Genomic DNA, 55,565 nt, shown 5'->3' with positions numbered 1-55,565 from the left:
CGGCTGACCCGGGACGAGACCGGCGCGGTGGTCCGGATGCACTGGGCGACGTACCGGTTCACCCGCCACCAGGAGACCTTCGACCGGTATGACTTCCGGGCCGGGAGCTGATCGCGGCCAGCGGAAATGGGCGCGATGCGGCCCGCGTTGAACCGATACGATGGGTGGAACGTCCGCACGCCGTGCCAGCAGGCCGGCGCCGAGATCGAGAGCAGGTGGCGCAGGGCCCTTCGGCCCAACCTATGACCGGCACCCCACCTCCCGGCCCGCCCCGGGTGCAGACCAGGATCACCGTGCCCGACTCGAAGATCATGGTCAATCTCCTCGGCGCAGGCGACGAGATCCTACGACTCGTCGAACGCTCGGTCAGCAGTGACGTGCACGTCCGCGGCAACGAGATCACCATCACTGGCGACCCCGCGGACAACGCCCTCGCCGAGCGGGTCTTCAGCGAGCTGCTCGAACTCATCGAGAAAGGCGAGACCCTGACCACTGACGCCGTCCGGCGTACCGTCGGCATGCTCGAGCAGGGCAGTGCCGAGCGGCCCGCCGAGGTTCTGAGCCTCAACATCCTCTCCCGTCGCGGGCGCACCATCCGTCCCAAGACCCTGGGGCAGAAGCGGTACGTCGACGCGATCGACACGCACACCATCGTCTTCGGCATCGGCCCGGCCGGCACCGGAAAGACCTACCTGGCCATGGCGAAGGCCGTCCAGGCGTTGCAGACCAAGCAGGTCAACCGGATCATCCTGACCCGGCCGGCGGTGGAGGCGGGTGAGCGACTGGGCTTCCTGCCCGGCACGCTCAACGACAAGATCGACCCGTACCTGCGCCCGCTCTACGACGCGCTGCACGAGATGCTCGACCCGGAGACGATCCCGAAGCTGATGGCCCAGGGGACGATCGAGGTCGCGCCCCTCGCGTACATGAGGGGCAGAACCCTCTCTGACGCGTTCATCATCCTGGACGAGGCGCAGAACACGACGCCCGAGCAGATGAAGATGTTCCTCACCCGGCTCGGCTTCAACTCCAAGATCGTCGTGACCGGTGACATCACCCAGGTGGACCTTCCCGGCGGGACGAGCAGCGGCCTGAAGGTTGTCCGGGAGATCCTGAAAAACGTCGAGGACGTGCACTTCGCCCAGTTGTCCAGCACCGACGTGGTCCGCCACCAGCTGGTCGGGGAGATCGTCGACGCGTACGCCCGCTGGGACGCCGAGCGGGAAAACCAGCAGGCGCAGGGCGTTCACGCCGTGCCGGGGCGACCCGCCCAGGGCGGCCGAGCCGGCCGCCGCCGCTAAAGCAGAGGAAAGCAGTTGTCCATCGAGATCGCCAACGAGTCCGGTGTCGAGGTTGACACCGACGCCGTGCTCGCCGTCGCCCGGCACTCCCTCGACGAGATGGGGGTCAACCCCCTCGCCGAGTTGTCCGTGTTGCTGGTCGACATCGACTACATGACCGAGCTGAACCACCGCTGGATGGGTGGCGACGGCCCGACCGACGTGCTCGCCTTCCCCATGGATGAGGGCAGCGTCGACCACGGTCCGGGCGAGTCCGCACCGGCCGGTGGTGAGCCGGCCCTGCTCGGCGACATCGTGCTCTGCCCCGAGGTCGCGGCCAAGCAGGCGGCGACCGCCGGGCACGCACCGGCCGACGAACTGCACCTGCTCACCGTGCACGGCGTGCTGCACCTGCTCGGCTATGACCACGCCGAGCCGGAGGAGGAGCGGGAGATGTTCGCGCTCCAGGCCCGACTGCTGGCGAGCTGGCGGTCGACCCGCACCCAGTGATGTCCACATCTCCGTTACTCGCGGCCGGCACCACCGCCGGCCTTCCCGACCTGCAGCTGATCGTCTTCGCGGCCGGCCTGGTGGTGTTGGCCGGTCTGATCGCGATGACCGAGGCGGCGCTCGCCGCGGTCTCGCCGGCCCGGGCCGCCGAGCTGGCCCGCGACGGCGTGCGGGGCGCTCGTACCCTCCAGGTCGTCGCCGGCGACGTCGTCCGGCACCTCAACCTTCTCCTCCTGTTGCGGCTGCTCGCCGAGCTGACCGCCACCACGCTGGTGGCGCTCGTCGCCGTGGACAGCTTCGGCGCCGGCTGGCGCGCCGCGCTGGTGACCGCCGGTGCGATGACCGTGGTCAGCTTCGTGGCGGTCGGCGTCGCTCCGCGCACCATCGGCCGGCAGCACGCGTACGCCGTGGGTCGGGCGGTGGCACCGCTGGTCCGCTGGCTGGGCCGGGCGCTCAACCCGCTCGCGTCGCTGCTGATCCTGATCGGCAACGCGGTCACCCCAGGGCGTGGCTTCCGGGAGGGGCCGTTCGCCACCCAGGTGGAGTTGCGTGAGCTTGTCGACCTGGCCGAGCAGCGCGGCGTGGTCGAGCACGGCGAGCGTCAAATGATCCACTCGGTCTTCGCGCTCGGCGACACCATCGCCCGTGAGGTGATGGTGCCGCGTACGGAGATGGTGTGGATCGAGGAGGGCAAGACGCTCGCGCAGGCGCTGGTGCTCTTCCTGCGTTCCGGTTTCTCCCGTATTCCGGTGATCGGCGAGAGTGTCGACGACGTGCTGGGTGTGCTCTATCTCAAGGACCTGATCCGGCGTTCCCGCGGCGGTGACCCGGAGGCCGAGCAGGTGCCGGTGGCCGAGCTGATGCGCCCGGCGACTTTCGTACCGGAGTCCAAGCCGGTCGACGACCTGCTGTCGGAGATGCAGGCGGCCCGCAACCACCTGGTCATCGTGGTCGACGAGTACGGCGGCACCGGCGGTCTGGTCACCATCGAGGACATCCTGGAGGAAATCGTCGGTGAGATCACCGACGAGTACGATGTCGAGCGCCCGCCCGTCGAACGTCTGGCGGACTCCTCGGTGCGGGTGACCGCCCGCTTGCCGGTGGAGAATTTGGGCGAGATGTTCGACACCGATCTTGCCACCGACGAGGTGGAAACGGTCGGTGGCCTGCTCGCCCAGTCGCTGGGGCGGGTGCCGATCCCCGGTGCGGAGGCCGAGGTCGCCGGCCTCCGGCTGATCGCCGAGGGCACCACGGGCCGGCGCAACCGGATCGACACCGTCCTGGTCAGCCGGGTGGAGTCGGGCCATGAGCAGGACACCGCGGGGCGTGGCGAGCACGCTGGCCCCGGGGACGACACCGACAAATATCGAGACGACGAGAGGCAATCCGCCGATGCCTGACACACCCGCCGCGCCTGCCGCCCCGCCCGCCCCCACCGCGTCGGCCCCGCTGAGCGCCGAGGACGGCAAGCTCGTCGCCCTGGCCCGGGGAGCCCGAGGCCGGGTCGGCGCCGTGGAGGGCGCCGCGGTCCGGGACCAGGACGGCCGGACGTACGCGGCGGCCAGTGTCGCGTTGCCCTCGCTGACCCTCACCGCGTTGCAGTTGGCGGTCGCGTCGGCCGTGGCGGCCGGGGCGAGCCGGCTGGAGGCCGCAGTGGTGGTGACCGAGGCGTCGACGCTGGATGGCGCCGGGCACGCGGCGGTACGTGACCTCGCGGTGGATGCGCCGATCCACGTGGCCGCTCCGGACGGCACGGTCCTCGGCACGGTGACTCAGTGAGCCCCGTGCAGGACCCGGAGGCGCGGCCGTACCGGGCCGGGTTCGGCTGTTTCGTGGGCCGGCCCAACGCCGGCAAGTCGACGCTGACCAATGCCATCGTCGGCACCAAGATCGCGATCACCTCGAACAAACCGCAGACCACCCGGCACGTCATCCGGGCCGTGCTGCACCGGCCGGAGTCGCAGCTGGTCCTGGTCGACACACCGGGCCTGCACCGTCCTCGTACGCTGCTCGGCGAGCGCCTCAACGACCTGGTCCGGTCCACCTGGACGGAGGTCGACGTGATCGGCCTCTGCATCCCGGCGGACGAGCCGGTCGGGCGCGGTGACCGGTTCATCAGCGGCGAGTTGGCCGAGTTGAAGGCGACCGTGCTGGCAGTTGTCACCAAGACCGACCTGGTGGACAAGCGTCGCCTGGCAGAGCAGTTGCTCGCGGTCAGCGAGATGGGCGAGTTCGCCGAGATCGTGCCGGTGAGCGCGGTCTCCGGGCATCAGGTTGACACGCTGGTCGACGTGATGACCAGCTACCTGCCGCCGTCGCCGCAGCTCTACCCGGACGACATGCTGACCGACGATCCCGAGCAGGTGCTGGTCGCGGAGCTGATCCGGGAGGCCGCCCTGGAGGGGGTCCGTGACGAGTTGCCGCACTCCATCGCGGTGATCGTGGAGGAGATGATCCCCGAGGGTCAGGTCATGAAGATCTACGCCGACCTGTACGTGGAACGGCCCAGCCAGAAGGCGATCGTGCTCGGTCACAAGGCGAGCCGGCTCAAGGAGGTCGGCACCAACGCCCGCCGGCAGATCGAGGAGTTGCTCGGCAGTCGGGTCTATCTCGACCTGCACGTGCGGGTCGCGAAGGACTGGCAGCGCGACCCGAAGCAGTTGCGCAAGCTGGGCTTCTGACCTGTTCCGTCGAGGCGTTGCCCGACCGGCGGCATGATCACCTTCGGTCGGGCGGATGGGGTGCTTCACGTTTGGTCGGGGTCGCGGCCGTTTGGTGCGGGCACCACGAAGGGTAGGGGAGGTACGCCAAGCGTCCCCGACCCAGATGCAGGCTGATGCGCAACAGGTATCTCGATCTGCTCCGTTTCCTGGCCATCGTCCGAGTGATCGTCTACCACGTCACCGGGTGGGCGACCCTCACCCTCGTCTTCCCGGCCATGTCGGTGATGTTCGCGCTGGCCGGCTCGCTGATGGCCGCGTCACTGACCCGCTGCGGGCCGGCGGCGATCGGGCGTCGGCTGCGCCGGTTGCTGCCGTCGTTGTGGGTGCTCGCGGTGGTGTTCGTGCCGGCCATGCTGCTCACCGGGCTGCCGGTGACCCCCCGGGTGCTGCTGTGGCTGTTCCCGATCGCCGACCCGCCGGCCAACCACTGGGGCGCCCTGGCGTTGAGCATCATCTGGTACCTGCGCGACTACCTGTGGTTCGTGCTCGCCTCACCGGTCGCGTTCTGGCTGTTCCGGCGTGCCCCGCTACCCACCCTGCTCGCCCCGTACCTGCTGCTGGTGGCGATCGAGGCGGGGATCTACCAGGCGCCCCCGCCGGTGCTGCGCGAGTTCGGGCTCTACTTCGGAGCGTGGCTGCTCGGCTTCGCCCATCACTCAGGGATGCTGCGCCCGCTCTCCGGCCGGGTGCTGTACCCGTTGGCGCTCGCACTCGCGGTGGGCGGCGGCCTCTGGATCGTCGGGCATCCCGGCCCGCGAGGGTACGACCTGAACGACAACCACCTTGGTAACGCCCTCTGGTCGGCCGCGTTCATCCTGATCGTGCTCGGTCGGGCGCCGTCCGGGCTGGCCTGGCTAGGCCGCAGCAGGTTGGCTGACCGGGCGGTGACCGTGGTCAACCGGCGGGCACTCACCATCTACCTCTGGCACATGCCGTTCGTGGTGGCGCTCACTCCGCTGGTCGACGTGGTGGGTTGGTCCCACCAGGACCCGGTGGGCTTGGCCATCCGGGTGTTGCTGGTCTTCGCACTGGTCGGGCTGGTCACCCTCGCCGTCGGTTGGGTCGAGGACGTCGCCGCCCGCCGCCGTCCGGAGTTGATCCCCGGCGGCCCGGTGCGGTCCACCGAGCAGGCCAGCCAGTCCGACACCGAGCGGCCCGGCCGTTCCGGTACGGAGCCGGTGGGCGAGCCGACCGGGGTCGCCGGCGGCCGGGCGGTGGTGCCGGGGCAACGGATGCCCGAGGAGGCGGGCACCGGCACCGTCAGCGCTGGCTGATAGTGACGTTGCCGCTGCCGGCCGAGACGTCGAGCACCAGCGTCGCGGACGGGTCATCGGTGACGGAGATCTGCGCATCGCCGGAGCCGGTGTTGGACCGGACCCGGTAGCTGCCCGCCGGCACCAGCAGCGTGACATCGCCGCTGGAGGCGTGTGCCCGCGCCGAGGCGGACTTGTCCAGTTCGACGGTGACATTGCCCGAGCCGGCCTCGGCGTCGACCGCGCCGCCCAGTCGACGCGCGGTGATATCCCCGGACCCGGCGCGCAGGCGGACCGCCCCGCTGGCCTCGCTCACCTCGATGTTGCCGGAGCCGGTCTCGACACCGACCGCGCCGGAGGAGCCGGTGATCCGTACGTCGCCGGAGCCCAGCCGCAGATCCACCGCGCCGACCCGGCTCAGCTCGACGTCGCCGGAGCCGGACTCGCCCTGTAGCGTCACCCCCTCCGGCACGGCGACTTCGTAGGAGATGCTGCACCGGTCGCCGCAGTCGGTGTTCAGCACCAGCTCACTGCCCTTGATCTCGTACCGGACGTTGGGTTCGCCGCCGTGGTAGCGCACCACCCGCTTGATGCGCGCCTCGCCGGCCGCGCCGCTGCCCCGGACGATCACGTCCCCCGCACCCGGCAGCACCTTGATGCTGGTGATCTGCACGGCCTCGGTGTCGTCGAAGTCGAGCCGGCGCAGGGCCAGGTTGTCGCACCCGGCGAGCAGGATGAGGGTGGTTGCCAGGCCCAGGGCGACGGGTGCGGCGGCGCGACGACGGGAAGCGTCAGTGGTCGGGTGCAATGCCATGGCGAGCACGCTACGGCTGGTGACGAGTCGGGCGCATCGGGGTTCGTCCGCGCATCCACCCCGAACCAACCCTGATTTCACACCCCGAGGGAGAATGGCCCGATGGCCGGGTATCGCCGACAGCTCTACCGCGACGACGCGGTGGTGCTGCGTGTGCAGAAGCTCGGCGAGTCCGACCGGATCATCACCCTGCTCACCCGCCGGCACGGCCGGCTGCGCGCCGTGGCCCGGGGGATCCGCCGCACCACCAGCAAGTTCGGCGCCCGGCTGGAGCCGTTCGGCCACGTCGACCTCCAGCTCGCCGGGGACCCGAAGGGCAACCACGGCAGCTCGCTGCACACCGTCAGCCAGGTCGAGGCCATCGACCTGTACGGCAAGCGGTTCCTGGGGGATTACCCGCGCTACACGGCGGCCAGTGCGATCGCGGAGACCGCCGAGCGGCTGACTCCGGTGGAGCGAGAGCCGTCGCTGCGGCTGTTCCAGCTCACCGTGGGCGCGCTGAAGGCACTGTCCCGGGGCGAACACGCCACCACCCTGGTGCTCGACGCGTACCTGCTGCGCGGGATGTCCCTCGCGGGCTGGGCGCCGGCGCTGATCGCCTGCGCGGTCTGCGGCACGCCCGGCCGGCACCGGGCGTTCTCCGTGCCGGCCGGCGGCGCGGTCTGTCCGGATTGCCGGCCACCCGGCGCGGCCCATCCCGCGCCGGCCACCATCGACCTGATGTCCGCGCTGACCACCGGCGACTGGGTGGTCGCCGATGCCACCGACTCCGGCGTACGCCGGGAGTGCAGTGGACTGGTCGCGGCTCACCTGCAGTGGCATCTGGAGCGCGCGTTACGCTCGCTGCCGCTGGTCGACCGGGGCCCCTCGGCGGCCGGCGCGGCCTCGCCGCCGGAAGGCACCGGGGCCGTGGCGCTCCGGCCACATGGCGACGTCGAGGCCGGGGCGGACGGCGCGAGCAGGGAGTGACCGAGTGATCCGATCGAAGAAGGCTGGCCGGCGCGAGCCGACGCCGCCGACCCCACACCCGTCCGGCGCCCGGCCGCCGGCGCTGCCCACCGAGGCGGTGCCCAGGCACGTGGCGGTGGTGATGGACGGCAACGGTCGCTGGGCCAAGGACCGCGGGCTGCCTCGCACCAAGGGTCACGAGGCAGGGGAGCACAGCCTCTTCGACACCATCGAGGGCGCGATCGAGATGGGCATCCCGTACCTGTCGGCGTACGCGTTCTCCACCGAGAACTGGCGGCGCTCGCCCGACGAGGTCCGGTTCCTGATGGGGTTCAACCGGGACGTGATCCGTCGCCGCCGCGACCAGTTGGTCGACCTCGGCGTCCGGGTGGTCTGGTCGGGCCGGCCCGGGCGGCTGTGGAAGAGCGTCATCTCCGAGCTGCAGACCGCCGAGGAGATGTCCGGCAACAACTCGACGTTGACCCTGCAGTTCTGCGTCAACTACGGCGGGCAGGCCGAGATCGGTGATGCCGCCGCCGCGATCGCCCGCGACGTGGCGGCTGGGCGGCTGGATCCGGCGAAGGTCAATGAGAAGACCGTGGCGAAGTACCTCTACCACCCGGAGATCCCGGAGGTGGACCTGTTCCTGCGCCCCTCCGGGGAGGAGCGCATCTCCAACTTCCTGCTCTGGCAGGCTGCGTACGCCGAGTTGGTCTTCCTGGACACGCTCTGGCCCGATTTTGATCGCCGCCACCTCTGGTACGCGTGCGAGTTGTACGCGCAGCGGGACCGGCGCTTCGGCGGCGCGCTGCCAAACCCGGTCGCCCCGGTTCTCTGAGCCGACGCGCTTACGCTCGCGTCACTCTGGGTATCAGAGACGTCAGAAGTCACTGACGGAGGTGAACCCACATGATCCAGAAGCGCATTGCCCAGTGGGCGGTGGTGGCGGTCGCGGTGCCACTGGCGGCTGCCGGTGCCCGCCGGCTCAGCCACACGCTGGAGGCCCGGCGTGGTCCCTCCGGGGCCACCCGCTTGCTGACCAGGGGCGCGGACATGATCCGCCCGCAGAAGGCCAAGCGTCGCCGGTTTTTCTAACTCCCGACCCCCCAGGCGCCGCCCGCACCTGTGCGGGCGGCGCCTGCCTGTGTCCACACCACCCCGCCGCACCGGTGGAGGGTGGGGGCCGTGGGTGCGGTGGTTTTGGGGTTCTGTGCAAGGGGGGCGGGTAGGGTCCGGAGGTGGCGGAATGACGGCGGTTGGGGTGGATATGCACGATCTTCGGTACAAGATGATCATGGCGTTGAACGCGGCTGACCTTGGTGATCCGATCTGCGAGCAGGTGGCCGACATCTGTGCCGAGATCGCCGAGCAGCACTGCGCCGAGCTCGGTCACACACCACAGCTGCGTACCGGCGAGATCGCCGAACTGTCCACCGGCGAACCGGCCCTGGCCTGGGCGCCGTCGACCCCCGACGCCGGGCAGCGTGCCTGGTGACCGCGCCCGCCCCGGCAGTCGACGTACGTCGTGGCGACGATCGCTTCGCCACCCGGATCTCCTGGCTCGACTCCAAGCACTCGTTCTCGTTCTCCCGGCACTATGACCCGGCCAACACCCACCACGGTCTGCTGCTGGTCAACAACGATGACGTGGTGCGTCCGGGTGCCGGCTTCGAGACCCACCCGCACCAGGATATGGAGATCATCACCTGGGTGCTGCGCGGCTCCCTGGTGCACCAGGACTCCACCGGGCACTCCGGGGTGATCTACCCGGGCCTGGCCCAGCGGATGAGCGCCGGCACCGGCATCCTGCACTCGGAAAAGAACGACGCCTGGCGCCTCAACAATCAGGAGCCGCACACCGACCCGGTCCACTTCGTGCAGATGTGGGTGCTCCCCGACGAGCAGGGCGTCGACCCCGGCTACGAGCAGCTGGAGATCGAGGACGAGCTGCTCCGCGGCGGCCTGGTGCCGATCGCCTCCGGAATGGACCGCTACGACGGCGCGTCCGCGATCCGGATCCGCAACCGGTACGCGACCCTGCACGCCGCCCGGCTCAACCCCGGCGACGAGGTCACCATCCCCGACGCGCCCTTCGTGCACCTGTACGTGCCCAACGGCACGGTGACCCTGGAGGGCAGCGGCCCGCTCGGCACCGGCGACGCGGCCCGGCTCACCATGACCGGCGGCCGGCGGGTCACCGCCGACGAACCGGCCGAGATCCTCGTGTGGGAGATGCACGCCACCGCCGCCTGACCCCCACCCCCCGCCCTACCCCCCCGCCCCCGCCCCCGCGTCTGCCTTCGTCGATCTAGGGCGTATGGCTGCACTTGAAGATCAACTCGCAGCGATACGCCCTAGATCGACGGTGGAGGGGGCGGGGAAGGGAGGGGGGAGGAGGGGAGGAGGGTCGGGGGGGGGGGGGTAGTCCTTGCTGCTTCGCTCCGCGAAGCGGCCCTAATCGGGAGGAAGTAGGTCTACTTCCGAGTTAGGCGGGGGACTCGGTGCGGTCGGCGGCCCAGGTGGTGTGGAACGAGCCCTCGCGGTCCACCCGCTGGTAGGTGTGCGCGCCGAAGTTGTCCCGCAGACCCTGGATCAGCGCGGCGGGCAGCCGCTCGGCACGCAGCGCGTCGAAGTACGCCAGCGACGACGAGAACGCGGGCGTCGGCACACCGGCCCGGATCGCGTCGGCCACCACCCGCCGCCAGCTCGGCACGCCAGCGCCGACCGCCTCGGCGAAGTACGGCGCCACCAGCAGCGTCGGCAGGTCCGGCTGCTGGTCGTACGCCTCGCGGATCCGGTCGAGGAAGCGGGCCCGGATGATGCAGCCGCCCCGCCAGATCGTCGCCGTGCCGCCCAGGTCGATGTCCCAGTCGTACTCCTGGCTGCCGGCGCGGATGTGGTCGAAGCCCTGCGCGTACGCGACGATCTTGGAAGCGAGCAGCGCCCGGCGGACGTCCTCGACGAACGCGTCCCGGTCGGCGACCTGCCACTTCTCACCCGCGTCCGGGAACGCCCGGCGGGCCGCCTCCCGCTGGTCGACGTGCCCGGAGAGCGAGCGGGCGAAGGTCGCCTCGGCGATCCCGGTGATCGGAATGCCCAGGTCGAGGGCGCTCTGCACCGTCCACCGACCGGTGCCCTTCTGCTCGGCCCGGTCCTGCACGATGTCCACGAACGGTCGGCCGGTCGCCGCGTCGGTGTGCGCGAGCACATCGGCGGTGATCTCGATGAGGAACGACCCCAGCTCGCCGTCGTTCCAGTCGCGGAAGATCTCCGCGATCTCCGCGGGCTTGGCGCCCAGACCGGAGCGGAGCAGGTCGTACGCCTCGGCGATGAGCTGCATGTCGGCGTACTCGATGCCGTTGTGCACCATCTTGACGAAGTGCCCGGCGCCGTCCGGCCCGACGTGCATGCAGCACGGCACACCGTCCACCTGCGCGGCGATCTTCTCGAACATCGGCCCGAGCTTGGCGTACGACTCGGCGGAACCGCCCGGCATGATGCTCGGGCCGAGCAGCGCGCCCTCCTCGCCACCGGAGACGCCGGTGCCGCTGAAGTGCAGACCCTGCGCGCGCAGCGCCTCCTCCCGACGACGGGTGTCGGCGAAGTGGGCGTTACCGCAGTCGACGATGATGTCGCCCTCGTCGAGCAGCGGCACCAACTCGTCGATCACCGCGTCGGTGGGCGCGCCGGCCTTGACCATCACGATGACCGCGCGAGGTCGTTCCAACGACGCCACGAAATCGGCCATCGTCTCGCCGGGCACGAATGTGCCCTCGTCGCCGTGCTCGGCGATCAGGCTGCGCGTGCGCTCCGGCGAGCGGTTGTGCACTGCCACCTTGAAGCCGTTGCGGGCCAGGTTGCGGGCCACATTGCGCCCCATCACCGCCAGCCCGGTCACGCCGATCTGCGCCGTCGCCTGCTCAGCCATTCGTGCCGCCACCTCTCGTCACACCACTATCAGCGTTTGGAAACTTACCGTGATGTGAGCCGATAGGAACCAGTGATCGACGTCCCGTTACTGCACGTAATGTGGACGTTGTCGGTGCTGGCTTGGGCTCGCGGCAGTGGTCGGGGAGCCTCGCGCAGGGAAACTTGTCGTCATCCTGCGCCGCGCGCGTCAGCCTTCGGCGAGACGGGCTTCGATTCGAGCGATCTTCCCGGTGAGCGCGTCGGTTACCCCGGGCCGGACGTCGGCCTTGAGCACCACACTCACCCGGGGCGCCTGCGCGGCGACCACGTCGACCGCCCGCTTCACCACCGCCATCACCTCGTCCCACTCGCCCTCGACGGTGGTGAACATGGCATCGGTCCGGTTGGGCAGGCCGGACGCACGGACCACCCGCACCGCCTCGGCGACCAGGTCACCCACGGAGTCGTCACCGCCGAGCGGGGTGATCGAGAACGCGATCAGCATGTGCCGATCCTGCCAGTAAAAACGGGTGCGCGTCGGTCGGGCGGTGGCTAGGGTACGGACATGCGTAACTGACGCCCCACTTCCGAGCCGGCCCGCCGTCCCGCGTCGCGGTCCGTGCGCTCCCGGGCGTCCCCGCATCCTCTCCCCGCCGTTCGGCGGCGACGGCCCTGCCTGACACCGGTGAGCAGTCCCTTCCCCACTCGACCGTCGCGCAACGGCGGTCACCAGCCGATCCGACCGACCGCCGCAGCGCGGGACCGGCCGTGCCGGTCGGCATTGAAGGAGGCCCGGATGCCTGCCAGACGTAACCCGAAGAAGACCCGTACCCCGAAAGCGACGCCGCTCGGCGTCGACCCGGCGGCCGGCCACGACCCGCTCCGACCCACCCTCCCCGACCTCGCGGTCGAACCGGCCCTGCCGGCAGTGCTGGTGGAACCGGCGGCGTTGACCGAGTCGGCGCTGCCGGCGGTGCTGGTGGAACCGGCGCTGCCGGCGGCTGTTCCGGACGAGGTGGCGCTGCCGGTCGACGTGCCGGCGGTTGTCGACGCGCCGGCGATGGGAGATCTGCCGAAGCCAGCCGCGCGCCGATCGGCACCGACGGCCGGCCCGCAGGGTGGCGGCAACCGCTCCGGCGGCGGCCGCAGCCAGCAAGCCGGCCAGGCCCGCCGCTACGCCTTCCGCCGCAGCTGATCGAGCCGCCCCCACCCCGCCCCCGCCCCCCACCCCCGCCCCGCCCCCGCGATCTTGCACTTTCTGTCCTCGCATAACCGGCAAATTAGGATGAGCCGACGACAGAAACTGCAAGATCGGCGCGGCGGGGCGGGGGGCAGGGCCGGGCAGGGCAGGGGCAGGGCCGGGCGGGGTAGGGCGGCGGGTTTAGCTGATCAGGGGGCGGAAGGTGCCCAGGGCGAGGCTTGTGGTCAGGGCGGCTGCGGCGAGCACGATGGCCCCGGCGATGAGGAGGGCGTCGGCGCGGGTGAAGTGCTGCCGGCGGGCAACGGTACGGGGTGTGCCGGCGTCGAAGCCGCGCGCGTCCATCGCCACGGCCAGGCGGGTGCCCCGGCGGATGGCCCCGACCAGCAGCGCGAACGCGGTGGAGGCGAACAGCCGCAGCTTCGCCACCGGGTTGCGTCCCGCGTCGACACCCCGCGCTCGCCGGGCCATGCTGATCATTTGCCATTCCTGACCGAGCAGCGGCACCAGCCGGAACGCGGCCAGCGCCCCGATGGCGAACCGGGCCGGTGCCTTCACGTTCTGGATCAACGCGTCGGCCAGATCGGTGGGGTCGGTGGTCGCGAAGACGATCACACCGGGCAGGGCCACCGCGAACACCCGCAGCACCAGGCCGAGCGCGGTGAGCAGCACGCCGGTGCTCACCAGCACTGGTCCCGCGTCCAGCAGGACCTGGCCGGACTGGTCGGCGGCGAAGAGCACCAGGGTGACCAGGATGCCGGCGGCACTGAGCAGCAGTGGCCAGGCCCGGCGGGCCAACGCCCGGTAGCCGATGCCGAACAGCGGCAGCACCGCGAGTTCGAGCGCGATGGCGATCGCCGGGGCCACCGGGTCCAGGGTGGCCAGCAGGGTGAACGAGAAGACCAGAGCGGCGGCGACCTTCGCCACCGGGTTGCGGCGGGCCAACGGCGCGTCGGGCGCGGCGATCGGCTCGATGCTGATCATCGGTTGCCGTCCGGGCCGGTCACGGTCCGCTTAAGGGTGACGGTGCGGTCAGCGAGCGCGGCGACGAAGTCCGCGTCGTGGGTGACCGCGACCACGCCGTGGCCGGCGTCGCGCAGGTCGGCGAAGAGATCGACCAGCTCCCGCCAGGTCCGCCGGTCCTGGCCGAAGGTGGGCTCGTCGCAGATGAGCAGGCGGGGCGCGGTGGCCAGGGCGGTCGCCACGCTCAGCCGCCGCGCCTCACCACCGGAGAGGGTGTACGGGTTGGCCGCGGCGAGCCGGACCAGTCGCAGCCGCTCCAGCAGCCCGGCCACGGTCTCCTTGACGGCCGCCTCGGGCTGACCGGTCCGGCGCGGGCCGAGCGCCAGCTCGTCGAAGACGGTGCTGGTGACGAACTGGTGCTCCGGATCCTGGAAGACCGACCCGATCCGCCGGGCCAGCGCGGGGGCGCGCCAGCGGTGCGGGGGCGTGCGATGGTCGGCGTCGGCCAGCTCGGCGGACGCGGTGACCCGTCCGGTGCCCGGCCGGAGCAGCCCGCCGAGCAGCAACGCCAGGGTGGACTTGCCGGCACCGTTTGGTCCGCGTACGGCGAGCACCTCGCCGGCGCGTACCGCCAGGTTTGTGGAGCCCAGCCGGGGCGGCAGGCCGAGCCGGTCGGCGGTGAGCAGGAGCCCCCCGGGCGCGGCGGTGGCCGGCCGGGGTGCGACGGGGTGACCGGGCACCCAGACCCCCTCGGCGGCCAGAGTGGCACCGTGCGCGGCGAAGACCGCCTCGGGCGTGCCGTCCGCGCGGACCCCGCCGCCGGGTTCCAGGACGACCACCCGGTCGATCAGTGGCAGTGCCTCGGCGACCCGGTGCTCGACGAGGATCAGCGTGGTGTCGGCGTCCAGCGCGCCGACCACCGCCTGTCGGACCAGGTCGGCCCCGGTCGGATCGAGGTTGGCGGTTGGCTCGTCGAGCAGCAGCAGGCCGGGGCGCAGGGCCAGCGCGCCGGCCAGGGCGAGGCGTTGCTGCTCACCGCCAGAGAGCGCGGCGGTGTTGCGGTCCCGGGAGTACGGGAAGCCGACGCGCTGCAGCGCCTCGTCCACCCGGGGCCAGATCTCGGCGGCCGGCACTCCCCGGTTCTCCAGCCCGAACGCGACGTCGTCGCCGCAGCGCGCCATCACCAGTTGGGTCTCCGGGTCCTGGAAGACGATGCCGACCCGTTCCCGCCCCTTGCGCGGGTCGAGCCCGTCGATCTCGACGGTGCCCTCCTGCTCGCCGGAGTCATCCGGCAGCAGGCCGGCAAGCGCGTTGAGCAAGGTGCTCTTGCCGGCCCCCGAAGGCCCGAGCAGCAAAATCCGTTCCCCAGCCGCAACCCGCAGATCGACCCCCCGCACAGCCCAGGCGCGCCGCCCAGAGTGGCGCCACCCGAACCCCCGCAGTAGTACCTCGCCCATCTGACCCCCCCTCCGGGTCGCGTTCGCGTCCGTTGATCAAGAGGTTTGCGTCCGAAATCCGCCTCCCGTTGACGCAAACCTTTTGATCAACGCAGATGGGTGCCGTGGGGTTAGATCAGTGCGCGGTCGCGGCCTGCTGGGAAGCGGTCCAGGACGCCGGTGTTGGCCAGGGCCTTGGTCAGCAGCCAGCCGCCCGCGCCGGCGATCACGGTGGCGCTGCCAATGGTGAGCAGGGCGTACGGGATGCGGTAGTCGGTCAGCGCGTAGTCGACGTTCCAGATGAAGAAGTCGAACAATGCGGCACTGAGACCGGTCAGCGCGCCGGCCAGCACCGCGATCGGTGGGCGGAACGACCGGTACCGGAAGGCGGCGAACGCCAGCTCGGCGCCGATGCCCTGCACGATGCCCTGCGGGATCACTGTGCCGGCCCACTGGCTGCCCAGCAGCGCGGACAGGACCGCAGCGACCGTCTCGCAGTAGAGCGCGGCGCCCGGCTTGCGGATGACCAGACCGCCGATCACGGCCGGCATCAGCCAGACGCCGTAGAGCAGCGTCTGCGCCGGCGGGAAGAAGACGAACGCGCCCTCGGTGGCGCTCCAGACCAGGCCCCATGCCCAGAAGATGACGCCGAAGGCGACCGCGATCACCGAAGCGACCACGATGTCGATGGTCCGCCAACGGTTGGTGGTGTTGTCCATGTTTGCTCCCAGTTCAGTGCACGAACCAGGAGAAGACGCACGCCGCGCGTCCGGTGGCACCGGACGGCGGCGCGGCTGGAGGTCGACCGAACTCCCTGCGCTGGCATTACCCAGATCAGGTTCGAGGGTCTGCGGGCGTGCCCGCACTCTCAGCGCTGTGCGCTCCCCTGTCGGATGTGAAGTTGTCTCGCTGACGCTAACACCGACCAGGGCCGCTGGCCCAGCAGGGCATCCGCCTGCTCTGCGGTGAGCGACCGGCGCGCTGTTGGCTGGGTACGCTTCCGATCATGCGGGTTGACGCGCGAGGCTTCACGTTCGAGGTAACCGTCGGCGGTCCGCCGGACGGCGTACCCGTTCTGCTGCTGCACGGTTTCCCCCAGCACAGCGGCGAGTGGGACGACGTGGTGCCGGCGCTGCACGCTGGCGGGCTGCGCACGTACGCGCTGGACCAGCGTGGTTACTCTCCGGGCGCCCGGCCGACGGCGGTGGCCGACTACCGGATCCCCGAGCTGGTCGCCGATGTGGTGGCGGTGCTCGACGCGCTCGGGCTGGACGCCGTCCACCTGGTCGGCCACGACTGGGGCGCGATCGTGGCCTGGGCGGTCGCCGCCGGGCAGGCCGAGCGGCTCCGGACGCTGACTGCGGTGTCCGTGCCGCATCCGGCGGCCATGGCGCACGCCCTGGCCACCGACGGACAGCAGAAGGCCCGCTCGTCGTACATCGCGCTGTTCCGTAAGCCGGACAAGGCGGAGAAGGTGCTGCTCGCCTGGCACGCGACCGCGCTGTGCAAGCTGCTCGGTGGGGTGGGCGACGCGTCCCGGGTGGACCGCTACGCCGACCCGATGCGCGAGCCGGGGGTGCTCACCGCCGCGCTGAACTGGTACCGGGCGATGTCCCGCGCCGACCTGGCCGCGGTGGGCCCGGTCGCGGTGCCCACCACGTACGTCTGGAGTGACCGGGACGTCGCGATCGGCCGGACCGCCGCCGAGGCGTGCGCGGCGCATGTCACCGGGGACTACCGCTTCGTGCAGTTGCCCGGGGTGAGTCACTGGATCCCGGACGCGGCGCCGGGCCCGCTCGCCGAGGCGATTCTGGCCCGAGCCGGCGCGACGGCCTGAGCCGTGCGGGTCGGCGAGGGAGGGCAACGGTGACGACGGACGCCAGCGGGCCGGGCAGCCGACGCTCGATCGCCGCGCAGCTGCGCCTGCTGGCTCACAATCGGACGACGGAGGACGCATGACGGTGAGTGCCGAGGACTACCTGGCCGTGGTGACCGAGACGATCGGCCGGGTGGCCGCGAGTCAGCGGGAGGCGGTGGGGCGGGCCGCCGACCTGATCGCCGAGGCCGTGCGCGCCGACGGCGTGGTGCACGCGTTCGGCACCGGGCACTCGGAGGCCCTCGCGATGGAGATCGCCGGCCGGGCAGGCGGTCTGGTGCCGACCAACCGGATCGCGCTACGCGACCTGGTGCTGCTCGGCGGCGAACCGGCCGAGCGGCTCGGTCCGATGCTGGAGCGGGACCCGGCGGTCGCGCACCGCCTCTACGAGCTGGCCCCGGTGCGGCCCACCGACGTCTTCGTGCTCGCCTCGAACTCCGGGGTCAACGGCGCGATGGTGGAGTTCGCCGCGCTGGTCAAGGAACGCGGCCACGGGCTGGTGGCGATCACCTCCGCGCAGCACTCCGGCCGGATGACCTCCCGCCACCCGTCCGGGCGCAAGCTGAGTGACCTCGCCGACGTGGTGCTCGACAACGGCGCGCCGTACGGGGACGCGACGCTGCCGCTTCCCGATGGCGGTGCGGTCGGCGCGGTCTCCTCGATCACCGCGGCGCTGCTGGCCCAGCAGATCACCGTGGAGGTGGTGGCGCGGTTGCTGGAGGCGGGGGAGCGGCCGCCGGTCTACCTGTCGGCGAACATCCCGGACGGTGACGCGCACAACACGGCCCTCGAAGCCCGCTACGCGGGCCGGATCCGACGCGGGTCCTGACGCCGACCCCGCCCGGCAGATGGCCGGGAGGTGTCGTGAACCTGTTTCGCTCTCGGCCGGGTGGGGCATTGGCGTTGCTGCCGGCGGCCGGGACCGCCGGCAGTAGCGTCTCACCGGAGGTAGCGCGTGTCCAAGGAGACCGAGAAGCAGCGTTGGCAGCGCAACTTCGCCGACCTGTTGCAGGAGTTGCGGGTCGCACAGACCGGCGTGCAGATTCTCTTCGCCTTCCTGCTCACGCTGCCGTTCAGCAACGGGTTCACCCGGGCCAGCGAGTTCCAGCGGGATGTCTACATCGTGGCGCTGCTCGCGTCGGCCGCCGCCACCGCGCTGATCATCTCGCCGGTGGCGTTTCACCGGGCGCTGTTCCGGCAGGGGCGCAAGCCGGAGCTGGTGCGGTTCGCTCACCGGATGGCCACCGGTGGCCTCGCCTTCATGCTGATCGCGATGGTCAGCGCGGTGCTGTTGGTCACCGACTTCGTGCTGGACCGGCCGATCGCCTTCGCGCTCAGTGCGCTGGCCGGCCTCTGGTTCCTCACCTTCTGGATGATCCTGCCGTTTGCCCGGCGCAACTGGGGTGAGGACGACATCGACGATGAGGACGACAACCCGGACACGCTCACCGGCCGCTGATCGAGGCGGGCGGGCAGAAGCAGATCTGCACGCAGCGCTACCCCTGGGTAACACCCGGGGGTAGCGTGGCGTTGAGGGCGCATGCCGACGCAGCCGCACCGAGGTTCGAGGGGGCAGCCGTGACCACGACGCAGGACGGCCGACCAGCACCGGACGGCCCCGATTCCGAAACCACCCCCCACCCCGCCGGTGCCGCGGCGCCACTGCCGGCAGAGGCCGGGCAGGTCACCGAGAAGGAGGCCCGGCAGGTCGCCGAGGCCGCTCGCGAGTCCACCTGGGACCGGCCCAGTTTCGGCAAGGAACTGTTCCTCGGCCGGTTCCGGCTCGACCTGATCGACCCGTGGCCCCAACCCGACCCGGACGACGTGGCCCGCGCCGAGGAGTTCCTTGGTCGGTTCCGCGCCTTCCTCACCTCCGAGGTGGACGGCGCGGCCATCGAACGCGACGCGTCCATTCCGGACTCGGTGTTCCATGGTCTGGCCGGCCTCGGCGCGTTCGGCATGAAGATCGACCGGAAGTACGGCGGGCTCGGGCTGAGCAACCTGCACTACTGTCGGGCGCTGATGCTGGCCGGCTCGGTCAGCCCGGCCATCGGCGCGCTGCTCTCGGCGCACCAGTCGATCGGGGTGCCGCAACCGCTGAAGATGTTCGGCACCGCCGAGCAGAAGCAGCGCTTCCTGCCCCGGCTCGCCGCCGGCGAGGTGTCCGCGTTCCTGCTCACCGAGCCGGACGTCGGCTCCGACCCGGCCCGACTGGCCACCATCGCCGAGCCGACCGAGGACGGCACCGGCTACCGGCTCAACGGGGTGAAGCTCTGGGCCACCAACGGCATCGTGGCCACCCTGCTGGTGGTGATGGCCCGGGTGCCCGGCACCGAGGGCCGCCGGGGCGGCATCACCGCGTTCGTGGTGGACGGCGACAGCGCGGGCATCACCGTCGAGCGGCGCAACGAGTTCATCGGCCTGCGCGGCCTGGAAAACAGCCTCACCCGGTTCCACGACGTGTTCGTGCCCGCCGAGAACGTCATCGGTGGCGAGGGCAAAGGGCTGAAGATCGCCCTGACCACGCTGAACACCGGCCGGCTCTCCCTGCCGGCGATGTGCGTGGGCGCCGGCAAGTGGTCGTTGAACGTGGCCCGGGACTGGGCCGCCGACCGGGTCCAGTGGGGCCGGCCGGTGGGTGAGCACGAGGCGGTCGCGCAGAAGCTCTCCTTCATCGCCGCCACCACGTACGGCATGGAGACCATGCTCGACCTCTGCTGCCTGCTCGCCGACGACGACCGCAACGACATCCGGATCGAGGCGGCGCTGGTCAAGCTGTACGCCAGCGAGATGGCCTGGAAGATCGCCGACGAGCTGATCCAGATCCGGGGCGGGCGCGGCTACGAGACGGCCGACTCACTGGCCGCCCGCGGCGAACGCCCGGCCGCCGTCGAGCAGATGCTGCGTGACCTGCGGATCAACCGGATCTTCGAGGGCTCCACCGAGATCATGCACCTGCTGATCGCCCGGGAGGCGGTCGACGCCCACCTGTCGGTGGCCGGCGACATCATCGACCCGGAGGCTGGGCTCGGCCGCAAGGCCCGGGCCGGCGCCCGAGCCAGCGCCTTCTACGCGAAGTGGCTGCCCACGCTGGCCGTCGGTCGGGGGCAGAGCCCTTCGGCGTACGCCGAGTTCGGGCCGCTCGCCGCGCACCTGCGCCAGGTGGAGCGGTCGTCACGCAAGCTGGCCCGGTCGACGTTCTACGCGATGTCCCGCTGGCAGGGAAAGATGGAGCGTAAGCAGGCGTTCCTCGGCCGTGTGGTGGACATCGGCGCCGAGTTGTTCGCGATGTCCGCGGTCTGCGTCCGGGCTACCGCCGAGCGGGACAGCCGACCGGAGAACGTCGAGCTGGCCGACCTGTTCTGCCGGCAGGCGCGGGTCCGGGTGGACGCCCTGTTCACGGCACTCTGGGACAACACCGACTCGGTCGACACCGCCGCCGCGAAGCGGATCCTCGCCGGCCGCTACGCGAGCCTGGAGGAGGGCGTCGTCACGCCGTCCGACGAGCTGCCCTGGGTGGCCGGCTGGTCGCCCGGCCCGTCGACCGCCGAGGATGTCCGCCGCCGCATTCCGCCGAAGCCGTGACCCACACCGCCCGGCGCCGCTCCGGCGGGTCATCTTCGGCGGTGTCGACCGGCGTGCAGCCGGCGGTGGCCTCGACGGGGCAGGTCAGCGGGAGACCGCCCAGGCCAGCACCGCCGCCAGGATCAGGCCGTTGAGCGCGGCCAGACCCAGGTACGCCGAGGGTGGGATCTTCTTGCCCCGGCGCACGAAGCTGACCAGGACGGCGGCGTAGCCGAGCAGCAGGACGGCGATGACGATCAGGAAGTAGAACACCCAAAGACCTTAGCGGCCTCTACCGCGCAGGCCGAGTTGGCGCAGCTCCAACGCGGCCAGGGCGTCGACGGTTTCGTCGTCGCCGCGCCGCCACGCCTCGGCGACGTCCGGAGCGATCCGGGTCAGCCGACCCAGTGGCTGAGTGGCCAGCGCGCGCAGGGCGAGCAGGTCCCGGCCCGCCGGGCCGGCGGCCAGCTTCGCGGCTGAGGAGGCCCGGCGCATCCACCGGACCCGCAGCGGCAGCCAACCGAAGAGCACCAGGCCGAGCGGAAAGATCAGCACCGCGATGGTGAGGGCGAGGGCGAGCTGGTCGACCAGTTGCTGCTGGTCGCGGCCGGCGTCGGCGAGTGACCGGGCGGCGTCGGCGGCCCGCTGGAAGGGCGCGGTCAGCTCGTCGCCGACCAGCGGCACCCGGCCGACCTTGCTGCCGGCGTCGCCCAGGTTGTCGGCGAGCCCGCTGCCGGCGCCCTCCAACTTCTGCCCCGGTACGGCGAGCTTCTGCACCAGGTCGTGCAGCCACAGCGCGCCGCGGATCGCGACGTACACCCAGGCGACGACGAGCAGGTCGGTGAGCAACTGACGGGCGGCGGTCGGAAACCGATCGGCATAGATTTTCACGCCGGACAGCGTGCCACGAACCGACCGATTCGTGCAGTGGAGGTGAGCCTCCCGGGGCGTGATCGACCATCGATGCAGCACGATCGTGCTCGATCGAGGAAGTAGTGGTGTCGCCGTGCTCGGGAGGCCACCACATCCTTGATCGAGCACGATCTACGACGGTGGTCCGCGCCGATGGCGGCCGGGGCGCGGGTGTCAGCGGACGCAGGTCGGGCAGGTGCCGAAGATCTCCAGGGTGTGGCTCACGTCGGCGTAGCCGTGCTGCGCGGCGACCCGGTCGGCCCAGCTCTCCACCGCCGGGCCGGCCACCTCCACCGTGCGCCCGCAGGCCCGGCAGACCAGGTGGTGGTGGTGGCCCTCGCTGCACCGGCGGTAGAGGTGCTCGCCGCCCGGCGGACGCATCACGTCGATCTCACCCGCGTCGGCCAGCCCCTGCAGGGTGCGGTAGACGGTGGTCAGGCCGACCCGCTCGCCGCGCTGCCGCAGCATCGCGTGCAGGTCCTGGGCGCTGTGGAAGCCTTCCATCTCGGCCAGCAGCGCGCTCACCGCCGAGCGCTGCCGGGTGTTGCGCAGCGTGGCGCTGTTCTCGCTCATGATCCCTCCCCGGCGTGGCTGACCGCGTCTGCCACGATGTGCGCGACGTGCTCGTCGACCAGGCTGTAGGCGATCTCCCGACCTCGGCGGGAACCCCGCACCACGCCCGCGCCGCGCAGCACCCGCAGGTGCTGGGAGACCAGCGGTTGCGCGGCGCCGAGCTTTTCCACCAGCTCGTGCACGCACCGCTCACCGCCGGCCAGCTCGCTGACGATGGCCAGCCGGATGGGCGCGGACAGGGCGCGGAGCAACTCGCTGGCCCCGTCGAACCCGTCGTACCCCGTGGCGCTGGTCATTCTGCAACGGTAACCAATACCACCGACGTCGCGTGGATCAGGATCAATTCAGCACGACCTCGTGCGGTTCCGGTGTCACCGCGGCGGTCGGTGTCGCCCGGCGGCGCAGCGCCCGCCAGACGCCGCTGGCCACGGCCACCACCAGGAAGGATGCGATCGCCACCAGCACCACCGAGGCACCCGGTGCGGTGTCCGCCGTGGCCGCCACCCAGACACCGGAGCCGGCGGCGAAGAATCCGAGCGCCATCGCGGCCGTCATGGTGCTGCGGAAGCCCCGGGTGACCTGCTGGGCGGTGGCGACCGGCACCACCATCAGTGCGCTGATCAGCAGCACGCCGACGGCCCGCATCGCGATGGTCACGGTGACTGCGGTGGCGACCGCGATCAACAGGTTCAGCGTGCGTACCGGGAGGCCGGAGACCCGGGCGTACTCCTCGTCGTGACTGACTGCGAAGAGCGCCGGGCGCAACGCGATCATCGTGATCAGGATCGCCGCGCCGAGCACCGCGATGGTGACCAGGTCGGCGGGCGAGATGGTGGTCAGCGACCCGAACAGGTAGGCGTTGAGGTTCGCGCTGGTCGCGTCCGAGAGGCCGACCAGCAGCACGCCGCCCGCGATGCCGCCGTAGAAGAGCAGGGCCAGGGCCAGGTCACCGGAGGTACGCCCACGGGCGCGGACCACCTCGATGGCGACCGCGCCGATGGTGGCGGCGATCACCGCGACCAGCACCGGTGAGCGGTTGAGCAGCAGACCGGCACCGACGCCGGTCAGCGCCACGTGCCCGACACCGTCACCGATCAACGCCAGCCGCCGCTGCACCAGGTAGATGCCGAGCGCCGGGGCGGCCAGGCCGATCACCAGCGCGCCGATCAGGGCGCGCTGCATGTAGGGGTACTGGAAGAGTTCCATGGTCAGTTGCTCCACAGCCCGGCGGGCTCGTCGTAACAGTGCGGGTGCACGTGGTCGTGGTCGGGCGCCGCGTGGTGCCCGGCCGGGTCCGGCACCGCGCCGTCGTGCGCGATCCGACCCTCGTGTACGACGACAGCCCGACTGATCACCGGTCGCAGCGGGCCCAGCTCGTGGGCGACCAGCAGCACCGTCCCGCCGTCGCCGACGAAGTCGCGCAGCGCGTCGGCGAACGCCTCCTGGCTGGCCGCGTCCACCCCGGCGGTGGGCTCGTCGAGGACCAGCAGCTCCGGTTGACCGGCCAGTGCGCGGGCGATCAGGGTGCGCTGCTGCTGGCCCCCGGAGAGCGTGGACACCGGGTCGCGGGCACGGTCGGCGAGCCCGACCGCGAGAAGTGCGGCGTCGACGGCGGCCCGGTCGGCCCGACCCGGCGGGCGGAGCACCCCCCGGCGGGCCAGCCGGCCGGAGGCCACCACCTCGCGGACGGTGGCCGGTACGCCGCCGCCCGCGCCCAGGCGCTGCGGGACGTACCCGATGCGTGCCCACTGTCGGAAGCGGCGCAACGGCCGGTCGAAGAGGGTGACCGAGCCGGCGCTGATCGGCACCAACCCGAGCACGGCGCGGATCAGGGTGGACTTGCCGGAGCCGTTGGCACCGAGCACCGCGACCACCTCACCGGCGGTCACGGTGAGCGAGATGTCCCGGAGCACGGGGCGGCCGTCGTAGCCGACCACCCCGTGCTCGACGGTGATGACAGGTGAGGTCACGAGCAGCTCAAGGCCGTCTGCAGGGTCTGCAGGTTCGTACGCATCACCGAAAGGTAGTCCCCGTTGCTGTCGGCGGCGAGCCCTTCGATCGGGTCCAGCACGGCGGTCCTCGCGCCGACCTGACCGGCGATGGTCTCGGCGACCTTCGGGCTGACCAGGGTCTCGAAGAAGATCGTGGTGGCCTGGTGCTCCTTCGCCTCCTCGATCACGTGCGCGAGCCGCTGCGGTGAGGGCTCGACGTCCGGGCTCAGCCCGGTGATGCCGACCTGGTCGAGCTGGTAGCGGTCGGCGAGGTAGCCGAACGCGGCGTGGCTGGTCACGATCTCCCGCCGCTGGCAGGTGGCCAGGCCACGCTTGAACTCGCCGTCCAGGGTCGTCAGGTCGGCGCTGAGCGCCGCGGCGCGGGCGGTGTAGTCGGCGGCGTGGCCCGGGTCGGCCGTGCCGAGCCGCTGGGCGAGCTCGTCACCGATGCCGGCCAGCCGGGTCGGGTCGAGCCAGACGTGCGGGTCCTTGCCGCCGTTGCCATCCTCGGCGTGCCCCTCCTCGCCCTCGTGGTCGTGCCCGCCAGCGGTCGCGTTCAACAGCGGCTGCACGGTGGTCACGTCGAACGCCCGGTCGCCGCCGTTCTGCGCGACGGCGTCATCCACCGCGGGCTGGAAACCTTTGAGGTAGACGATCAGCTCCGCCTCGGCGACCTGACCGACCTGGCTCGGGTTGAGCTCCAGGTCGTGCGGCTCGGCACCGGGCTTGGCCAGGTTGGTCACCCGGACCGTGTCGCCGCCGATCCGCTCGGCCAGAAACTGGAGGGGGTAGAACGCGGCCACCACGTCGACCCGTTGGGGGTCGGCGCCGACGGCACCACCGACGGAGCAGCCGGCCCCGGCACCCAGGGCGAGGAGAGCGGTCGCGGCGGCCAGGACGCGGTACGTGGCGCGGTTGGTCATGTCGTCAACTGTCCGTGGCAACGATAATGATTGTCAAAAACGCATGATTGCATGTCAGAACAGCTTCGCGAGACCCACAGTCACGAGCAGGGTGAGCATCACGAGTCGAATCACCCGGGTCTGCGGCGCCTGAACCGCCCAGGTCGTAGCCAACAGGGTGATCAGGACCGCGGCGAGCGCGAGCGTCAGCAACCCGCCGATCACCCCCGGCGTGAAGAACGCCACCAGCACCACCACCAGGGTGAGCAGGAACACCGACGTGGGGTTGGCCCCGGCCAACCGGGCCAGCAGAGGGCGCTGCGTACGCTGCATCCCGCAGACTCTACGAGGAGGTACCCCCGTTGTTGGTGACCAACCGGTTCGTGGTCGATGTCGATGTCGCCGACGACTTCACCGAACGGGCGCACGCCGCCCTCACCGCACTGGCCGCCCGCACCGGCTACCTGCGCGGTCAACTGGTCCGGGCGCTCGACGATCCCCGGCACTGGTCGCTGGTCACCGAATGGGAGTCGGTCGGCACGTACCGGCGGGCGCTCGGCGCCTTCGAGGTCAAGGTCAGCGCCGTGCCGCTGCTCGCCGAGTCGGTCGACGAACCCTCCGCGTACGAGGCGCTGGCCACCGCCGCCCCCGGCGGGGCCGTGGTCGTCGCCGAGAGTGATCGGGCTGCGGGTCCTTACCGCTGAGCCGCTGGACACTACGCTGCTCCTATGACCGCACCCGCCCCGCCACCCGGTCCCGGCGTGGCTCCGCCGTTTGCCGCGCCACCCACCGAGGGCCGCCGGACTCGGCTCTGGATCGGCCTCGGCGTCGGCGCGCTCGCCGTGGTGCTCTGCTGTGGCGGGGGCGGCGCCGCCGTCGTCGGCCTGGCCGTCAGCGGCGTGCAGGCGGTCCGGGAGCAGGCCCGCACCGTGACCGGCGACTACTACCAGGCCCTGGTCGAGCGGAACTACGGGCGGGCGTACGAGCAGCTCTGCGACGACGCGCAGCGGCGCGAGTCACGGCCCGAGTTCGAGCGGCGCGCCGCCGCCGAACCTCAGGTCGCCGCATTCCGGGTGGGTGAGGTGGACACCACCAACCTGACCGTGCCGGTCGACGTGACACTTGCCGGCGGCGACCGGGAGCGGCAGCAGGTCAGCCTCGGCCAGGACACTCGGACCGGTGGCGTGGAGGTCTGCGGGGTCAGCTGACCCGCCCCCGGTATTCTGCTGGGCTCAGGGCGACGGTCGTCGTACCGTTGTCCCCGAACTGACCGCTCCATCCACATCTCGCCCCCGCCGACCGCCAGCCGGCGTAGGAGGAAACATGCCAGCCGACCGTATCGACGCCGTCGTCAGCCTCGCCAAGCGACGAGGCTTCGTCTTCCCCTCCAGCGAGATCTACGGAGGCACCCGATCGGCGTGGGACTACGGCCCGCTCGGCGTGGAGCTCAAGGAGAACGTCCGCCGGCAGTGGTGGAAGACCATGGTCCAGCAGCGCGACGACGTCGTCGGCCTCGACTCCGCGGTGATCCTGGCCCGCAAGGTCTGGGAGGCGTCCGGCCACATCGCCGAGTTCGTCGACCCGCTCACCGAGTGCCAGTCCTGCCACAAGCGGTTCCGGGCCGACCACCTGGAAGAGGCGTACGAGGCCAAGCACGGCAAGCCGCTGACGTCGCTCGCCGAGCTGAACTGCACCAACTGCGGCAACAAGGGCACCTTCACCGAGCCGAAGATGTTCAACGGCCTGATGAAGACCTACCTGGGCCCGGTGGAGAGCGAAGAGGGCATGCACTACCTGCGCCCGGAAACGGCGCAGGGCATCTTCGTCAACTACAAGAACGTCGAGACGGTCGCCCGCAAGAAGCCGCCCTTCGGCATCGCGCAGACCGGCAAGTCGTTCCGCAACGAGATCACCCCGGGCAACTTCATCTTCCGGACCCGTGAGTTCGAGCAGATGGAGATGGAGTTCTTCGTCGAGCCGGGCACCGACGAGCAGTGGCACGACTACTGGCTCCAGGAGCGCTGGAACTGGTACCTCGACCTCGGCCTGTCGGCGGACAATCTGCGCCTCTTCGAGCACCCCCAGGAGAAGCTCTCGCACTACTCGAAGCGGACGGTGGACATCGAGTACCGCTTCCAGTTCGGTGGCACCGAGTTCGCCGAGCTGGAGGGTGTCGCCAACCGCACCGACTTCGACCTCTCCACGCACAGCAAGCACTCCGGCGTCGACCTGTCGTACTTCGACCAGACCAAGAGTGAGCGCTGGATGCCGTACGTCATCGAGCCCGCCGCGGGTCTGACCCGCGCGGTGCTCGCCTTCCTCCTGGAGGCGTACGACGAGGACGAGGCGCCGAACACCAAGGGCGGCGTGGACAAGCGCACCGTGATGCGCTTCGATCCGCGGCTCGCCCCGGTCAAGGTGGCGGTGCTGCCGCTGTCCCGCAACGAGGCGCTGTCGCCGAAGGCCAAGGACCTCGCGACGCTGCTGCGCAAGCGCTGGGTCGTGGAGTTCGACGACTCGCAGGCGATCGGCCGTCGTTACCGCCGGCAGGACGAGATCGGCACCCCGTTCTGTGTGACGGTCGACTTCGACACCCTGGACGACAACGCCGTGACGGTGCGCAACCGGGACACCATGGCCCAGGAGCGGGTCTCCCTGGACCAGGTCGAGCGCTACCTGATCGAGCGCCTCCCCGGCTGCTGAGACTCTGCGCACGGGGCCTCGGCCGACGCGAAAAGCGTCGGTCGGGGCCCCGTACACTTGTCCGGTGACTGCCTCGACCATGCCTGCGCTGCGCCCGTTGACTCTCGGGCCGCATCAGGTGTGGCCGCCGGTGGTGCTCGCGCCGATGGCCGGGATCACCAATGTCGGGTTCCGCCGGCTCTGCCGGGAGCAGGGCGGCGGCATCTATGTCTGCGAGATGATCACCACCCGGGCGCTGGTCGAGCGGAACCCGAAGACGCTGCGCATGATCACTTTCGGCGATGACGAGAAGCCGCGCAGCCTCCAGCTCTATGGCACCGACCCGGAGATCACCGCCGCCGCCGTGCGGATCGTCGTGGAACGCAACCTGGCCGATCACATCGACCTCAACTTCGGCTGCCCGGTTCCCAAGGTCACCCGGCGTGGCGGCGGCGCGGCGCTGCCGTGGCGGCGCCGGCTCTTCGCCCGGCTGGTGCGGGCGGCGGTGGCTGCCGCGTCACCGTCCGGGGTGCCGGTCACGGTAAAGATGCGCAAGGGCATCGACGACGACCACCTGACGTACGTCGAAGCGGGGCTCGCCGCCCAGGACGCTGGCGTGGCCGCGGTGGCCCTGCACGGGCGGACGGCCGCGCAGCGCTATTCAGGCACCGCCGACTGGGACGCGATCGCCACCTTGAAGCAGGCCCTCGACGTGCCGGTGCTCGGCAACGGCGACATCTGGGAGGCCGACGACGCGCTGCGGATGGTCGCGCACACCGGCGTCGACGGCGTGGTGATCGGGCGTGGCTGCCTGGGCCGACCATGGCTCTTCGCCGACCTGGAGGCCGCCTTCAACGGTCGGTCGGAGCGGCGGCTGCCCACCCTCGGCGAGGTGGCGGTGACCATGCGCCGGCACGCCGAGCTGCTGGTCGACCAGTTCGTGGCCGGTGCCCGCAACCCGGCCCGGGGCGAGCGGGACGGCTGCACCGACTTCCGCAAGCACGTCGCCTGGTACCTGAAGGGCTTCCCCGTCGGCGGCGAACTGCGCCGCTCGCTGGCGATGATCGAAAGCCTGGCCCAGCTCGACGACCTGCTCGGCAAGCTCGACCCGACGGAGCCGTTCCCGGTGACCGCCCTGGGCCAGCCGCGCGGACGCACCAACTCGCCGGGCAAGGTCTTCCTGCCGGACGGCTGGCTGGCCAACCGGGACGACGACACCGTCCCCGAGGGCGCCGAAATGGACGACTCCGGCGGCTGAGCTGACCGCACTGGCGAGGGCACGACCCCGGGTGGCGATGCAGGGGTTGGCGCGCTTTGGAGCTGATGTCGCAGACGATTCAACGCCTCGTCGATGCCCTGAATCGTCTACGACATCAGCTCCAGAGGGCCAGCTAGCCATTCGGTCCCGGCCTGGCCCGGCCCGGCTGACCGGACGACGACGAAGGGCCGGGCCCCTGGTGGGGTCCGGCCCTTCGGTCGTTGTTGGTTGTGTGGGTCAGCTGGTGGCGTAGCCGCGGGTGGCGATCCAGTCGGCGAGGCGCTCGGTGGTGATCTCGTAGGAGGCGGTGTTGGGGTCGGCGGAGTCGGCGATCTTCACGACGTTGCCGTTGTCGCGGTAGCCGACGACGCTGATGTAGTGCCCGCCTTCGAAGGAGTGCACGTCGCCGTTGGTGTCGACGCTGGTGCCGGCGATGTTGGCGACCATGGCGCGGCCGTCGTCGACGGTCTTGACGATGTCGGCGCGCAGGGTGTCGGTCTGCTTGGCGTCAGCGGCGGGGGTGCTGATCTCGACGCTGCGGTAGGCGTCGTTCTTACCGGTTTCCTTGTTCAGGACCGGGGTGATGTCGTTGATGGAGTTGGTGCCGGCTTCGGTGGTGCCCATTTCCTTGGCCATGGCGTCGATGCTGATGTCCTTGCCCTGCACGCTCAGGGCGTTGCGGGCGGCGGCGGGGCCGCAGTAGTAGAAGTTCGGCTGCGCCTCGTAGCGCACACCCAGCTGACGCTCACCGGCGGGCTTGCGGTCGGTCTGGGTCTGGGTGGCGGGCTTGGCGTCGGACGCGGCGTAGGCGGTGGTGACGGGGCCGATGATGGCGCCGCCGGTGAAGGCGAGCCCAGCAGCGGTCAGTGCGGTCTTACGGATCAGATCGGTACGCATGGTGGCGTGCTCCTCTGCATCGGGGGTGTCCGCACGGCACTCGACGGGGGCGGTGCGACCGTGCGAAGAAAAGTTCACGGGAACGGCCCGGCGGCTCGGGGGCCGGCGTCGGGTGTCTCAGGGGGATGTAACCGTGGCGGCCCGGCGGGTGTTCCCGGCTGGGGCGCCGCACACCAAAGCCCGGGGGCTACGGCGGCATGCCAGGTATAACGACCCCGACCCGCCACCGATTCCACGATCAGGGTGGCCCCGACCACGGACCAAGTCGGCCGAAACGGAACGATCATGGTCGTCCGTCCGGTTGGCGCCAGCCCGTGCGGATGCCAGGGTCAAAGTGCCGTGGTGTCGGCCCGGCTCGGGCGGCGCTGCGACGGTGTGGGCGAGGCGGTCGAGGTGGCCGATGCGGCGGCTGTGGTCAGGGTGGCTGGTGCGGTTGGCCAGGGGATCTCGGGCGCGCGGTGGAAGGAGATCCCCGCCGTCACCCAGCGCGGGCCCTGGCCGGCCAGCCGGTCGCGGAAACTGTCCCAGTCGTGCGTCGTCCGGGCCGACCAGCCCAACTCGGCGATGGCGGGGAGCCGTGGGAGGAGCAGGAACTCGATGTCGGCCAGCGAGGTGACCGATTCGGTCCAGAGCGGGGCTTCCACACCGAGAATCGCCGTGGCAGGCACGTCGGCAACGTGTGTGTCCGGATCCCAGTCGTACGCCTTTCGCACGTCGATCAGGCCAGCCCAGTCGTGCCCGATCGGGGTGTCCGGGGCGTACTTCATGTCCAGGTAGGCGTGGTTGCCGGGGGAGAGGATCAGCCGGGCACCCCGGCGTACGGCGTCGACCGTGGTGGGGTCTTCGCCGTTCGTGCCCCACCATTGCAGCACCCGATCGTGGACGTGGGCGGCCGGCGCGAGCTGGTGCCAACCGACGACGGTCTTGCCGAGGTCAGCCACGATGCGCTGGACCCGTTCGACGAAACCGGTGTAGACCTCGCCCTTCACCTTGAACGCCTCGTCGCCACCGATGTGCAGCCACGGCCCCGGGGTGAGCGCGGCCACCTCGCCCAACACGTCGGCGATGAAGTCGTACGTCCGCTCGTCGGCCGGGTCGACGTAGCTGAAGCCGACCTCGGTGCCGGTGTACGGCGGCGGGGCGACCTTGTCCGGTGCCAGCTCCGGGTATGCGACAAGTGCCGAGTTGGTGTGCCCGGGGAGGTCGATCTCCGGGACGACGGTGATGTGGTGGGCGGTCGCGTAGGAGACGATCCGCCGGTAGTCGGCCTTCGTGTAGTGCCCGCCGGGGCCGCCGCCGACCTCGGTCGTCGCGCCGACGGTGGTCAACTTTGGCCAGGAGTCGACAGCGATCCGCCAGCCCTGGTCGTCGGTGAGGTGCAGGTGCAGGTGGTTGAGCTTGTAGCGGGCCAGGTGGTCGATCACCCGCAGCACGTCCTCGACGGCGAAGAAGTGCCGCGCGACGTCGAGCATCGCGCCCCGGTACGGGAACCGGGGTGCGTCGGTGATGGTCCCGCCGGGCAGCGCCCAGTGTTCGGTGAGCGGGACCGGGCTCTCGATCGCCGGTGGCAGCAGTTGGCGCAGGGTCTGCGCGCCGTAGAAGAGGCCGGTTGCGGTGCCGGCGGTGAGGCGTACCCCGTCGGTGGTGACGTCGAGCCGGTAGCCCTCCGCGCCGAGGCCGGCGGCGTCGTCCAGCACCAGCGCGATGCCGCCGACGGGCTCCGGCGCGGTGGCGTCGGTGACCGGCAGCGGGTAACCGGTGGCCGGTCGGAGGAGCTCGGCGAGTTGCGCGGCGACCGCCAACGCGGCCGGGTCGGCGCTGGCCACGATGACCGCCTCGGCCGGCAGCACCCAGTCCTCGGTCGGGTCCGGCTGGACCTGTTGCGGGGCGGGCACGACATCGGCCAGCCGGTGCGGGGCTGCCGGGGCGAGCAATTCGCCAGCGGCCCGCTCGGCCGTCCGGGCCAGCGTGGCCGCGTCCGGTTCCCGCGCCTGCAGCGGCACCTGGCTGGTGGCGGGGGTGGCGTCGGGGCGGCGAGAGGGGATGGTCGACACGGTGGCGACTCCGGGGGTGTATTCGCGTCGGTTATGGCAAAAGTGACGTTCACCGGGTGGCGTGCCGTCAAGCGTACGGCGCTCGGCCCGGATGCGTGATGGTGCGCGTGGAAGCGTTCCCAAAAACCGGTACGAACACGGATAGTCGTGATGGCTGTGCCAATTGTCACCGAACGGTCCCAGGTCACCCGATGTTCGCTTAACCTTCGCCCACCGATCGGCGTCGACCCCGGGATTGCCGGTGGTCCGCCCCGGGGTAAAGAAACTGAACCTTCGTTAAGTGTCAATCCGGCGCGTGTGTGGAGGCTCTGGTGGCAGCGCAAGAGACCGTTGATCACAAGTACGTCTACGACTTCTCCGAAGGCAACAAGGATCTCAAGGACCTGCTTGGCGGCAAGGGGGCGAACCTCGCCGAGATGACCAACCTCGGCCTGCCCGTTCCGCCCGGCTTCATCATCACCACCGAGGCATGCAAGGCGTACCTCGCGACGGGACAGGAGCCGGACGGGCTCGCCGGTCAGATCGAGGCGCACCTGGAATCGCTGGAGCGCGCGATGGGCAAACGCCTCGGCGACCCACAGGACCCGCTGCTGGTGTCCGTCCGCTCCGGCGCCAAGTTCTCCATGCCCGGCATGATGGAGACCGTCCTCAACGTCGGTCTCAACGACCAGAGCGTGGTGGGGCTCTCCGCACAAGCCGGAGGCAACGACAGGTTCGCCTGGGACTCCTACCGCCGCCTCATCCAGATGTTCGGCAAGACCGTCTGCGAGGTGCCGGGCGAGGAGTTCGAGCACGCGCTCGACGGGATCAAGAACGCCAAGGGCACCCACAACGACCTGGACCTGGACGCCGACGATCTGCGCGGGCTGGTCGACGCGTACAAGAAGATCTTCCTGAAGCACACCGGTCGGGAGTTCCCGCAGCAGCCGCGCGAACAGCTCGACCTCGCCATCCGGGCGGTCTTCGAGTCGTGGAACGCCGAGCGCGCGGTGCTCTACCGCCGCCAGGAGCGGATCCCGGCCGACCTCGGCACCGCGGTCAACGTGGTGACCATGGTCTTCGGCAACCTCGGCCCGGACTCCGGCACCGGTGTCGCGTTCACCCGCGACCCGGGCAGCGGCGCGCAGGGCATCTACGGCGACTACCTGGCCAACGCCCAGGGCGAGGACGTGGTCGCCGGCATCCGCAACACCGTGCCCCTGCAGGAGCTGGAGCAGCTCGACAAGTCCTCCTACGACGAGCTGCTCTCGATCATGGCGCGGCTGGAGGAGCACTACAAGGACCTCTGCGACATCGAGTTCACCATCGAACGCGGCAAGCTGTGGATGTTGCAGACCCGGGTCGGCAAGCGCACCGCCGCCGCCGCGTTCGTCATCGCCGGGCAACTCGTCGACGAGGGCCTGATCGACCTGGACGAGGCGCTGCACCGGGTCAACGGCGCCCAGCTGGCCCAGTTGATGTTCCCCCGGTTCCAGCTCGACCACGAGTTCCAGCCGGTCGCCACGGGCATCGGCGCCTCGCCCGGCGCCGCGTCCGGCAAGGTGGTCTTCACCTCCGCGCGGGCCGTCGAGCTGGCTGCCGAGGGTGCGTCGGTGATCCTGGTCCGCCGGGAGACCAACCCCGACGACCTGAACGGCATGATCGCCGCCCAGGGCATCCTCACCTCGCGCGGCGGCAAGACCAGCCACGCCGCCGTCGTGGCCCGGGGTATGGGCAAGACCTGTGTCTCGGGCGCGGACGCCATCGAGGTGAACGTGCCGGCGAAGCGGTTCACCGTGGCCGGACAGACCGTCGGCGAGGGCGACGTCGTTTCGATCGACGGCACCACCGGAAAGGTCTACCTGGGCGAGGTGCCGGTCCGGCCGTCGGAGGTGGTGCAGTACTTCGAGGGCAGCCTCGACCCCGAGCACATCGACAACGCGCTGGTCCGGGCCGTACACCGGATCATGACGCACGCCGACGGGAAGCGGCGGCTCGCGGTCCGGACGAACGCCGACACCGGCGCGGACGCCGCCCGGGCCCGGCGCTTCGGCGCTGAGGGCATCGGGCTGTGCCGCACCGAGCACATGTTCCTCGGTGACCGGCGGGAGCTGGTCGAGCGGCTGATCCTGGCCCGGGCCGAGGGTGAGCGGGAAGCGTCGCTGGCGGCGCTGCTGCCCTTGCAGCGGGCCGACTTCGAGGAGATCTTTCGCGAGATGGACGGCCTGCCGGTCACCGTCCGGCTGATCGACCCGCCGCTGCACGAGTTCCTGCCGCCGTTGGAGCAGCTCGCGGTCAACGTCGCGGTCGCACAGGAGCGTGGCGAGGACGTCGCCAAGGAGGAGGCGCTGCTCGCCGCCGTCCGGCGGATGCACGAGGAGAACCCGATGCTCGGGCTGCGGGGCGTTCGCCTCGGCCTGGTCATCCCCGGCCTGTTCGCGATGCAGGTCCGGGCCATCGCGGAGGCGGCCGTCATCTGCGCCCGTGGCGGCGGCGTAGCAAAACCGGAGATCATGGTGCCGCTGGTCGGGGCCGTGCAGGAACTGGAGACGGTGCGTGCCGAGGCCGAGAAGATCATCGCGGAGGTGGTCGGGGACAGTGGGGTCGAGGTGCTGATCGGCACCATGATCGAGGTGCCCCGGGCGGCTCTGACCGCCGGGCAGATCGCGGAGGCGGCCGAGTTCTTCTCCTTCGGCACCAACGACCTGACCCAGATGGGTTGGGGCTTCTCCCGCGACGACGTCGAGGGCGCGTTCTTCTGGCGCTACCTGGAGCTGGGCATCTTCGGCATCTCACCGTTCGAGTCGATCGACCGTGACGGCATCGGCCGGCTGGTGCGGATCGCCGCCGAGGAGGGCCGGGCCGCCCGGCCCGGGCTGAAGATCGGTGTCTGCGGCGAGCACGGCGGCGATCCGGACTCGGTGCACTTTTTCCACGAGGTCGGCCTGGACTACGTGTCCTGCTCACCGTTCCGCGTGCCGGTGGCCCGACTGGAGGCTGGCCGGGCGGTCGTGGAGACCGGCGGGTCGGACAGCCGCTGACGCAGGCCGGCGGCGGCCCGGTAACCCGGGCCGCCGCCGGCACTCAGATCGGCGGGCGACGCCAGGTGGGCCGAGACGATCGGCGCAACTGCGTCGGCAGGGTGGCCATCGGGGTACGCACGGCAAGCGGCGCGTGCGCGTCCGGAACGGAGGTCGCGCCGATCCCGCCGCCGCGAAAGTCCAACACCGAGCCGGCCCGGCGGGCCACGGCCCGCGCCTCCTCGTGCAGCCCTTCCAGATCCTCCGCCGCCGACACGGTGACCAGGGTCAGCAGGGCCGTACGCCCGGCCGGATAGGTCACCACGCAGCCGGCGGTCGTGCAGACGACCGACTCCCGGAACGCACCCCGCCGGGCGGTGTCTGCCACCCGGTGGCCGAGCCCGAAACTGGCTGCGGCGAGCGCAGCGAGATGGGTCGCGTCGGCGCTGGGCAGATCGCTGGAGATGAGGAGCCCGTCGGTGCCGGCCAGCACCGTCCCGGCGACCTCGGGTCGGCGCCGGCGCAGCCCGGCAAGCTCCGTTCCCACCACCGTTTCTGCGTCCACGAGCGTTTCCCCTAACCGGTTGGGCTCTGCGTGTCAGTCGGTTGGTCACGTTCCGCGCTGGGAACGCTACCGCTGGCCACCTCCGCCCGCGAGCCCGTAACCCTCGGCAATCGGTTGACAACTCCGGGCCAATCGGCGGTTGTGGACCCGTCGCCGAGGCGTCGGAGACGGGTCGAGCAGCGGTGGCGGGCGTAATCTTGGCTCGCTCGCACACGGCCGATTGCGTACGCCGTCGAACGGGAAGGGTGACTGCATGACCAGCGTCTGGGAGAGCCTGACCGTCGACGCCCACGATCCGGCCCGACTGGCCCGCTGGTGGGCCGAGGCGCTCGGCTATCAGGTCGTCACCGAGAAGCCGGACGAGGTGGAGATCCGCCAGTCCGCCGACCGCCTGCCCGGCCTGGTCTTCGTGCCGGTGACCGACGGCAAGGAGCGCAAGAACCGACTGCACCTCGACCTGCGCCCCGCCAACCTGGAGGCCGAGGTCGAGCGGTTGGTCGACATGGGCGCCCGGCACGTCGACATCGGTCAGGGCGACGTCGACTGGACGGTGTTGGCCGATCCGGAGGGCAACGAGTTCTGCGTGCTGCATGCCCGCGAGGAGTGAGTCGGCGGACGCCCGGCTGGTCGAGGAGCCGCCCAAGGACACCGGGCACCGCCGGTCACCGTACGAGCGTGACCGTGCGCGGGTGCTGCACTCCGCGGCGTTCCGCCGACTGGCCACCAAGACCCAGGTGCACACCGCCGGCACGGACGACTTCCTGCGTACGCGGCTGACCCACTCGCTGGAGGTGGCGCAGATCGCCCGGGAGATGGGCGCCCGGTTGGGCTGCGACCCGGACGTGGTGGACGTCGCCGGGCTCGCCCACGACCTCGGGCACCCGCCGTTCGGGCACAACGGCGAGGCGGCCCTGGACCTGCTCGCCACACCGTGCGGCGGCTTCGAGGGCAACGCGCAGACCTTGCGGGTGCTGACCCGCCTGGAGGCGAAGGTGCTCGCCCCGGACGGCTCGTCCGCCGGGCTGAACCTGACCCGGGCGTCGCTCGACGCGATCGGCAAGTACCCCTGGCCGCGCCGGCCCGGGGAGCGCAAGTTCGGGGTGTACGCCGACGACGTCGCCGTCTTCGACTGGCTCCGGGCCGGTGCGCCCGGTGACCGGCGCTGCCTTGAGGCGCAGGTGATGGACTGGGCCGACGACGTCGCGTACTCGGTGCACGACGTGGAGGACGGCATTCACGGCGGGTACGTCACGCTGCACCCCCTGCGCACCGACGCCGACGAGCGGGCCGCACTCTGCGCCGACGTGGCCGGCGCCTACTCCGGGGAGTCCGCGGCCGACCTGGCCGAGCTGCTGGTCGAGCTGCTGGCCGATCCGCTGCTCGCCCCACTGGCCGGGTACGACGGCAGCCATCGCGCGCAGGTTGCGCTGAAGGCCACCACCAGCGGGGTGACCGGGCGATTCGTGTCCGCTGCGGTGGCTGCCACGGAGCAGCGCTTCGGTCCCGGCCCGCACCGCCGTTACGCCGCCGACCTGGTGGTGCCCCGGCGGGTCCGGGCGCAGTGCGCGCTGCTCAAGGGCATCGCGCTGCGGTACGTGATGCGTCGAGCCGGCTTCCGGGGCCGCTACGAGCGGCAGCGGACGATGCTGGCCGAGTTGGTCGCCGCGCTGGTCCGGCGCGCGCCGGAGGGGCTCGACCCGATCTTCGCCCCGCTGTGGCGGGCCGCCCCGGACGACACCGCCCGACTGCGGGTGGTGATAGACCAGGTCGCCTCACTCACCGACCCGGCGGCCGTGACGTGGCACACCCGCCTGGTCGGCAGGAGTGCACCGGATACTGACCACGGGGCAGATTAGGCTAGCCTAAGTGGCATGACGGAACGTCCCAGGAACGTCACCTCGGTCCGGGTGCTGCGCACCGAGCGGCCCACCCCGCACCTGATCCGGCTCGTCCTCGGCGGAGACGAGCTGGCCGACCTGCCGGTGGGCGAGTTCACCGACCACTACATCAAGGTGGTGTTCCCGCAGCCCGGCGTCGCGTACCCGCAGCCGTTGGACCTCGCCGCGATCCGCCGGGACCTGCCCCGGGAGCAGTGGCCCCGGTTGCGCGCGTACACGGTGCGACGCTGGGACCCGCTGGCCGAGGAGCTGACCGTGGACGTGGTACACCACGGCGACGAGGGGCTGGCCGGCCCGTGGGCCGCCGCGTTGCGCCCGGGCGATCCGGTGCACTTCGTCGGCCCCGGCGGCGCGTACGCCCCGAGCCCGGACGCGGACTGGCACCTGCTCGTCGGCGACGAGAGTGCCCTGCCGGCGATCGCCGCGGCCCTGGAGCGGCTGCCAGTGGGCGCCCCGGCCCACGTCTTCGTGGAGATCGCCGACCCGGCGGAGGAGCAGAAGCTGCTCAGCCCTGGCGCGGTCCAGCTCACCTGGCTGCATCGTGGCGAACGCCCGGTGGGTGAGACGCTGGTCGCGGCGGTGCGCGAGCTGGAGTTCCCGGCCGGCCAGGTGCACGCCTTCGTCCACGGTGAGGCCGCCTTCGTCCGGGAACTGCGCCGGCTGCTGCGCACCGAGCGGGGCATACCCGTCGATCGTCTCTCCATCTCCGGCTACTGGCGGCGGGGCATGGACGACGAGGGCTGGCGCTCGACCAAGGCCGACTGGAACCGGCAGGTGGCTGCCGAGGAGCCGACCGCCGCCTGAGCGCTGCTCATCCCTCGGACGTGTCTCTCGACTCCCTGGCTCTGGCGTCCAGCGGCAGTCGGGTCGCGCCGTCATCGGCCAGCCGGCTGCGGCCGTCGCCACACCAGCGTCCCCGGGCGCCATGCCGTCGGTCCGGCAGGGCAGGATGTAGGGCGAGGGGGTGGCGCATGGCTGGGCGGATCCGGGACGAGGACATCGCACTGGTCCGGGAACGCACCTCGATCGGGGATGTGATCTCCGAGACGGTGACCCTGAAGTCCGCCGGCGGCGGCAACCTCAAGGGCCTGTGCCCGTTCCACGACGAGAAGAGTCCGTCGTTCAACGTCTCTCCGGCCCGCAACGTCTGGTATTGCTTCGGCTGCGGGGCCGGCGGCGACGCGATCAAGTTCCTGATGGACGCCGACCACCTCAGCTTCGTGGAGTCCGTCGAGCGGCTGGCCGGCCGCGCCGGCATCCAGCTGCGTTACATCGAGGACGACAAGAGCGCCCCGCGCCCCCGCCCGCAGCAGGGCCAGCGGCAGCGCCTGGTCGCCGCGCACGCCGCCGCGGTCGAGTTCTACCGGGCGCAGCTCAGCACCGCGGGGGCCCGGGCGGCACGGGAGTTCCTGGCCCAACGGGGCTTCGACCGGGCCGCCGCGGAGCGCTACGGCTGCGGCTTCGCGCCGGACGGCTGGGACCTACTCACCAAGCACCTGCGCCAACAGGGTTTCACCCACCAGGAGCTGGTCACCGCCGGGTTGTCCCGAGAGTCCCGCTCCGGCTCCCTGATCGACCGGTTCCGCCGCCGGCTGCTCTGGCCGATCCGTGACCTCGCCGGCGACGTGATTGGCTTCGGCGCCCGCAAGCTCTTCGACGACGACGACGGCCCGAAATACCTGAACACCCCCGAGACGCCGATCTACAAGAAGTCGCACGTGCTCTACGGCATCGACCAGGCCAAGCGGGAGATCGCCAAGCAGGGCCGGGCGGTGATCGTCGAGGGTTACACCGACGTGATGGCCTGCCATCTCGCCGGGGTGACCACGGCGGTGGCGACCTGCGGCACTGCCTTCGCCGCGGATCACATATCCGTTCTGCGTCGGCTCCTGTTCGACAGTGACGAGGTGGCCGGCGAGATCATCTTCACCTTCGACGGTGACGCTGCCGGTCAGAAGGCCGCACTGCGCGCCTTCGAAGATGATCAGCGGTTCGTCGGGCGGACGTTCATCGCGGTCAGCCCGGACAACATGGACCCGTGCGATCTGCGGCTGGCAAAGGGCGACCTGGCGGTGCGTGACCTGGTCGCCCGCCGCGAGCCGCTTGTCGACTTCGCGCTGCGACACGTGATCAGCCGCTTCGACCTGGACACCGTCGACGGCCGGGTCGAGGCGATGCGCCACGCCGCCCCGCTGGTCGCGCGACTCAAGGACCGGGAAAAGCGCCCAGAGTACGTCCGCAAGCTCGCCATGGACCTCGGCATGGAGATCGAGCCGGTGCAGCGGGCGGTGCTCGCCGCCGCCAACACCCCACCGTCGGGCACCCGCGATGCCGCACCCACCGCCCGACCCGCGTCGGCCCGCCCCGAACCGGCACTGGACAGCCCGCTGTCGATGGTCGAGCGGGAGGCGCTGAAGCTCGCCCTCCAGCAGCCGGTGCTGGCCGGGCCCATGTTCGACGCCGTCGAGGCCACGGAATACCGCCACCCGGTGCACGTCGGGGTGCGTACGGCCATCGCGACGGCCGGTGGGGCCGCATCGGCGACCGGCGGCGCGGTCTGGATCGAGTCGGTCCGCGACGCCTGCGACGACCTGGCGTCGGCGGCGCTGGTCGGCGAACTGGCGGTGGAGCCGCTGCGGATCGACGGAGAACCGGACCCGCGCTACGTGTCGATCACGATGGCGCGGGTGCAGTTCGGGTCGGTGACCGTCCGGGTCCGGGACCTCAAGTCACGCATCCAACGGATCAACCCGGTCAACAACAAGGATGAGTACTTCGCCGCCTTCGGTGAGCTGCTGTCCCTGGAGCAGCACGCCCGAGCGCTGCGCGAGCAGGCCGCGGGAGGCCTCTAGATGGGACTGTTCAGCCGCAAGCCGAAGCTGCCACCGGCCGACCGGCCGCCGCTGACCGCCGACGAACGGGTGCTGTCGTGGGCAGCCGCCGGTAACGGCGAGGGCGACGGGGTGGTGGTCGCCACCAACCTCGGGCTGTGGTTGCCCGGTCGAGGGCACCGGCTCGGCTGGCACACCATCCTCAAGGCGGTCTGGTCCGGCCGGGAGTTGACCGTCACGCCCGCCGAGACCGTCGTCGAACGCGACGGCTACACGCTGGTCGCCGACGGCCCGGCCGAGACGTACCTCCTCCTCGACCCGGGTGAGCTGCCGCACCAGGTGCGGGCACGGGTGACCCGCTCCGTCGCGTACACCGAGCACCACCCGGTGCCCGGCGGCGCCGCGCGGGTCGCGGCCCGGCGTGTGACCGGGGCCGACGGCCTCACCTGGACGGTCCGACTCGACCCCGGCGCCCCGGCGGACGACGAGGCCCTGCTCACCGAAACCGACCGGCTGGTCACCGTTGCCCGCGCCGCCACCGCCCCCGGCGACCTCTGAACCTCGACCAATAGTCGGTGGGACGTGTCGGACCGGGCGGCTAGGGTCGGGCGGTGACTTCGGGGCGACCACTCATTCAGGCTCGCGGGCTGGTGAAGCGGTTTGGCGACTTCACCGCCGTGGACGGCATCGACGTCGAGGTGCGCTCGGGTGAGGCGTTCGGCTTCCTCGGGCCCAACGGCGCCGGCAAATCCTCCACCATGCGGATGGTCGGCTGCACCTCCCCACCCAGCGGCGGCGAGCTGCGCATCCTCGACATGGATCCGGTCACTGACGGGCCAGCGATCCGGGCGCGGCTCGGCGTGTGCCCACAGCTGGACAATCTCGACCCGGAGTTGACCGTCCGGGAGAACCTGACCGTGTACGCCCGCTACTTCGGCATCTCGCGTCGCGCCGCTCGGGAGCGGGCCGACGAGCTGCTCGACTTCGTCCAGCTCACCGAGCGGGCCGACAGCAAGGTCGATCCGCTGTCCGGCGGGATGAAGCGTCGGCTGACCATCGCCCGTGCGCTCGTCAACGAACCGGAGATCGTGCTGCTCGACGAGCCGACCACCGGGCTCGACCCGCAGGCCCGGCACCTGGTGTGGGAGCGGCTGTTCCGGCTCAAGCAGCAGGGCGTCACGCTGGTGCTCACCACGCACTACATGGACGAGGCCGAGCAGCTCTGCGACCGGCTGGTGGTGATGGACGGCGGGCGCATCGTCGCCGAGGGCTCACCCCGGGCGCTGATCGAGCAGCACTCCACCCGCGAGGTGGTCGAGCTGCGCTTCGCCGCCGAGTCACAGGAGCCGTTCGCGGGCAAGCTCGACGGTCTGGGCGAGCGGGTCGAGGTGCTGCCCGACCGGGTCCTGCTCTACGTGCCCGACGGCGACGCGGCGGTCGCCGAGGTCTCCGCGTTGGGGCTCAACCCGGCCAACGTGCTGGTGCGGCGCAGCGGCCTGGAGGACGTGTTCCTGCACCTGACCGGCCGCACCCTGGTCGACTGACGGGCCACGGGCGATCGTTGGCAGTTCAGCCACAACTTTCCCGGCGTGTCGCACCGCTGAGCTTCCCACGATCATGACTCAGCGGGCTCTGGCCCAGGTGAGGAAGCGCTCGGTCAGCCGCTCCTGCCCGGCGAGGTCCCCGGCCGCCTCGTGAAGCAACGCGGCGAGGTAGATGAGCAGGCCGGTGCGGTTCTCGCGATACTCGGCGAGCAGCGCCAGACGGGCCGGGGAGCAGGGCCACCCGGCGCCGCAGACCCGGCAGCGCCAGGACGGGCGCGCGGCCACGTGTGGGTGGTAGCGAGGCATCAGTGCCAACCCTGCTCCTGAGCCGGCCAGCGGCCCCCGTTCGCCCGCCACTGCTGGGCGCGGGTCAGCCGGCCCGGGCGGCCCGGCTCGTCGGTCGGTAGGACCTTGGTGGGGGCGGTCGCCCAGGTTGGGCGTTCGGTGGGCGTACGCCGGGGGAGCGCGGCGGGTGGGGTTGGGCGGCGGCAGCGCCAGAACCTGAGTCGCACGAGGAACCTCCATCGGGTGGGTGGGAGCGCCCCGGATCGGGGGGTCACGGGACGCTCCCGGCCTGGTTCCGCCCGCCGTCCGATCCCGTGAGCGGTCCCGCTGCGTGACAGTCTGGTGAGGATCCGACTACGGTGGGAGGTTCCGCACGCCGACGACCAGCGCGTACGGCGATCGGCCCGGCACGGTACGAGGATGTACGGGGGTTGTCCGTGGAGAGTTCGTCCATGCTGGAGCACTTCGCGGAGGAGTTGCGGCTGGCTCGGGCCGCCAGTGGGATGTCGCAGACGGCGCTGGCCGAGGCGTTGAGCTATTCTGGGGCGTTGGTCGCCAAGGTGGAGACGTCCGAGCGCCGGCCGAGTCTCGACTTCGCGCGCCGGTGTGACGTCGTGTTCGGCGCTGACGGCCGGTTCGAACGCATCCAGCGGCGGATCAGCCGGGAGGCCGTGGTGCCGTGGTTCCGCGACTGGGCCGGCATCGAGCAGGAGACCACGGCGCTGCGCTCGTTCGAGCCACTCTACGTGCCGGGCCTGGTGCAGACCGAGGCTTACGCCCGCGCCATCCTGGCCGGCGCCGGGCTCTTCGCGGCGGACGAGGTCGAACAGCAGGTGACCGCCCGGCTCGACCGGCAGGGCCTACTCACCCGGGACCGGCCACCGCTGCTCAGCCTGGTCGTCGACGAGTACGCGCTGCGCCGCCACGTCGGCGGGCCGGAGGTGATGCGCGAGCAGTTGCGTCACCTGGTGAAGCTCGGCTCGGCTCTGCCCCGGGTCCGAATCCAGGTCGTGCCGCTGTCCGCCGGTGCGTACGCTGGGCTCGATGGTCCCTTCGTGATCGCCACCGCAGCCACCGGTGAGGATGTCGTCTACCTGGACGGGCAGCGCCACGGGCAGGTGATCGACCGGTCCGAGTACGTGCGGCAGATGGTCGAGGTGTGGGAGTCGATCCGGGGTGAGGCACTATCGCAGCAGCAGTCCCTCGACCTGATCGCGGAAGTGGCGGAGACATGGAGCTGACCGGCGCCTGCTGGCGCAAGAGCACCCGCAGCAACGGCAGCGGCGGCAACTGTGTCGAGGTTGCCGCCAACCTGCCCGGGCTGGTGGCCGTCCGCGACTCGAAGGACCCGACCGGTCCGGTGCTGGCCTTCACACCTGACGTGTGGCGCGCGTTCGTCGGGTCCGACGCCGTCCGCCGGTAGATATCGGCCTCGCCGTTCCGATCCGCTCCTAGATCCACTCGGCTTCCGGGAAGTCGGGGTATCGCGGTGGTGTTGATACCGCGACATTCTGTAGGCCGAGTCGATCAAGGTGGCGAAACCCGGGCGACACGTCGATGGGGTCGTCGTAGGGTGACCGGCGGCCTGTCGTACCCCGGGGGTAGACAGGTCGTGGTGGCCGGCGCGGTGGGGCGGGGTGGTCGTGATGAGCGTGACGGGATCGACGCGGGAGCGGGCTCACCCACGGCTCCCGTGGGTGCCGGCGTACGCGGTGTTCGAGCACTACCTGGTGGGCTACCGTCGCACCTGGCGGGCCGGGGTGTTCTCCTCGTTCCTGCTGCCGGTGCTGACCGTGCTCGGCTTCGGGCTGGGCGTCGGCGCCTACATCGACCAGGGCGTCGGCGGGGTGCGTTACCTCGACTGGCTGGTCCCCGGGCTGATCGCCTCGACCGCACTCCAGGTGACCGTCGGTGATTCGACCTGGCCGGTGTTCAGCAACTTCCAATGGGTCAAGACCTACTTCGCGCAGAGCGCGTCACCGCTGCGGGTGGGCGACATCCTGGCTGGGCATTTGGCCTTCGTGCTGTTCCGGGTGCTCACCACGATCGCGGCGTTTCTGCTGGTCACCGGGTTGTTCGGGGCGTTGCGGTCGCCGTGGGCGGTGGCCACCGTGCCGGTGGTGGCGTTGCTCGGGCTGGCCGTCGCCGCGCCGACCTTCGCGTACAGCGCGTCGGTGTCCAGCGACAGTTGGCTCGCGATGCTCTTCCGCTTCGCCGTCATCCCGATGACCCTCTTCGCCGGGGTGTTCTTTCCGGTCGAGTCGCTGCCCGACGCGCTGCGGTGGCTGGCGTACGTGACCCCGCTGTGGCACGCCGTCGACCTGTGCCGCGCGGCCACGCTCGGCGTCGCCCCACAGTGGTCGATCGCCGGGCACCTGCTCTACCTGGCCGCCTGGGCTGTCGCCGGCTGGCTGCTGGCGCTGCGCGCGTTCCGTCGCAATCTCGTCGTCTAGGGAGGCTGTCGTGGTCACGCTGATCCTGCCCCGGCTGGTCGACGTCTCCGCCGCGTCCCGGCGGTCGGCGTCGGTGGTCGAGCGCAACGTCACGGCGCTGAAGTCGGTCTACTGGCTGCTGCTGCTCTCCGGCTTCGTGGAGCCGCTGCTCTACCTGCTTTCCATCGGCGTGGGCGTCGGGGCGCTGGTCGGCGACCTGCCGCTGCCCGACGGGCGGCTGGTCTCGTACGTCGAGTTCGTGGCTCCGGCGATGCTCGCCTCCTCGGCGATGACCGGGGCGCTCGCGGAGACCACCTTCAACTTCTTCGGCAAGATGAAATACCTGAAGCTGTACGACGGGATGATCGCCACCCCGGTACGGCCGTTCGAGATCGCCCTCGGTGAGCTGGGTTGGGCGATGCTGCGGGGGAGCGCCTACTCGGCCGCGTTCCTCGGTGTGATGGTCGCGCTGGAGCTGACCAGCATCACCCGCGCGCTGACCGCACTCCCGGCCGCGGTGCTGGTCGGGTTCGCGTTCGGGGCGCTCGGCATGGCGATCTCCACCTTCATGCGCAGCTGGCAGGATTTCGATCTGATGGGCTCCGCACAGTTCACTCTCTTCCTCTTCTCCGGCACGTTCGTGCCGGCGCAGGCCTATCCGACTCTGCTGCACTGGTTGATCGAGATCACCCCGCTGTACCGGTCGGTGCACCTGATCCGCGGGGTCGCGTTGGGCGGCGGTGGCTGGGCCTGGCTGCTGGACGTGCTCTACCTGCTGGCGATGGTGGCGGTCGGCCTGCTGGTGGCCTCTTGCCGGATGGGCAGGTTGCTCTACAAGTAGGGGTTGCCCGCGCCCGTCCACGGGGCGTGTGTGAAGTTGACACCCGCACGAAGGGGAGGGGCGGGCGGGGCGGTTCATGTTCGTCGATGGCGCTCCGGGGGATCCTTTTCTTGATCAACTAGTAGCTTTTGTTCTTTCGGACAAAAGTTGGTCTCGGAACGGTTGAAGCTCTGGACAGGCGGTGCGGAACGCTCCTACTGTGTCGGACACAACACGTCGGCAACGCGTCGATGTGAACGAGGCCGATGAAGAGGTGACTCCCCGGTGCGGACCGTCGATCCCCTACACGTGCGACTGTTGCGGTTGCTCCGCGACGAGGGGGCCGTGTCCCGGGCCGAGTTGGGCGACCGACTCCAGATGCCGCGCCCGCGCATGCTGGCCGAGCTGGATCGCCTGGTCGCGCTGGGTTACGTCGCCGAGGCGGGGCTCGCCGCCTCCCGGGGTGGGCGTCGATCGACGCTGGTCGAGCTGAGCCCGAAGCTGCGCTTCGCCGCCGTCGACCTCGGCGCCAGCTCGATCGACGTCGAGGTGGTCAACGGTCGCCTCGAACCGGTCGCGCACTACGCCGAGCCGGCCGACATCCGCAACGGACCGAAGGTGACCCTGCAACGGGTCAACGAGCTGCTGCACAAGGCCCGGGTCGACGGCGCGTACGAGCGGTTGGACGCGGTCGGCGTCGGCGTACCCGGCCCGGTCAGCTTCCGCGACGGCGTCCCGGTCTCGCCACCGATCATGCCAGGCTGGGACCGGTTCCCGGTGCGCGAGTTGCTCAGCCGAGAGCACGGCTGCCCGGCGGTGGTCGACAACGACGTCAACATCATGGCGATCGGTGAGCGGCACGGCGGGGTCGCGCACTCGGTGGACGACTTCCTCTTCGTGAAGATCGGCACCGGCATCGGGTGCGGCATCTACCTCACCGGCGAGGTCTACCGGGGCACCGACGGCTGCGCCGGCGACATCGGTCACATCCAGGTCGACCCGCAGGGTCCGATGTGCTCCTGCGGCAACGTCGGCTGCCTGGAGGCGCTGTTCAGCGGCGCCGCGCTTGCCAAGGAAGCTACCGCCGCCGCCCGCAGTGGAGTGTCCCCGGCGCTGGCCGAGCGGATGACCCTGCGTGGTGTGGTGACCGCGCTGGACGTCGCCGAGGGCGCCGTCGAGGGCGACGTGACCTGCATTCAGCTGATCCGTGACGGCGGACGGCGGGTCGGCGGGGTGCTCGCCGGTCTGGTCAGCTTCACCAACCCGTCGATGATCGTGATCGGCGGCGGGCTGGCCCAGCTCGGGCACATCCTGCTCGCCGAGATCCGCAGCGTGGTCTACCGCCGGTCGCTGCCGTTGGCCACCGGCAACCTGCCCGTCGTGCTGTCCGAGCTCGGTGGTCGTGCCGGCGTCACCGGCGCGGCCGTGCTCGCCAGTGATGTCGCCTTCGGGGAGGCCTCATGAGGCCGCGATTCGCTGACCAGAAACCCGTCGTGAGCGAGGAGGAGAACCGTGGCTCTGCCCGAGGATGACCCCACCACCGCGTCGGCCGAGGCCGTCGCCGAGGCGCCGCTGCTCGAGGCTCCCGCCGACACCGTCGCGGGCGAGGTGGTCCTGCGCCTCACCGATGTGGTCAAGACCTTCCCCGGCGTACGCGCGTTGGACGGCGTGCAGCTGGAGGTGCGTGCCGGCGAGGTGCATTGCCTGCTCGGGCAGAACGGCGCCGGCAAGTCCACGCTGATCAAGGTGCTCGCCGGGGTGCACCAACCGGATTCCGGGCAGGTGGAGTGGCGCGGTGAGCCGGCCACTTTCGCCAACCCGCAGGTCGCCATGCGCGCCGGCATCGCCACGATCTATCAGGAACTCGACCTCGTCGAGGATCTCTCGGTGGCGGAGAACGCCTTCCTCGGCCACGAGTACCGCAGCTTCGGGTTCGTCCGGCGCGGCCGGATGGCCCGGCACACGCGGCAGATCCTCAGCCGGCTCGGCCACGGTGAGATCCCGCCCGGGCGGATGGTCCGGTCGTTGCCGGCCGCGGGTAAGCAGATCGTCAGCATGGCCCGGGCGCTGTCGCACGAGGCCCGACTGATCATCATGGACGAGCCGAGCGCGGTGCTGGCCCACGATGAGGTCGGCAACCTGTTCCGGATCATCCGTGAGCTGACCGCGCAGGGCATCGCCGTCATCTACATCTCCCACCGCCTGGAGGAGATCCGCGAGATCGGCGACCGGGTCACCGTCCTCAAGGACGGCCGGACCACGGCGGCCAACCTGCCGGCGCGCGAAACCCCGACCCGCGACCTGGTCAGCCGGATGACCGGCCGCACCATCGAGTACGTCTTCCCGGACCGGCCGACCGACGACGCTGCCGGTGTCGACCTGCTCCAGGTGGAGGGGCTGACCCGCGCCGGTGAGTTCGCCGACGTCTCGCTGAACGTGTGCGCCGGGGAGATCGTCGGCATCGCGGGACTGGTTGGCTCCGGCCGCTCCGAGCTGCTGGAGACGATTTACGGTGCCCGTGTCGCGGATGCCGGTTCGGTCCGGATGAACGGGAAGGCGCTGCGTCCCGGCGTCGGCGCGGCGGTGCGGGCCGGGATGGGGATGGCCCCGGAGGAACGCAAGAGCCAGGCGCTGCTGCTCGGTGAGCCGATCTACCGCAACGTCACGCTGGCCACCTTCGGCCGGTACGCGCGGCTCGGCTTCACCAACGCAGCCACGGAACGCGCCGAGGCGGACCGGATCGCCGAGAGCCTGGAGCTGCGGCCCCGGGACGTCAGTCGACCGGTACGCACGCTGTCCGGCGGCAATCAGCAGAAGGTCGTGGTCGGTCGGTGGCTGCTCGGCGGCACCAAGCTGTTGCTGCTCGACGAGCCCACCCGGGGCGTGGACGTGGGCGCCCGGGCCGAGCTCTACCAGGTCATCCGGGCGCTGGCCGCCCAGGGCGTCGGGGTGCTGCTGGTCTCCAGCGAGGTGCCCGAGGTGCTTGGTCTGTCCGACCGGGTGCTGGTGATGCGGGAAGGGCGGGTCGTCCGCGAGGCTGCGGCCGGCGAACTCGACGAGAACACTGTGCTTGACCTCGTGATGGCGGGGTCCTTGATGGAAGGCGCACCGGCATGAGCGACGCGACTCCCACTCCCACCGCGACACCGGAGCGCCCGCAGCTTCCGGCGCAGTCGCCGCCGGTGGATCCGGCGGAGACGGCGGTGGCCAGCGACAAGGCAGGGTCCGCGGGTCGGCTCTCGTGGTGGCGGGGGGACGGCGGCGACGGTGCCAAGCGCAATCTTGGTCTGATCGGTGTGCTGGCCGCCCTGATCTTGGTCGGCGCGGTCACCAAGCCGGACCTCTACGGCGACCCGACCTGGGTCTGGAACAACGTCCTGGCCATCCTGCAGCTCGCCTCGGTCGTTGGCGTGGTGACGGTCGGAATGACCTTCGTGATCATCGGCGGTGGCATCGACCTGTCGGTCGGGGCGATCGTCGCCCTGGCCGGTGTCTGGTGCACCACGGTGGCCACCCAGAGCTACGGTGCCGCCGGGATGATCTTCACGGCCATCGTGGTCGGCATCTGCGTCGGCCTGGTCAACGGCGTACTCATCTCGTACGGGCGGTTGGTGCCGTTCATCGCGACGCTCGCGATGCTGGTGGCCGCGCGTGGGCTTGCGGCGTCGATCTCCAACAAGCAGACCCAGGTGTCGAGCAGCACCTTCATCAACGACATCGCGGCGCGCAAGGTGATCGGGATTCCGATCCTCGTCTACATCCTGGGCGCGGTGGTGGTGGCCGGGTGGATCGTGCTCAACCGGACGACCTTCGGCCGGCGGACCGTCGCCGTCGGCGGTAACCCGGAGGCGGCACGGTTGGCCGGCATCAACGTCCGTCGGCACACGATGCTTCTCTACGCGCTTTCCGGTCTCTGCTGCGGCATCGCCGCCATCATGCTCACCTCCCAGGCCACCTCGGCGCAGGCGGCGATGGCCAACCTGTACGAGCTGGACGCGATCGCCGCGGTGATCATCGGTGGGACGCTGCTCAGCGGTGGTCGGGGCACCATCGTCGGCTCGCTGCTCGGCGTCATCATCTTCGCCACGATCACGAACCTCTTCGCCATCAACGGCCTCTCCATCGAGGCGCAGAACATGGTCAAGGGCGGCATCATCGTCGCCGCCGTCCTGGTCCAGCAGTTCCAGTTCAAGTCATTCACTCGGCTCCTCGCGCGGAACAGGGTCACCACCGCAACCTGACGCACCGCACCGTTGTCCCTGGCGGCGTCGAGACCTTCGACAGTGGCCGGGCCCCGCACACCCTCATTAACTCAAATCCCGCTTCCAGGAGGTCATTCATGACCCAGCTCAGTCGCGACCTGTCGCGCCGCCGGTTGCTCTTCGGCGGAGCCGCAGTCGGCGCCGCCACCCTCCTCACCGCCTGCACCAGTAACGACACCCCGGCCGCCAGCACCCAGACCAAGGCCGCCGGAGACAGTGCCGGCAACAACGCCCCCGGTAAGAAGGTCGTCATCGGCTTCTCCGCCCCGGCTGCCGACCACGGCTGGATGGGCGCGATCCACGCCAACGCCAAGGCTCAGGCCGCGGCCTACTCGGACGTGGAGTTCAAGGAGGTCGACGGTGGGTCGAACTCTGAGGCCCAGCGCTCCACGCTCGGCACGCTGATCGCCCAGAAGCCGGACATCATCGTCGTGCTGCCGCATGACGGCAAGGAGGTCAACGCCGTTGCCCTCCAGGCGATGCAGGCGGGCATCCCGATCGTGAACCTCGACCGGGCCTTCCCCGACGCGCTGGCCTCGCGGCTGGTCATCAAGGGCGACAACTACGGCATGGGCGTCTCCGCCGGGCACTTCATCGGCAAGCAGCTCAAGGACAAGGGCGTCGCCAACCCGGTGATCGGTGAGATCGCCGGTCTGGAGATCCCGCTGACCGTCGAGCGCAGCGCCGGCTTCGCGGCGGCCCTGGCGACCTACGGGTTCAAGGTGAGCAACCGTCGCTCGGCCGAGTTCACCTCGGACAGCGGTCAGCGCGAGGCGTCCCAGCTGCTCCAGGCGCTGCCGAAGATCGACGCGATCTGGAACCACGACGACGACCAGGGCATCGGTGTGCTGGCGGCCATCAAGCAGGCCAACCGCTCGGAGTTCTTCATGGTCGGCGGCGCCGGTTCGAAGCTCGCGATCGACGCGATCAAGGCCGACAACACCGTGCTCAAGGCGACGGTCACCTACAACCCGTCGATGGCCTCCTCGGCAATTTCCCTCGCGCGGCTCATCGCGCAGGGTCGGGGCCTGGGCGACCTGACGGAGCTGCAGGTTCCCAAGGAAGTGACCCTCGCCTCCGAGACGATCACCAAGGAGAACGCGAGCAGCTACGACAAGCTCGGGTTCTGACATACGGGGGGAGACCCACCTTGTCCACGACAGACAAAGAACTGCGGGTCGGCATGGTCGGCTACGCGTTCATGGGCGCCGCGCACTCACAGGCGTGGCGCACCGTGAACCGCGTGTACGACCTGCCGGCGCGGGCCCGGATGGCGTTGATCTGCGGTCGAGACACAGCGAAGGTGGCCGACGCCGCCGACCGTCTCGGCTGGGACGCGTACACCACGGACTGGCGTGACCTGATCAACCGGGACGACATCGACGTGGTCGACGTCTGCACCCCGGGCGACAGTCACGCCGAGATCGCCCTCGCCGCACTGGCCGCCGGCAAGCACGTCCTGTGCGAGAAGCCGTTGGCCAATTCGGTGGCGGAGGCACGGGCGATGACCGCTGCGGCGGACGTCGCCCGGGCCGCCGGAGTGCGGTCGATGTGCGGGTTCAACTACCGCCGGGTCCCCGCAGTCGCGATGATGCGCCAGATGGTCGCCGACGGACGACTCGGGGTGATTCGACACGTCCGCGCGGTGTATCTGCAGGATTGGATCGTGGACCCGCAGTTCCCGCTGGTCTGGCGGTTGCAGAAGGACAGGGCGGGCTCCGGCGCGCTCGGTGACATCGGTGCGCACATCATCGATCTGACCCAGTTCGTCACCGGTCAGCGGATCAGCGGGGTCAGCGCGGTCACCGAGACCTTCGTCAAGGAGCGGCCGTTGCCGGCCGAGTCGAGCGGTCTGGCGGCCACGGTGGACGGCAACACGTCGCCCACCGGGCCGGTCACCGTCGACGACGCCGCGGTCTTCGTGGCCCGGCTCGACGGTGGCGCCCTGGCCACGTACGAGGCGAGTCGGTTCGCCACCGGCCGCAAGAACGCCCTGCGTGTCGAGATCAACGGTTCGCTGGGCAGCGTGGTCTTCGACCTGGAGCGCCTCAACGAGCTGGAGTTCTACGACGCCACCCGGCCGGGCGTGGAGCAGGGCTTCACCCGCATCCTGGTGACCGAGAGCGAGCACCCGTACATGTCGGCGTGGTGGCCTCCGGGCCACATCATCGGCTACGAGCACTCGTTCACGCACCAGATGCGCGACTTCATCGAGGCGGTCGCCACCGACGTCGACCCGGCTCCCTCGTTCGCCGACGCGTTGCAGGTCCAGCTGGTGCTGGAAGCGGTGACCCGATCGGCGGAGCTCGGCTCATCCTGGACCGAGGTCGAACCGGCGCTGACCGCGGCGGCTGTCTGACCATTGACCATCCGCGATGGAGGTGTTCGCACCACCATCGCCCGACCGGCTTTCCGAAGCCGACCGGCGAGGGACCGACCGCGGATTGCGCCCCGCAGTCGGGACGAGGTCGGCATCGGAGAGCGTGCAGCCGGGCCGTACGGCCCGGTGGCGCACGAGCAGGACGGTCGTCCGGTGCGACCGGACCGGGATTCCCCGGCCGCACCGGAGGACCGCCACCACCGGTGGAGATCTGGAGGACCTGATGGCACCGCCCGCCGCTGCCCCCACCCGTACCGCATCCGCTCGCCGATTTCCGGCGAGTCGTGCTCCGGTCGGTAAATCGGTGGGCGCGGCGGCCTGAGACGTCCGGCCGGGGCACGCCACGCCAACGCCCTGGCCGGTCGGATGCGGGGGAGACAGGGTCGAGACGCCGACCCGACCCTGTCTACCAGCCCCGTCTGCTCGCACCCGTACTGGGCACCGGTCCGGCGTCGTCGCCGCCGACGCCGACGTCGGAATCCGGTGCCGTCCAGGTGCGGGGCGGGCGGACGGGGCCATCCACTCAGGCCGTATCTTTCCGAAACATATTCTGATATTGCTATATTTAGCAGTGCCGGCGGTTTCTCCTGGATTGAAGGATCACCATGCGAACAGGTGTCTGGCTGGTAGGAGCGCGCGGTTCCGTCGCGACCACCAGCATCGTCGGAGGGCTCGCGCTGCGGGCTGGTCTGGCCGGGCCGACCGGTTGCGTCACCGCCCTGCCCGAGCTGCGCGGCCCCGCCCTGCCCGCCTTCGCCGACCTCGTCTTCGGCGGGCACGACCTGGCCACCACCCCCCTGTGCAAGCGCGCCGAGGCACTGGCCGACGCCGGTGTCATTCCCGGGCGGCTGGTCGCCGCGCTCCGCGACGAGCTGGGCGCGGTCGAGCAGGAGCTGCGCCCCGCACCGGTCGGCGGCACCCAGGCCGACCGGGCCGCCGCCGTGGTCCGCGACCTCACCAGCTTCCGCGAGCGACACGAGCTGGACCGGGTGGTGGTGATCAACGTCTCCGCCACCGAGCCGACCCCTCGACCGCACGCCGGGCACGCCGACCCGGCCGCGCTGCGTGCCGCCCTCGCCGGGCCGGACGAGGTGCTGCCGGCCAGCTCCCTCTACGGGTACGCGGCACTGCTGGCCGGCTGCCCGTACGTCGACTTCACCCCGTCCACCGGACTGCGACTGCCGGCCCTGACCGCGCTGGCCGAAGAGGCCCGACTGCCGTACGCCGGGCACGACGGCAAGACCGGGGAGACCCTGGTCAAGTCGGTGCTCGCGCCGATGTTCGCGATGCGCAACCTGGACGTGCGCTCCTGGTCCGGGTTCAACCTGCTCGGCGGTGGCGACGGCGCCACCCTCGCCGACCCGGCCGCCAACGCGGCGAAGGTGCAGAGCAAGCAGCGGGTGCTCGGCGAGACGCTGGGCTACGTCCCGCAGGGCGGCACCCGCATCGAGTACGTCGAGGAACTGGGCGACTTCAAGACCGCCTGGGATCTGATCACCTTCGCCGGCTTCCTCGGCACCGGCATGCGGATGGAGTTCACCTGGCACGGCTGCGACTCCGCGTTGGCCGCGCCGCTGGTGCTCGACCTGGCCCGGCTCACCGCCGCCGCCCATGCCGCCGGGCAGGTGGGGCCGCTGACGGAGCTGGGCTTCTTCTTCAAGGACCCGCTCGGCTCGCCCACCCACTCGCTGGGCGAGCAGTGGGCCCGGCTGACCAACTTCGCCCGGAAACTGCACGCCGGAGGGGACGGTGCCCATGACCACGCTGGCTGACCTCGCCGAGCTGGTCCGGGCGCCGGCCGCGCTCTCGGTGCCCGGCGACGTGATCGCCGGAGCGGCGGCGGCCGGCGCGTTGAGCCCGCGTACCCCTGCTCTGGCCGGCGCCTCGGTGCTGCTCTACTGGGCCGGCATGGCCGCCAACGACTGGTCCGACCGGCACCTGGACGCCGTGGAGCGGCCCGAGCGGCCGATCCCCAGCGGGCGGATCACCCCGGCCGCCGCGGTCGGTCTCGCGGCTGGCCTCACGGCAGCCGGTGTGGGCCTGGCCGCCGCCGTGGGCGGTCGCCGCGCCGCCGCGCTCGCCGTGCCGCTGGCGGCCACCATCTGGGGGTACGACCTGCTGGCCAAGAACACCGCCGCCGGTCCGGCGGTGATGGCCGCCTGCCGAGGGCTGGATGTGCTGCTCGGCGCGTCCGGTGGCCGGGTGACCCGGGCGTTGCCGGCGGCGGCGACCGTCGCCGCGCACACCTGGACGGTCACCGCGTTGTCCCGCCGGGAGGTCACCGGCGCCGATGCCACCCTGCCGATGCGCACGCTGGCGGGCACCGCACTGGTCGCGGTCAGTGCCGCCGTCGCCGCCCCGGGGGCCCGGCGCGCAGCCGCCCGAACCGCCGACCAGACCGGGGTGCGCACGAACCGGACCCGGTCGGCCGGGATCGCGGCCGTGCTGCCCGCCGTGCTGGCCGGGTGGTACGCGGCTCGCTACGGCGCGGCCCAGGCCGAGGTGGTCCGGGACCCGTCGGCCGGGCGGGTCCGCGCCGCCGTCGGCGCCGGGATCACCGGGTTGCCCGCCCTGCAGGGGGCGCTCACCGCGCGTGGCGGAGCCGGCCTGCTCGGGGTGGCTGTCGCGGCGGCCGCGCCGCTGGGGCGACGGTTGGCCCGGAAAGTCTCCCCGACATGACCGTTCCCCAGCCCCGACCCGCTGTGCCGGCCGGTGACGCCACGACGCTGCGCCTCGGATACGGCACGAACGGCTTCGCCAACCACCGCCTCGACGATGCGCTCGCCGTCCTCGCCGATCTCGGCTACGACGGTGTGGCGCTCACGCTGGACCACGACCATCTGGACCCGTTCGCGCCCGGGCTCACGCGCCGGGTCGCCGCCGTCGGCAAACGGTTGAACGCGCTGGGCCTGGCCGTGGTGATCGAGACCGGCGCCCGCTACCTGCTCGACCCGTGGCACAAGCACGCCCCGACGTTGCTGCACGACGACCCGACCCGGCGTGTCGAGTTCCTGCGCCGGGCCGTCCGGATCGGCGCCGACCTGGGCGCGGAGGCGGTTTCGTTCTGGGCCGGTGTCCGGCCCGATGCGGTGTCACCGCAGGGCGCCTGGGACCGGCTGGTCGCGGGCTGCGCCAGCGTGGTCGACGTGGCCGACACCGCCGGCGTCACCCTCGGCTTCGAACCGGAGCCAGGGATGTTGGTGCAGGACATCGCCGACTGGCGTCGGCTGCGCGCCGCGCTCGGTGACCCGGCCCGCTTTGGCCTCACCCTCGACATCGGCCATTGCCGCTGCCTGGAGCCGTGGCCGGTGCCGCAGTGCGTCGCCGAGGTGGCCGGGCATCTGGTCAACGTGCAGATCGACGACATGCGCCGGGGCGTGCACGAGCACCTGGAGTTCGGCGTCGGCGAGATCGATTTTCCGCCGGTGTTGGCGGCCCTTGCCGCAGGCGGGTATGAGGGGCTGGTCGCGGTGGAGTTGCCCCGCGACTCGCACGCCGCGCCCGCCGTGGCCGCTCGGTCGATCGAGTTCCTGCGCGCCGCCGCCGCGACCGCGGTGGCCGGCGCGCGGCCCACCGATGACGAGGTGCGGGTAGGCACCCATTGCTCTGCTTCATCGGACGCAACAGCGACCGTCCAATGTTCGGACAGTGACCGTCGCGTGGAGTGAAGCAGAGCAAAGGGTCTGCCTGGGGCGCCTGCGGAGCAGCACAAGGGGAGGAGACGGGATGACACCGGATTCACTACGGGCCGCGCTGCGAGGCGTAGCCGATTCCGATTGGTTGGACACGGCGCTGCGCCGGGTCAC

At 71.0% G+C, this 55,565-nt stretch carries 60 protein-coding genes and 1 riboswitch (2 of these 61 running past the window's edge); of the genes, 41 read left to right on the top strand and 19 right to left on the bottom strand.

Annotation, left to right across the window (positions count from 1 at the left end; translation table 11 throughout):
• The 7 genes from OG811_RS03900 to OG811_RS03870 form a co-directional block, all read left to right on the top strand.
• Positions 1–111: the 3' end of a serine hydrolase domain-containing protein gene (locus OG811_RS03900; RefSeq protein ID WP_406072188.1), read on the top strand. It extends 1,275 nt beyond the left edge of the window; the window shows 111 of its 1,386 coding nt (coding positions 1,276–1,386); the start codon falls outside the window, past its left edge; it ends in the stop codon at positions 109–111.
• A 131-nt stretch (positions 112–242) separates the two neighbouring features.
• Positions 243–1,301 carry a PhoH family protein gene (locus OG811_RS03895; protein ID WP_406072186.1) on the top strand — a complete coding sequence of 353 codons (1,059 nt, stop codon included), beginning with the start codon at positions 243–245 and terminating at the stop codon, positions 1,299–1,301.
• Between the two features lie 15 nt (positions 1,302–1,316).
• Complete coding sequence (gene ybeY, locus OG811_RS03890) at positions 1,317–1,790, top strand: rRNA maturation RNase YbeY (protein WP_406072184.1); 474 nt, start codon at positions 1,317–1,319, stop codon at positions 1,788–1,790.
• Positions 1,766–3,190, top strand: a complete 1,425-nt coding sequence (locus tag OG811_RS03885) for a hemolysin family protein (protein WP_406075497.1) — start codon at positions 1,766–1,768, stop codon at positions 3,188–3,190. Before ybeY ends, OG811_RS03885 begins: the two co-directional genes overlap by 25 nt.
• Positions 3,183–3,569, top strand: coding sequence for a cytidine deaminase (locus OG811_RS03880; protein ID WP_406072182.1), 387 nt, complete (start codon positions 3,183–3,185; stop codon positions 3,567–3,569). Before OG811_RS03885 ends, OG811_RS03880 begins: the two co-directional genes overlap by 8 nt.
• A 5-nt stretch (positions 3,570–3,574) precedes the next feature.
• Positions 3,575–4,471 (top strand): GTPase Era, encoded by an 897-nt coding sequence (gene era / locus OG811_RS03875; RefSeq protein ID WP_406075495.1) that lies wholly within the window; start codon positions 3,575–3,577, stop codon positions 4,469–4,471.
• Positions 4,472–4,626: 155 nt separating this feature from the next.
• Positions 4,627–5,787, top strand: coding sequence for an acyltransferase (locus OG811_RS03870; protein ID WP_406072180.1), 1,161 nt, complete (start codon positions 4,627–4,629; stop codon positions 5,785–5,787).
• On the opposite strand, the gene OG811_RS03865 is transcribed toward OG811_RS03870, so the two are convergent.
• Positions 5,774–6,580, bottom strand: a complete 807-nt coding sequence (locus OG811_RS03865; RefSeq protein WP_406072178.1) for a DUF4097 family beta strand repeat-containing protein — start codon at positions 6,578–6,580, stop codon at positions 5,774–5,776. The two genes, OG811_RS03870 and OG811_RS03865, sit on opposite strands and share 14 nt — an antisense overlap.
• Positions 6,581–6,682: 102 nt before the next feature.
• Between OG811_RS03865 and recO the strand changes: the two genes are divergently transcribed.
• The 5 genes from recO (at position 6,683) to OG811_RS03840 (ending at position 9,781) form a co-directional block, all read left to right on the top strand.
• Positions 6,683–7,549 (top strand): DNA repair protein RecO, encoded by an 867-nt coding sequence (gene recO, locus OG811_RS03860; RefSeq protein WP_406072176.1) that lies wholly within the window; start codon positions 6,683–6,685, stop codon positions 7,547–7,549.
• Between the two features lie 4 nt (positions 7,550–7,553).
• Positions 7,554–8,366, top strand: coding sequence for an isoprenyl transferase (locus OG811_RS03855; RefSeq protein ID WP_406072174.1), 813 nt, complete (start codon positions 7,554–7,556; stop codon positions 8,364–8,366).
• A gap of 71 nt (positions 8,367–8,437) precedes the next feature.
• Positions 8,438–8,623, top strand: a complete 186-nt coding sequence (locus tag OG811_RS03850; protein ID WP_406072173.1) for a hypothetical protein — start codon at positions 8,438–8,440, stop codon at positions 8,621–8,623.
• 151 nt (positions 8,624–8,774) lie between these two features.
• Positions 8,775–9,023 (top strand): thioredoxin reductase, encoded by a 249-nt coding sequence (locus OG811_RS03845; RefSeq protein WP_406072171.1) that lies wholly within the window; start codon positions 8,775–8,777, stop codon positions 9,021–9,023.
• Entirely contained in the window at positions 9,020–9,781 is a 762-nt protein-coding gene (locus tag OG811_RS03840) for a pirin family protein (RefSeq protein WP_406072169.1), read from the top strand. The genes OG811_RS03845 and OG811_RS03840 overlap by 4 nt, the downstream gene beginning before the upstream one ends.
• A 232-nt stretch (positions 9,782–10,013) precedes the next feature.
• Here the strand turns inward: OG811_RS03840 and gndA are convergent, their stop codons facing one another.
• Positions 10,014–11,456, bottom strand: a complete 1,443-nt coding sequence (gene gndA, locus OG811_RS03835; RefSeq protein WP_406072167.1) for an NADP-dependent phosphogluconate dehydrogenase — start codon at positions 11,454–11,456, stop codon at positions 10,014–10,016.
• Between the two features lie 189 nt (positions 11,457–11,645).
• Positions 11,646–11,942 (bottom strand): thiamine-binding protein, encoded by a 297-nt coding sequence (locus OG811_RS03830; RefSeq protein ID WP_196929949.1) that lies wholly within the window; start codon positions 11,940–11,942, stop codon positions 11,646–11,648.
• Between the two features lie 291 nt (positions 11,943–12,233).
• On the opposite strand from OG811_RS03830, the gene OG811_RS03825 reads away from it, so the two are divergent.
• Complete coding sequence (locus OG811_RS03825; protein WP_406072164.1) at positions 12,234–12,632, top strand: hypothetical protein; 399 nt, start codon at positions 12,234–12,236, stop codon at positions 12,630–12,632.
• Positions 12,633–12,818: 186 nt separating this feature from the next.
• Here the strand turns inward: OG811_RS03825 and OG811_RS03820 are convergent, their stop codons facing one another.
• From OG811_RS03820 to OG811_RS03810, 3 genes are all read right to left on the bottom strand, one after another.
• Positions 12,819–13,619, bottom strand: coding sequence for an energy-coupling factor transporter transmembrane component T family protein (locus OG811_RS03820; protein ID WP_406072163.1), 801 nt, complete (start codon positions 13,617–13,619; stop codon positions 12,819–12,821).
• Positions 13,616–15,055 carry an ABC transporter ATP-binding protein gene (locus tag OG811_RS03815; protein WP_406072161.1) on the bottom strand — a complete coding sequence of 480 codons (1,440 nt, stop codon included), beginning with the start codon at positions 15,053–15,055 and terminating at the stop codon, positions 13,616–13,618. The genes OG811_RS03820 and OG811_RS03815 overlap by 4 nt, the downstream gene beginning before the upstream one ends.
• 110 nt (positions 15,056–15,165) lie before the next feature.
• Positions 15,166–15,753, bottom strand: a complete 588-nt coding sequence (locus OG811_RS03810) for an ECF transporter S component (protein WP_406072159.1) — start codon at positions 15,751–15,753, stop codon at positions 15,166–15,168.
• Positions 15,754–15,827: 74 nt separating this feature from the next.
• Positions 15,828–15,932, bottom strand: a riboswitch (TPP riboswitch).
• A 108-nt stretch (positions 15,933–16,040) separates the two neighbouring features.
• Here OG811_RS03810 and OG811_RS03805 point away from each other — a divergent pair.
• From OG811_RS03805 to OG811_RS03790, 4 genes are all read left to right on the top strand, one after another.
• Entirely contained in the window at positions 16,041–16,871 is an 831-nt protein-coding gene (locus OG811_RS03805) for an alpha/beta fold hydrolase (RefSeq protein ID WP_406072158.1), read from the top strand.
• Between the two features lie 118 nt (positions 16,872–16,989).
• Positions 16,990–17,739: a sugar isomerase domain-containing protein gene (locus OG811_RS03800; protein ID WP_406072156.1), complete on the top strand. Its 750-nt coding sequence runs from the start codon at positions 16,990–16,992 to the stop codon at positions 17,737–17,739.
• A gap of 126 nt (positions 17,740–17,865) precedes the next feature.
• Positions 17,866–18,369, top strand: coding sequence for a DUF6328 family protein (locus tag OG811_RS03795; protein ID WP_406072155.1), 504 nt, complete (start codon positions 17,866–17,868; stop codon positions 18,367–18,369).
• Between the two features lie 119 nt (positions 18,370–18,488).
• Positions 18,489–20,495, top strand: coding sequence for an acyl-CoA dehydrogenase family protein (locus tag OG811_RS03790; protein ID WP_406072154.1), 2,007 nt, complete (start codon positions 18,489–18,491; stop codon positions 20,493–20,495).
• An 84-nt stretch (positions 20,496–20,579) separates the two neighbouring features.
• Here OG811_RS03790 and OG811_RS03785 read toward each other — a convergent pair whose 3' ends face one another.
• The 8 genes from OG811_RS03785 to OG811_RS03750 form a co-directional block, all read right to left on the bottom strand.
• The gene (locus tag OG811_RS03785) at positions 20,580–20,747 is read right to left on the bottom strand and encodes a hypothetical protein (protein WP_355102045.1); all 168 of its coding nucleotides are present in this window, start codon (positions 20,745–20,747) and stop codon (positions 20,580–20,582) included.
• A gap of 9 nt (positions 20,748–20,756) precedes the next feature.
• The gene (locus tag OG811_RS03780; RefSeq protein WP_406072153.1) at positions 20,757–21,365 is read right to left on the bottom strand and encodes a hypothetical protein; all 609 of its coding nucleotides are present in this window, start codon (positions 21,363–21,365) and stop codon (positions 20,757–20,759) included.
• Positions 21,366–21,560: 195 nt separating this feature from the next.
• Entirely contained in the window at positions 21,561–21,959 is a 399-nt protein-coding gene (locus tag OG811_RS03775; RefSeq protein ID WP_406072152.1) for a Fur family transcriptional regulator, read from the bottom strand.
• The gene (locus tag OG811_RS03770) at positions 21,956–22,255 is read right to left on the bottom strand and encodes a metalloregulator ArsR/SmtB family transcription factor (RefSeq protein WP_030338189.1); all 300 of its coding nucleotides are present in this window, start codon (positions 22,253–22,255) and stop codon (positions 21,956–21,958) included. The genes OG811_RS03775 and OG811_RS03770 overlap by 4 nt, the downstream gene beginning before the upstream one ends.
• Before the next feature lie 43 nt (positions 22,256–22,298).
• On the bottom strand, positions 22,299–23,165 hold the full coding sequence (locus OG811_RS03765) for a metal ABC transporter permease (protein ID WP_406072151.1): 867 nt from the start codon (positions 23,163–23,165) through the stop codon (positions 22,299–22,301).
• Positions 23,166–23,167: 2 nt separating this feature from the next.
• Positions 23,168–23,929: a metal ABC transporter ATP-binding protein gene (locus OG811_RS03760; protein WP_406072149.1), complete on the bottom strand. Its 762-nt coding sequence runs from the start codon at positions 23,927–23,929 to the stop codon at positions 23,168–23,170.
• The gene (locus OG811_RS03755) at positions 23,926–24,873 is read right to left on the bottom strand and encodes a metal ABC transporter substrate-binding protein (protein ID WP_406072148.1); all 948 of its coding nucleotides are present in this window, start codon (positions 24,871–24,873) and stop codon (positions 23,926–23,928) included. The genes OG811_RS03760 and OG811_RS03755 overlap by 4 nt, the downstream gene beginning before the upstream one ends.
• Before the next feature lie 54 nt (positions 24,874–24,927).
• Positions 24,928–25,185: a hypothetical protein gene (locus tag OG811_RS03750; RefSeq protein ID WP_406072147.1), complete on the bottom strand. Its 258-nt coding sequence runs from the start codon at positions 25,183–25,185 to the stop codon at positions 24,928–24,930.
• Between the two features lie 29 nt (positions 25,186–25,214).
• On the opposite strand from OG811_RS03750, the gene OG811_RS03745 reads away from it, so the two are divergent.
• From OG811_RS03745 to dusB, 4 genes are all read left to right on the top strand, one after another.
• Complete coding sequence (locus OG811_RS03745; RefSeq protein ID WP_406072146.1) at positions 25,215–25,556, top strand: antibiotic biosynthesis monooxygenase; 342 nt, start codon at positions 25,215–25,217, stop codon at positions 25,554–25,556.
• A 24-nt stretch (positions 25,557–25,580) separates the two neighbouring features.
• Positions 25,581–26,060, top strand: a complete 480-nt coding sequence (locus OG811_RS03740; RefSeq protein WP_406072145.1) for a hypothetical protein — start codon at positions 25,581–25,583, stop codon at positions 26,058–26,060.
• A gap of 115 nt (positions 26,061–26,175) precedes the next feature.
• Complete coding sequence (locus tag OG811_RS03735; protein WP_406072144.1) at positions 26,176–27,555, top strand: glycine--tRNA ligase; 1,380 nt, start codon at positions 26,176–26,178, stop codon at positions 27,553–27,555.
• A 79-nt stretch (positions 27,556–27,634) separates the two neighbouring features.
• Positions 27,635–28,792, top strand: a complete 1,158-nt coding sequence (gene dusB, locus OG811_RS03730; protein ID WP_406075493.1) for a tRNA dihydrouridine synthase DusB — start codon at positions 27,635–27,637, stop codon at positions 28,790–28,792.
• Between the two features lie 237 nt (positions 28,793–29,029).
• Here dusB and OG811_RS03725 read toward each other — a convergent pair whose 3' ends face one another.
• Complete coding sequence (locus OG811_RS03725; protein ID WP_406072142.1) at positions 29,030–29,689, bottom strand: C39 family peptidase; 660 nt, start codon at positions 29,687–29,689, stop codon at positions 29,030–29,032.
• A gap of 329 nt (positions 29,690–30,018) precedes the next feature.
• Positions 30,019–31,743, bottom strand: a complete 1,725-nt coding sequence (locus OG811_RS03720) for a beta-N-acetylhexosaminidase (protein ID WP_406072141.1) — start codon at positions 31,741–31,743, stop codon at positions 30,019–30,021.
• 311 nt (positions 31,744–32,054) lie between these two features.
• Here OG811_RS03720 and ppdK point away from each other — a divergent pair, with 311 nt between their 5' ends.
• Entirely contained in the window at positions 32,055–34,763 is a 2,709-nt protein-coding gene (ppdK, locus tag OG811_RS03715; protein WP_406072139.1) for a pyruvate, phosphate dikinase, read from the top strand.
• Between the two features lie 43 nt (positions 34,764–34,806).
• On the opposite strand, the gene OG811_RS03710 is transcribed toward ppdK, so the two are convergent.
• Positions 34,807–35,307, bottom strand: a complete 501-nt coding sequence (locus OG811_RS03710) for a roadblock/LC7 domain-containing protein (protein ID WP_406072138.1) — start codon at positions 35,305–35,307, stop codon at positions 34,807–34,809.
• 253 nt (positions 35,308–35,560) lie between these two features.
• Here OG811_RS03710 and OG811_RS03705 point away from each other — a divergent pair, with 253 nt between their 5' ends.
• The 6 genes from OG811_RS03705 to OG811_RS03680 all read left to right on the top strand — a co-directional run bounded on the left by OG811_RS03705 (position 35,561) and on the right by OG811_RS03680 (position 41,580).
• Entirely contained in the window at positions 35,561–35,914 is a 354-nt protein-coding gene (locus OG811_RS03705) for a VOC family protein (RefSeq protein WP_406072137.1), read from the top strand.
• Positions 35,898–37,163, top strand: a complete 1,266-nt coding sequence (locus OG811_RS03700) for a deoxyguanosinetriphosphate triphosphohydrolase (protein WP_406072136.1) — start codon at positions 35,898–35,900, stop codon at positions 37,161–37,163. Before OG811_RS03705 ends, OG811_RS03700 begins: the two co-directional genes overlap by 17 nt.
• A 15-nt stretch (positions 37,164–37,178) precedes the next feature.
• The gene (locus tag OG811_RS03695) at positions 37,179–38,009 is read left to right on the top strand and encodes a siderophore-interacting protein (protein WP_406072134.1); all 831 of its coding nucleotides are present in this window, start codon (positions 37,179–37,181) and stop codon (positions 38,007–38,009) included.
• Positions 38,010–38,176: 167 nt separating this feature from the next.
• Positions 38,177–40,057 carry a DNA primase gene (gene dnaG / locus OG811_RS03690; RefSeq protein WP_406072132.1) on the top strand — a complete coding sequence of 627 codons (1,881 nt, stop codon included), beginning with the start codon at positions 38,177–38,179 and terminating at the stop codon, positions 40,055–40,057.
• Positions 40,058–40,594: a hypothetical protein gene (locus OG811_RS03685; protein ID WP_406072131.1), complete on the top strand. Its 537-nt coding sequence runs from the start codon at positions 40,058–40,060 to the stop codon at positions 40,592–40,594.
• Between the two features lie 53 nt (positions 40,595–40,647).
• Positions 40,648–41,580: an ABC transporter ATP-binding protein gene (locus tag OG811_RS03680; RefSeq protein WP_406072129.1), complete on the top strand. Its 933-nt coding sequence runs from the start codon at positions 40,648–40,650 to the stop codon at positions 41,578–41,580.
• Positions 41,581–41,658: 78 nt separating this feature from the next.
• Here OG811_RS03680 and OG811_RS03675 read toward each other — a convergent pair whose 3' ends face one another.
• Positions 41,659–41,886 (bottom strand): flavin reductase, encoded by a 228-nt coding sequence (locus OG811_RS03675; RefSeq protein ID WP_406075491.1) that lies wholly within the window; start codon positions 41,884–41,886, stop codon positions 41,659–41,661.
• Complete coding sequence (locus tag OG811_RS03670) at positions 41,886–42,092, bottom strand: hypothetical protein (RefSeq protein ID WP_406072127.1); 207 nt, start codon at positions 42,090–42,092, stop codon at positions 41,886–41,888. Before OG811_RS03670 ends, OG811_RS03675 begins: the two co-directional genes overlap by 1 nt.
• A 225-nt stretch (positions 42,093–42,317) precedes the next feature.
• Between OG811_RS03670 and OG811_RS03665 the strand changes: the two genes are divergently transcribed.
• From OG811_RS03665 to OG811_RS03605, 13 genes are all read left to right on the top strand, one after another.
• On the top strand, positions 42,318–43,106 hold the full coding sequence (locus OG811_RS03665; protein ID WP_406072125.1) for a Scr1 family TA system antitoxin-like transcriptional regulator: 789 nt from the start codon (positions 42,318–42,320) through the stop codon (positions 43,104–43,106).
• Complete coding sequence (locus tag OG811_RS03660; RefSeq protein WP_406072123.1) at positions 43,097–43,288, top strand: DUF397 domain-containing protein; 192 nt, start codon at positions 43,097–43,099, stop codon at positions 43,286–43,288. The genes OG811_RS03665 and OG811_RS03660 overlap by 10 nt, the downstream gene beginning before the upstream one ends.
• A 223-nt stretch (positions 43,289–43,511) precedes the next feature.
• Complete coding sequence (locus tag OG811_RS03655; RefSeq protein WP_406072122.1) at positions 43,512–44,318, top strand: ABC transporter permease; 807 nt, start codon at positions 43,512–43,514, stop codon at positions 44,316–44,318.
• Positions 44,319–44,328: 10 nt separating this feature from the next.
• Positions 44,329–45,138, top strand: a complete 810-nt coding sequence (locus OG811_RS03650; protein ID WP_406072120.1) for an ABC transporter permease — start codon at positions 44,329–44,331, stop codon at positions 45,136–45,138.
• Between the two features lie 264 nt (positions 45,139–45,402).
• Complete coding sequence (locus OG811_RS03645; protein ID WP_406072118.1) at positions 45,403–46,581, top strand: ROK family protein; 1,179 nt, start codon at positions 45,403–45,405, stop codon at positions 46,579–46,581.
• A gap of 144 nt (positions 46,582–46,725) precedes the next feature.
• A complete protein-coding gene (locus tag OG811_RS03640) occupies positions 46,726–48,234 on the top strand; it encodes a sugar ABC transporter ATP-binding protein (protein WP_406075489.1) in 1,509 nt (502 codons plus the stop codon).
• The gene (locus OG811_RS03635) at positions 48,231–49,358 is read left to right on the top strand and encodes an ABC transporter permease (protein ID WP_406072116.1); all 1,128 of its coding nucleotides are present in this window, start codon (positions 48,231–48,233) and stop codon (positions 49,356–49,358) included. Before OG811_RS03640 ends, OG811_RS03635 begins: the two co-directional genes overlap by 4 nt.
• A 98-nt stretch (positions 49,359–49,456) precedes the next feature.
• Positions 49,457–50,509 (top strand): substrate-binding domain-containing protein, encoded by a 1,053-nt coding sequence (locus OG811_RS03630; protein WP_406072115.1) that lies wholly within the window; start codon positions 49,457–49,459, stop codon positions 50,507–50,509.
• A gap of 53 nt (positions 50,510–50,562) precedes the next feature.
• On the top strand, positions 50,563–51,738 hold the full coding sequence (locus tag OG811_RS03625) for a Gfo/Idh/MocA family protein (RefSeq protein WP_406075488.1): 1,176 nt from the start codon (positions 50,563–50,565) through the stop codon (positions 51,736–51,738).
• A gap of 626 nt (positions 51,739–52,364) precedes the next feature.
• Positions 52,365–53,531 (top strand): inositol-3-phosphate synthase, encoded by a 1,167-nt coding sequence (locus tag OG811_RS03620; RefSeq protein WP_406072113.1) that lies wholly within the window; start codon positions 52,365–52,367, stop codon positions 53,529–53,531.
• On the top strand, positions 53,515–54,438 hold the full coding sequence (locus tag OG811_RS03615; RefSeq protein ID WP_406072112.1) for an SCO3242 family prenyltransferase: 924 nt from the start codon (positions 53,515–53,517) through the stop codon (positions 54,436–54,438). The genes OG811_RS03620 and OG811_RS03615 overlap by 17 nt, the downstream gene beginning before the upstream one ends.
• On the top strand, positions 54,435–55,427 hold the full coding sequence (locus tag OG811_RS03610) for a sugar phosphate isomerase/epimerase family protein (RefSeq protein WP_406072111.1): 993 nt from the start codon (positions 54,435–54,437) through the stop codon (positions 55,425–55,427). Before OG811_RS03615 ends, OG811_RS03610 begins: the two co-directional genes overlap by 4 nt.
• A gap of 58 nt (positions 55,428–55,485) precedes the next feature.
• A protein-coding gene (locus tag OG811_RS03605) for an EboA domain-containing protein (protein ID WP_406072110.1) crosses the window boundary here: on the top strand, positions 55,486–55,565 show its start. 529 nt of this gene lie beyond the right edge of the window; 80 of the gene's 609 nt are visible here — the first part of the coding sequence; it begins with the start codon at positions 55,486–55,488; the stop codon falls past the right edge of the window.

The organism is Micromonospora sp. NBC_01638, assembly GCF_045209745.1.
Classification (GTDB): Bacteria; Actinomycetota; Actinomycetes; order Mycobacteriales; family Micromonosporaceae; genus Micromonospora.
The sequence above is the reverse complement of the archived record's forward strand: the minus strand, read 5'-3'. Positions and strand labels throughout refer to the sequence as shown.

Excerpts from the sequence above, each read along its gene's own strand:
- OG811_RS03895 (WP_406072186.1), top strand. The coding sequence starts at position 243 with ATGACCGGCACCCCACCTCCCGGCCCGCCCCGGGTGCAGACCAGGATC.
- OG811_RS03880 (WP_406072182.1), top strand. The coding sequence starts at position 3,183 with ATGCCTGACACACCCGCCGCGCCTGCCGCCCCGCCCGCCCCCACCGCG.
- OG811_RS03870 (WP_406072180.1), top strand. The coding sequence starts at position 4,627 with ATGCGCAACAGGTATCTCGATCTGCTCCGTTTCCTGGCCATCGTCCGA.
- OG811_RS03865 (WP_406072178.1), bottom strand. The coding sequence starts at position 6,580 with ATGGCATTGCACCCGACCACTGACGCTTCCCGTCGTCGCGCCGCCGCA.
- recO (WP_406072176.1), top strand. The coding sequence starts at position 6,683 with ATGGCCGGGTATCGCCGACAGCTCTACCGCGACGACGCGGTGGTGCTG.
- OG811_RS03850 (WP_406072173.1), top strand. The coding sequence starts at position 8,438 with ATGATCCAGAAGCGCATTGCCCAGTGGGCGGTGGTGGCGGTCGCGGTG.
- OG811_RS03845 (WP_406072171.1), top strand. The coding sequence starts at position 8,775 with ATGACGGCGGTTGGGGTGGATATGCACGATCTTCGGTACAAGATGATC.
- gndA (WP_406072167.1), bottom strand. The coding sequence starts at position 11,456 with ATGGCTGAGCAGGCGACGGCGCAGATCGGCGTGACCGGGCTGGCGGTG.
- OG811_RS03830 (WP_196929949.1), bottom strand. The coding sequence starts at position 11,942 with ATGCTGATCGCGTTCTCGATCACCCCGCTCGGCGGTGACGACTCCGTG.
- OG811_RS03825 (WP_406072164.1), top strand. The coding sequence starts at position 12,234 with ATGCCTGCCAGACGTAACCCGAAGAAGACCCGTACCCCGAAAGCGACG.
- OG811_RS03820 (WP_406072163.1), bottom strand. The coding sequence starts at position 13,619 with ATGATCAGCATCGAGCCGATCGCCGCGCCCGACGCGCCGTTGGCCCGC.
- OG811_RS03815 (WP_406072161.1), bottom strand. The coding sequence starts at position 15,055 with ATGGGCGAGGTACTACTGCGGGGGTTCGGGTGGCGCCACTCTGGGCGG.
- OG811_RS03810 (WP_406072159.1), bottom strand. The coding sequence starts at position 15,753 with ATGGACAACACCACCAACCGTTGGCGGACCATCGACATCGTGGTCGCT.
- OG811_RS03805 (WP_406072158.1), top strand. The coding sequence starts at position 16,041 with ATGCGGGTTGACGCGCGAGGCTTCACGTTCGAGGTAACCGTCGGCGGT.
- OG811_RS03800 (WP_406072156.1), top strand. The coding sequence starts at position 16,990 with ATGACGGTGAGTGCCGAGGACTACCTGGCCGTGGTGACCGAGACGATC.
- OG811_RS03775 (WP_406072152.1), bottom strand. The coding sequence starts at position 21,959 with ATGAGCGAGAACAGCGCCACGCTGCGCAACACCCGGCAGCGCTCGGCG.
- OG811_RS03770 (WP_030338189.1), bottom strand. The coding sequence starts at position 22,255 with ATGACCAGCGCCACGGGGTACGACGGGTTCGACGGGGCCAGCGAGTTG.
- OG811_RS03765 (WP_406072151.1), bottom strand. The coding sequence starts at position 23,165 with ATGGAACTCTTCCAGTACCCCTACATGCAGCGCGCCCTGATCGGCGCG.
- OG811_RS03755 (WP_406072148.1), bottom strand. The coding sequence starts at position 24,873 with ATGACCAACCGCGCCACGTACCGCGTCCTGGCCGCCGCGACCGCTCTC.
- OG811_RS03750 (WP_406072147.1), bottom strand. The coding sequence starts at position 25,185 with ATGCAGCGTACGCAGCGCCCTCTGCTGGCCCGGTTGGCCGGGGCCAAC.
- OG811_RS03740 (WP_406072145.1), top strand. The coding sequence starts at position 25,581 with ATGACCGCACCCGCCCCGCCACCCGGTCCCGGCGTGGCTCCGCCGTTT.
- OG811_RS03735 (WP_406072144.1), top strand. The coding sequence starts at position 26,176 with ATGCCAGCCGACCGTATCGACGCCGTCGTCAGCCTCGCCAAGCGACGA.
- dusB (WP_406075493.1), top strand. The coding sequence starts at position 27,635 with ATGCCTGCGCTGCGCCCGTTGACTCTCGGGCCGCATCAGGTGTGGCCG.
- OG811_RS03725 (WP_406072142.1), bottom strand. The coding sequence starts at position 29,689 with ATGCGTACCGATCTGATCCGTAAGACCGCACTGACCGCTGCTGGGCTC.
- OG811_RS03705 (WP_406072137.1), top strand. The coding sequence starts at position 35,561 with ATGACCAGCGTCTGGGAGAGCCTGACCGTCGACGCCCACGATCCGGCC.
- OG811_RS03700 (WP_406072136.1), top strand. The coding sequence starts at position 35,898 with ATGCCCGCGAGGAGTGAGTCGGCGGACGCCCGGCTGGTCGAGGAGCCG.
- OG811_RS03695 (WP_406072134.1), top strand. The coding sequence starts at position 37,179 with ATGACGGAACGTCCCAGGAACGTCACCTCGGTCCGGGTGCTGCGCACC.
- dnaG (WP_406072132.1), top strand. The coding sequence starts at position 38,177 with ATGGCTGGGCGGATCCGGGACGAGGACATCGCACTGGTCCGGGAACGC.
- OG811_RS03685 (WP_406072131.1), top strand. The coding sequence starts at position 40,058 with ATGGGACTGTTCAGCCGCAAGCCGAAGCTGCCACCGGCCGACCGGCCG.
- OG811_RS03675 (WP_406075491.1), bottom strand. The coding sequence starts at position 41,886 with ATGCCTCGCTACCACCCACACGTGGCCGCGCGCCCGTCCTGGCGCTGC.
- OG811_RS03665 (WP_406072125.1), top strand. The coding sequence starts at position 42,318 with ATGCTGGAGCACTTCGCGGAGGAGTTGCGGCTGGCTCGGGCCGCCAGT.
- OG811_RS03660 (WP_406072123.1), top strand. The coding sequence starts at position 43,097 with ATGGAGCTGACCGGCGCCTGCTGGCGCAAGAGCACCCGCAGCAACGGC.
- OG811_RS03655 (WP_406072122.1), top strand. The coding sequence starts at position 43,512 with ATGAGCGTGACGGGATCGACGCGGGAGCGGGCTCACCCACGGCTCCCG.
- OG811_RS03635 (WP_406072116.1), top strand. The coding sequence starts at position 48,231 with ATGAGCGACGCGACTCCCACTCCCACCGCGACACCGGAGCGCCCGCAG.
- OG811_RS03630 (WP_406072115.1), top strand. The coding sequence starts at position 49,457 with ATGACCCAGCTCAGTCGCGACCTGTCGCGCCGCCGGTTGCTCTTCGGC.
- OG811_RS03625 (WP_406075488.1), top strand. The coding sequence starts at position 50,563 with ATGGTCGGCTACGCGTTCATGGGCGCCGCGCACTCACAGGCGTGGCGC.
- OG811_RS03620 (WP_406072113.1), top strand. The coding sequence starts at position 52,365 with ATGCGAACAGGTGTCTGGCTGGTAGGAGCGCGCGGTTCCGTCGCGACC.
- OG811_RS03615 (WP_406072112.1), top strand. The coding sequence starts at position 53,515 with ATGACCACGCTGGCTGACCTCGCCGAGCTGGTCCGGGCGCCGGCCGCG.
- OG811_RS03610 (WP_406072111.1), top strand. The coding sequence starts at position 54,435 with ATGACCGTTCCCCAGCCCCGACCCGCTGTGCCGGCCGGTGACGCCACG.